Consider the following 57,671-nt stretch of genomic DNA (forward strand, 5'->3'; position numbering starts at 1 on the left):
CGACGACCCGTTCGGCCATCCGCAGACGCCCCCGGCGCAGCAGCCGTACCAGCAGGGCGACCACCGGTGGGACTCACTGGCCGAGACGGCGCCCCGGCTGGACACGAGCGCCTACCGGGGAGACCCGCTCAGCGGGCCCAGCCCCGTCGCGAGGCCGTGGGACTCCCAGCCCATCGACCCCACCGCGATATACAAGCCCGAGCGCTCGGCTCAGGTCACGGGGGAGGAAACTCCGGATAGAGAGAGGGTGGGTCCCGGTCAGGAGCAGAACATGTCCTGGTACGGTTCCGACCGCCGGGAGCACTGAACGGGCCAGGTGATCGTCACGGGAGTCCGGGCGATCGCCACCATGGCAGGCACACGACCCAGAACCGGGGAGAGCAGGTCTTTCCCCGGATACCGGCATGCCGCTTGACGTCACACAGGCCACGCGCGTGTAATTACACACGTGTTGTTACGCCTTCCTCTGGCGTGGGTAAGAGGGGGGCGTTCATAGGGGGGCTCCATTATGCGGGCGGGCGGCAGGGAGGTGTGCAGTGGCCGACCTGGTCATCGCACAGGACAGCATCGCTGAAGAGCAGCTTGGCTGGCAGGAACGCGCGCTCTGCGCGCAGACCGACCCGGAGGCGTTCTTCCCGGAGAAGGGGGGGTCCACTCGTGAGGCCAAGAAGGTGTGCCGCTCATGCGAGGTGCGTGCCGAATGCCTTGAGTACGCGCTCGAACACGATGAGCGATTCGGCATCTGGGGTGGGCTCTCGGAGCGGGAGCGCCGCAGGATCAAGCGTGAGGCGGTCTGACGAATCTGAGAAGGCAGTCCAGGGCGCCCACTGAGGGCGCCTGAACATATATCGATGGGTCACGTGACCGACGGTCACGTGACCCATTTTTCGTGCATCGGACATAGTCCGACATAGGGTGCCGTATCGTTGTCGCCGATCAACAGCCCTTCCTGAACCCGGGACGTATGTCCAGCACCGACTCCCCGCACCCCCCTCCCACCGTCACCGCGATCGTCGTGTCCCACGACGGCGCCCGCTGGCTGGGGGAGACCCTTGACGCGCTCCTTCGGCAGACCCGGTCGGCGGACCGGATCGTCGGGGTGGACAACGGCAGCCGCGACGGCAGCGCCGCGCTGCTGACCGGCAGGTTCGGCCCCAACGCCGTGCTCACCCTCCCGCGCTCGACGAGCTTCGGCCAGGCCGTCGCCGAGGTCCTCGACCGGCTGAGACCCACCGGGGGGCAGGAGTGGATCTGGCTGCTCCACGACGACTGCGCGCCGGACGACGGCGCCCTGGAGGCCCTGCTGCGGGCCGCGGACCGGGATCCCAAGGCCGCGGTGCTCGGTCCCAAGCTCCGTGACTGGCTGGACCCGAGGTTCCTGCTCGAAGTCGGTGTCACCGTCGGCCGGACGGGCCGCAGGGACACCGGGCTGGAGGCGCGCGAGCTCGACCACGGCCAGCACGACGACGGAGTCAGGGACGTGCTCTCGGTCTCCACGGCGGGGATGCTGGTCCGCAGGGACGTCTGGGAGGAGGTGGGCGGACTCGACCCGTTCCTGGCGATCTTCCGCGACGACCTCGACCTGTGCTGGCGCGTCAGGGCCGCCGGATACCGGGTGTGGAACGTCACCGGCGCCGCCGCCCGGCACGCCGAGGCGGCCGCCCGGCGGCGGCGCCGCATCACCGTCAGCGGCGACCACCCCCGCCGCCTGGACCGCCGCAACGCCGTCTTCGTGGTCATGGCGAACCTGCCGCTCAGGTCGCTGCCCTGGGCGCTGGTCCGCAACCTCGCCGGCTCGCTGCTGCGCACCCTGCTGTTCCTGATCGCCAAACAGCCCGCCGACGCGCTGGACGAGATCGTCGCGCTCGGCTCGGTGCTCGGCCACCCCGTCCGGCTGCTCAAGGCTCGCAGAGCCCGCGCCGGGGGCCGCGGACAAGGCCGCGCGGAGGCCGCGAGGCTGCTCACCCCACCGGGCGCGGGCTACCGGCGGCTGATCAACCGGTTCCAGGGCTACCTGGCCGGAAGCGGTTTCGCGGAATCCGCCGGCCGGCACCACGCGACGGCCTCCCCGCGGGAGGACGACGAGGAACCGCCCACCGACACGGGAGCGGTGCGGCGCCTCCTCGGCAATCCGGGAACGCTGCTCCTCCTGGCCCTGACCGTGGTCACGCTGGTCGCCGAACGGAGCCTTCTCGGTGGCGCGCGGCTGGGCGGTGGCGCGCTCGTCCCGGTGATCGGCGGCTCCTCCGACCTGTGGGACCTCTACGTCGCCGACCACCATCCGGCGGGGCTGGGCGGTGACGGATGGGCCCCGCCCTACGTCGCGGTGCTCGCCGCGCTTTCCACGGTCCTGTTCGGCAAGACCTGGCTCGCGGTCTGGGTGCTTCTGCTCGGCTGCGTGCCGCTGGCCGGGCTCTCCGCCTACGCGGCGACCCGCTCGATCGTGCCCCGCCGGTGGACCCGCGTCTGGCTGGCCTCCTGCTACGCCCTCCTCCCGGTCGGCGCCGGGGCGGTCGCCGCCGGACGGCTCGGCACCGCCGTGGTCTTCGTCCTGCTGCCCGGGTACGCGGCGCTGGCCGTCGCGGTGCTCACGGGTGGCCGCCGGGGACGCCGCGCCGCCTGGAGTCTCGGACTGCTCCTGGCCGTCGGCACGGCCTTCGCCCCGCTCGTGTACCCGCTCGCCCTGACCCTCGGCGCGCTGGCCGTACTGGCCCTTCCCCGCAGGGGCCTCGCCGTCCCGGTGATCGTCGCGTTCGGGGTCCCGGTGGCGCTGTTGTTCCCCTGGCTGGTCCAGGTGGCCGGTAGTCCGGGCCGGCTGCTGCTGGAGGCCGGGCTGCACCGGCCCGGTCTGGTCGACGCCGCGCTGCCGGTCCCCTCGCTGCTGATGCTCAGCCCCGGCGGCCCCGGCATGCCGCCGCTCTGGGTGACCGCCGGGCTCGTCGCCGCCTGCCTGGCCACACTGCCGATGCGCGGCAACCGCGTGATCATCGCCGTCGGCTGGGGGATCGCGATCTTCGGCCTGCTGGTGGCGATCCTGGTCAGCCGGACCCCGGTCACCTCGCCGAACGGCGACGCCCAGGCTCCCGCCTGGCCGGGCGTGCCGCTGGCCTTCGCCGCCGTCGGCCTGCTCGTGGTCGCCGCGCTCGGAGCGGGCCGGGTCGCCGAGTTCCGGGCTGCCGGGGGAACGCGGAGGATCGCCGCGTTCGCCGTGGTGGTGGTCGCCCTCGCCACGCCGCTGCTCGCGGCGGCCGGCTGGGTCAGGGAGGGGGTCGCGGGGCCGATCAGCGGGAACGTGCCCGACGCGCTGCCCGCGCTGGTGACGGTCAACTCCTCCGGGGGTGAGCGGACCCTGCTCCTGCGCGCCGGGGAGAGCGGCTTCGGCTTCGCCGTGCTGCGCGGCCGTACCCCGCTGATCGGCGAGTCCGACATCCTCACGCCGCCACAGGACCGCGAGCGGGTCGCCGTCGCGGCGGGTGGGCTGGTCTCGGGGCGGGGCGGTGACGACGCGCGGGTACTGGCCTCCTACGGCGTGCGGTTCGTCGTGGTGAGCCCGCCGGTCACCCCGGAGATCAGCCGCGCGCTGGACTCCCAGCCGGCCCTGGCCAGGATGAGCCTGTCCCGCGCCCTGGGCGTGTGGCGACTGACCCAGCCGGTCCCCGCGTCCCCGGCGATTCCGGTGTTTCCGGCGGCCCCGGTGTCCTCGGCGCCCCCGGCCTTCCCGGTGCCCCCGATCTCCCCGGCGGCCCCGGTGTTTCCGGCGGTCCCGGCGTCCCCGGCGGCGGGGTCCCCGGCACCGGACGACCCCTGGCACGGCCGCTGGCTCTGGGCCCAGGCCGTGATGGTGCTGATCGTCTCGGTACTGGCCGCACCCGGCTCGCGGGCCGACGCCGACGGCCGTGCCTCATCCGAGACGCCCGACTCCGTGAGGGAGCCCGCCACCCGATGAAATTCCTGACCGAGAACCGGTTCGGTCTCCTCGGACCGGTCCTGGCGGCCCTGCTCGCCTGTTACGGCGTGGCCTCCGTGACCAGGCCCGAGCCGCTGCCCGACCCCGCCCCCGGGCTGCGGAAGGTGCCCGTCGCCTCGGTGACGGCCGTCTGCCCCGACTCCGGCCACACCACCGTCGGTGTCGTCACCCCGCCGGGCAACGGCGGCCGGGGTGTCGCGACGCTCGCCGCAGCCGGCGGGACCCTCACCACCCTGGAGAGCCCGGGTGTCCTGCGGCGGGAGAAGGTACCCGCCGGTTCGGGGTCGCTCGTCCTCACCGCCACCGGGAGCATGGCGGCGGGCCTGGAGTCGGCGCAGACCCGCAGGGAGACCTCGGGCAGACACCGGGGACTGGCCGGGGTGCGGTGCGTGGAGCCGGCCGCGAGCACCTGGCTGGTCGGGCCGGGCCCCGCCGCCGCCGACGTCACGCTCCATCTCGCCAACCCCGACCTGGCCCCGGCCGCCGTGGACATCACGATCTACGGCGGGGAGGGCATGGTGGTCGGCGACTCCGGCGGCACGATCATCCTCAAGCCGGGTGAGAGCCGTACGATCGATCTCAAGGACCTGGCCCCGTCGCCGCTCGTCATGGCGGTCGAGGTGCGCACCGGCTCCGGCCGGGTCACCGCGGCGGCTCGGGCGATCATGTACGGCGGGCGGGGCGTCGACTGGCTGCCTGCCTCCACGGCCCCGGCCACCCGCGTCGTGGTCCCGGGCGTCCCCGGCGGCGGAGGCAGGCGCGAACTGCTGGTCGCCTCCGTCACCGAGGCCGGCACCCTGGTGGAGGTCAAGGCGCTCACCTCGGACGGGACCTACGCGCTCAAGGGGCGGGAACTGGTCGAGGTGGCCGCGGGATCCGTCGCCGTCCTCGACCTGTCGAAGGCCCTCGCCGATCGGCCCGCCGCGCTCATGCTCACCTCGGAGGCCCCGATCGTGGCCGGGCTGGTCGTCACCGGGACCGGTAAGAAGAGCGATGTGGCGTTCACCTCGGGGGCGGACCCCATCGACCTGGGCAGCATGGTCGCCGACAACCGCACCGGCGGGGAGAAGAGCTCCCGGCTGCTGCTGACCGCGCCGGAGGGCGCGGGGAAGGTGAGCGTACGGGTGGTGCCGCGCGAGGGGGCGGCGCCGGAGCCGTTCGAGGTGGAGATCGCCGCCGCGCGCACCCGGCAGGTCAGCCTGCCCAAGGTGGACGGCGCCTTCGCGGTGACGGTGCTGCCGCTCCCCGGCTCCGGCCCGGTGTACGGCGGGCGGGTGATGGACGAGCGGATCAAACGCGGGCTGGCGCTGACCGTCCAGCCGCTGGCCGCCGCCCGAATCTGGGCGCTGGTCCCGCCGATGACCGAGTCCGCGGCCACCGTGCTGCCCTGAGTCGCGATGCGCGGGACGGGAACGGGACCCGTGGGTGCGGAGCCCGCGACCACCGTGCCGCCCTTGGGCGTGAAGGGCCGGACGGGGCGGGGCCGGCGAACCCGGAGTCTCGTGGATGGCTACGGTGTTCCCGGGTCCCGCGAGCCGGAAACCCGGAGCCGGTGACCGGGATCAGGGCCGGGACGGGGAACGGAAACCCGGAGCCGGTGCCGGGAGCCGGGACAGGGCCGCGAACGGGAATCGGGAGCCGGTGGCGGGGCTGGGACGAGGCCGCGAGCCGGGAATCCGGGGCAGGGGCCGGGGGAGTCGGGCAGGGGGCTCGGGGGGCTCGGGCGGGCGGGTCGGCGGTCAGTCGTCCCCGTCGTATCCCGGGTCCACCGACTCGGGGGACAACCCCAGCAGCCCGGCGATCTGCTCCACCACGGCGTCGTGCACCATCGCGCCGAGCTGATCGCGGTCGCGGGCCCTGGCCTCCAGGGGGCGGCGGTAGATGATCACGACGGCGGGGCGCTTTCCGGCGGCGGGCTCGGCCCGGCCGAACGGGATGGGCCCGCCGCTGAGCAGCCCGGGGCCGTCGCCCAGGTCGATGATCGGGGGCACGTCCTCGACCGCGAACTCCACGGCCGCCAGCTGGTCGCTCCAGCGGGGTCGGAGCCGGTCCACCGCGTCCAGCACGAGATCGTCGAAGCGCTCGCTGCGAGACTTGGCGATCGGCACGTGAGAGGGCGCCAGCGGACCCCGCATACCGCGACCGTGCCGGTCGCGCCTGCGGGGGGGACGAGGTCTACCGGATGCCGAGCTCACGGGCCAAGCTTAGACGCGCCCGGAGCGAAGGTGTGAAGGGGCCGTTACAGGCGGGTGTAAGCCGTACAGGCGGGTCAAAGCCGGGACACGTGTCCGAATTGTGGCGACACGCTCGTTAAGAGCGCTCAGATAGTGGCGCCTCGGACGCTTACCGGATACGGTCCCACCGTGAGCCCCGTCCGCCGCTGTTCCCGCACCGCGTGTAGTCAGCCCGCCGTATTCACGCTCACGTACGTCTACGCCGATTCGACCGCCGTTCTCGGGCCCTTGGCGACGTACGCCGAGCCGCACTGTTACGACCTGTGCGCCGAGCATGCCGAGCGGCTCACCGCACCCCGTGGCTGGGAGGTCGTCCGGCTTCCCACGGACGGCGTATCACCCAGTACCGACGATCTCGAAGCCCTCGCCAACGCGGTTCGCGAGGCCGCCAGACCCGCCCCGACGAACGGCACCGAGCCGGTGGGGCAGGGGGTCGAGGTCGGGCGCCGCGGGCATCTGCGGGTGCTCCGTTCCGCTCAGCCCCAGCGCGACCGCTGACCCGGCTAGGCTGTGCCCAGCAGAGACGACAAAAAGGGGCGGAGCTGGAGTGGGCGACCTCGCCAAGATCTTCAAGGCGTACGACGTGCGCGGCGTCGTACCGGATGAACTGGACGAGGAGACCGCCGAGGCGGTCGGCGCGGCCTTCGTGGAGGTGACCGGGGCGCGGACCACGGTGACGGCGCACGACATGCGCGCCTCGTCCGGGCCACTGGCGGCGGCCTTCGCCCGGGGGGCGACCTCACGCGGCGCCGATGTGATCAACGTGGGACTCGGCTCCACCGACATGCTCTACTACGCCAGCGGCAGCCTGGGCCTGCCCGGCGTGATGTTCACCGCCAGCCACAACCCGGCCCGTTACAACGGCATGAAGATGTGCCGGGCCGGTGCCGTGCCCATCGGCGGCGACACCGGGCTGGCCGAGATCCGCGACCGGGCCGCCGCGCTGCTCACGTCCGGCGCGGGCGGTGACGGCGGTGACGGTGGCACCGGCGGCGGGACCGTCTCCGGGCGCGACCTGCTGCGCGGCTACGCCGACCACCTGCGCACGCTGGTGGACCTCTCCGGGATCCGGCCGCTGCGGGTCGTGGTGGACGCCGGCAACGGCATGGGCGGGCACACCGTGCCCGTGGTGTTCGAGGGGCTTCCCCTGGAGCTGACCGCCCTCTACTTCGAGCTGGACGGCACCTTCCCCAACCACGAGGCCAATCCGATCGAGCCGGAGAACCTCCGCGACCTGCAGAAGGCCGTGCTCGACGTCGGCGCCGACATCGGCCTGGCCTTCGACGGCGACGCCGACCGCTGCTGGGTGGTCGACGAGCGCGGCGAGTCGGTCTCGCCGTCCACCATCACCGCGCTGGTCGCGGCCCGCGAGCTGGCCAAGCACCCCGGCGCCGCGATCATCCACAATCTGATCACCTCGCGGGGCGTTCCGGAGATCGTCGCCGAGCACGGGGGCCGTCCGATCCGCACCCGGGTGGGCCACTCCTTCATCAAGGCGGAGATGGCCAGGACCGGTGCGATCTTCGGCGGTGAGCACTCCGCGCACTACTACTTCAAGGACTTCTGGTTCGCCGACACCGGCATGCTGGCCGCGCTGCACGTGCTGGCCGCGCTCGGCGAACAGGATCGGCCGCTGTCGGAGCTCCTCGCGGACTACGCCCGTTACGCGGCCTCCGGGGAGATCAACAGCACCGTCGCCGACCAGGCCGCCGCGACGGCGCGGGTCCGCGGGAGGTTCGCCGGCCGTGACGGCGTCACCTTCGACGAGCTGGACGGCATGACCGTCTCCGGCCCCGGATGGTGGTTCAATCTTCGTCCGTCCAACACCGAGCCGCTGCTCAGGCTGAACGCCGAGGCGGCCGACGAGATTCAGATGGCAGCGATCAGGGACGAAGTTCTCGCTGTCGTGAGGAGCTGAGCGAGTGAAGATCGACGACTGGCTGCTGGAGATCCTGGCCTGTCCGCACTGTAAGTCCCCGCTCCGCGCCGAGCCGGAGACGGACGAGCTGTCGTGCACCTCGCCCTCCTGCGGCCTGGTGTATCCGGTCCGGGACGACATCCCGGTGCTGCTGGTCGACGAGGCGCGGAAGTCGTGAGCTGGGAGCCCGATCGGCTCGACGACCAGGGCCGGTTGGCCGACGGCGACCCGTCGGGCATGCTCCGCGCGGTGGCGGCCTCGGCGGCGCAGGTCCGCACCTCCCACCGGGCCGCGCGTGAGGCGGGCCTCGGGTCGCTGGCCAAGGGGGGCCGGCCGCGGTCCATCGTGGTCGCCGGTATGGGCGGCTCCGGCATCGCCGGTGACATCCTCAACGCGGTGTGCGGTCACGGTGTCCCGCTGCCGATCGTGACCGTGCGCTCCTACCGGCTGCCCGGCTGGGTCGGCGGGACCGATCTGGTGATCGCGGTGTCCTGCTCGGGAAAGACCGAGGAGACGCTCGCGGTGGCGATGGAGGCCGTCCGCAGGGGGTGCCGCCTGCTCGTGCTGGGCGCGCCCGACTCGCCGCTGCACGCGGTCGCCCGGCAGGCGGGTGCGGCCTTCGTGCCGGTCGTCACCCGAGGGCAGCCGCGTACCGCCGTCTGGGCGCTCTCGGTCCCGCTGGTGGTCGCCGCCGCCGAGCTGGGCCTGATCCAGGTGGACGACGAGGTGTTCGAGGCCACGGCGGAGTGTCTGGAGGACGTCGCCCACCGGTGCCGCCCGACGAGCGAGTCCTTCATCAATCCGGGCAAGTCGCTGGCCATGGAGCTGGCCGAGACGGTGCCGATGATCTGGGGCTCCTCCTCGCCGGCCGCCGTCGCCGCCTACCGGTGGGCCTGCCAGCTCAACGAGAACGGTAAGTATCCCGCGATCTGGGGGGAGATCCCGGAGGCCAACCACAATCAGGTCGTGGCGTTCGACGGCCCGCTGGCCAGGCGGGACATCTTCGCCGACGAGGCGGGGCGGTCGCTGCGGCTGTTCGTGCTGCGCGACGTGGACGAGCACCCCCAGGTGATACGGCGCCGCGAGGCGTCCGTACGGCTGGCCGAGGACCGGGGCGTTCCGGTCACCCAGATCGTCGCGGAGGGACTGCACCCGCTGGAGCGGCTCGCGACCCTCATAGAGTTGGGCGACTACGCGAGTACATACCTCGCCATCGGGTACGGGGTCGATCCGACCCCGGTTTCGGCCATCACCGAACTCAAGGCGAGAATTTCACATTAGTATCCTGTCTCGTCTTTTATCGCTATATGAGTGGAGGCTGCCGTGAGCGCGGGCGGCGGTACTAAGGCGATCATCGCGGCTCTGGCCGCGAACCTCGCGATCGCGGTGGCCAAGTTCGGCGCCTATCTGGTCACGACCTCGTCGTCGATGCTCGCCGAGTCGATCCACTCCCTGGCCGACTCGGGCAACCAGGTGCTGCTGCTGGTCGGCGGGAAGCGCGCGGAGCGGGAGCGGACGGCCGAGCACCCGTTCGGCTACGGCCGGGAGCGCTACTTCTACGCCTTCGTGGTGGCGGTGGTGCTGTTCGCCATCGGCGCGCTCTTCTCCCTCTACGAGGGCTGGCACAAGATCCACGAACCGCGCCCGGTGGAGACGCCGATCGTGGCCTTCGGGGTGCTGATCTTCGCGATCGTCGCGGAGAGCTTCTCCTTCCGCACCGCGATCAAGGAGTCCAACGCGGTCCGCGGCGACCAGTCCTGGGTCCAGTTCATCCGGCGGTCCAAGTCGCCCGAGCTGCCGGTCATCGTGCTGGAGGACCTTGGCGCCCTGGTCGGCCTGATCCTCGCGCTGCTCGGCGTGACGGTGGCCGTGATCACCGGTGACGGTGTCTGGGACGGCGTCGGCACGATGGCGATCGGCGTCCTGCTCGCGATCATCGCGGTCATCCTCGCGGTCGAGACCAAGTCGCTGCTGATCGGCGAGAGCGCGGGCCCCGAGGTCGAGAGGCAGATCGTCACCGCGCTCCAGGGAGTGCCGGAGGTGGCCAGGGTCATCCACATGCGCACCCTCCACCTGGGGCCGGAGGAGATCCTGGTCGCCGCCAAGATCGCGGTGGATCACGACGAGACGGCGGCCGAGGTGGCCCGGGGCATCGACGAGGCCGAGCAGCGCATCCGCGCCGCCGTGCCGGCGGCCCGCGTCATCTACCTGGAGCCGGATCTGGACAAGAGCAGGGTCAACGGCTCCCTCTGAGGTTCCCGAGGGTCCCTGAGCCGTCCGTGTCCGCGGGGTCCTCCATGGGGAGGCGGTCCGCGACGGCCGGCGTGCGGGGTGTCTCAGGTGTGCGGGACGATCAGCCCCGACTCGTAGGCGTGGATGACGGCCTGGGTGCGGTCTCCAGCACGGCGAAGCCCGTGAGCAGGGCGGCGACGACGATGTCCGTGAGGGGTGATTCGATGACCCGCCGGAGGTCGAAGGCCGAGATTCGCTTCTCGGCCCGGCTCAACGTGGTGGTGACATCCATGGAGGAATTGTCTCGATCAGGAGGATAAGGCGTCGTCACTCCTAGGAGCGACCTTGGAGCAGGCGCAGCGCCTTCTCCTTTTCGAAGTCCAGCGCCCGGCGCGGGGCCTGGACGCGGCCGATCCGCAGCCCCAGATCCCGTACGGCCTGCGCCACCGAGGGCTCGCTCAGCACCCGCAGCGCGAAGGACAGCTCGGCGGGGGAGATGTCGAACCGCTTCTCCAGCTCCATGCTCTGGGCCACGGCCGCGAGCTCCTCGGGGCCGAACCGCCGGTGCGCCCCCCGGCTCCTGACCGGCGGGAGCAGGCCGAGCGCCTCGCGGTAGCGGAGCATCCGGGGGGACATGCCCAGCCGCCTGGCGGCCTCGGTGATCCGCATTCTCCGACCTTTCCGATGAATCTCACATTCTTGTGTCAGATTAGCGGTTCGTAAGGTGCGCCGCGCCGCGTCGGCCACCTAAACTCACACCGTCGACTTTTCCGGTGGAGTGGCCGCCTTGCCCGGGAGCGAAGCAGGATCGTGAGATCGGCGAGGGCGCGAGGCGAGCGAGACCATCAACCAGAGGGGTAAATTCATGGACTTCAAGGTCGCCGACCTTTCCCTTGCGGCCTTCGGGCGCAGGGAGATTCAGCTCGCCGAGCACGAGATGCCGGGTCTGATGGCCATCCGCAAGGAGTACGCCGAGGCCCGGCCGCTGGCCGGAGCGAAGATCATGGGCTCGTTGCACATGACCATCCAGACCGCCGTGCTCATCGAGACGCTGGTCGCGCTCGGCGCCGAGGTCCGCTGGGTGAGCTGCAACATCTTCTCCACCCAGGACCACGCCGCCGCGGCCGTCGTCGTCGGCCCGGCGGGCACCGAGGACGACCCGCGGGGCGTCCCGGTCTTCGCCTGGAAGGGCGAGACCCTGGAGGAGTATTGGTGGTGCACCGAGCAGGCGCTGCTCTGGCCCGGCGGTGACGGCCCCAACATGATCCTCGACGACGGCGGCGACGCCACCCTGCTCGTCCACAAGGGCGTCGAGTACGAGAAGGCCGGTGCCGTCCCCACCGCTGCAGAGGACGACGCCGAGGAGTGGAAGGTCATTCTCGACCTGCTCCGCCGTACCGTCACCGACGAGAAGAAGTGGACCGAGATCGCCTCCCGGATCAAGGGCGTCACCGAGGAGACGACCACCGGCGTCCACCGCCTCTACGAGATGTTCAAGGCCGGCTCGCTGCTCTTCCCGGCGATCAACGTCAACGACTCGGTGACCAAGTCGAAGTTCGACAACAAGTACGGCTGCCGCCACTCGGTCATCGACGGCCTCAACCGCGCCACCGACGTGCTGATCGGCGGCAAGGTCGCGGTCGTGGCCGGCTACGGCGACGTCGGCAAGGGCTGCGCCGACGCCCTCAGGGGCCAGGGCGCCCGGGTCATCGTCACCGAGATCGACCCGATCTGCGCGCTCCAGGCGGCCATGGACGGCTTCCAGGTCACCACGCTGGACGACGTCGTCGGCATCGCCGACATCTTCGTCACCACGACCGGCAACTTCGACATCATCACCGCCGACCACATGGCGAGGATGAAGCACAACGCGATCGTGTCCAACATCGGGCACTTCGACAACGAGATCGACATCACCGGCCTGGCGAAGACCCCCGGCATCGTGAAGCAGGAGGTCAAGCCGCAGGTCCACACCTGGACCTTCCCCGACGGCCACGCCGTCATCCTGCTCGCCGAGGGCCGCCTGATGAACCTGGGCTGCGCCACCGGCCACCCCTCGTTCGTCATGTCCAACTCCTTCACCAACCAGGTGATCGCTCAGATCGAGCTGTTCGCCAAGACCGAGCAGTACCCGGTCGGCGTCTACGTGCTGCCCAAGCACCTGGACGAGAAGGTCGCCCGGCTCCACCTCGACGCGCTCGGTGTGAAGCTCACCACGCTCACCAAGGCCCAGGCCGAGTACATCGGCGTGGACGTCGAGGGCCCCTACAAGCCCGACCACTACCGCTACTGACCGACCGTTCCACCGGGCCCCCGCGAGCTCCGCGGGGGACCTCGGGCAATCCGGGGAGAGACGTGGACAGCGCACTGACCGCCGCCGGTGAGCGGCGGATCGGATGGGCGGCCCGGGCGATGCCGGTGCTCACCGCGATCGGGGAGCGCTTCGCGGCCGAGCGTCCGCTGGACGGGCTGCGCGTCGCCGCGTGCCTGCACGTGACCGCCGAGACCGCCGTGCTCATGGGCGCGCTGAAGGCGGGCGGCGCCGAGATCGCGCTGGCCGCCTCCAACCCGCTCTCCACCCAGGACGACGTCGCCGAGGCGCTGAGCGGCCACGGCATCGCCGTGCACGCCAGGGCCGGGGTGGACCGGGAGACCTACTACCGGCACATCCACCGGGCGCTCGACATCTCCCCCGACCTCGTCGTCGACGACGGCTGCGACCTGGTCAACATCCTGCACACCGAGCGGACCGAGTTGCTGGAGACGGTCTCCGGAGGCTGTGAGGAGACCACGACCGGGATCATCAGGCTCCGGCAGATGGCCGCCGAGCACGCCCTGCGCTTCCCTGTCGTCGCCGTCAACGACACCCGGACCAAGCGGATGTTCGACAACCGGTACGGCACGGGCCAGTCCACCCTCGACGGCATCATGCGCGCCACCAACACCCTGCTGGCGGGCAAGACCGTGGTGGTCGCCGGGTTCGGCTTCTGCGGCCGGGGTGTGGCCGAGCGGGCCAGGGGCCTGGGCGCCCGGGTGGTGATCACCGAGATCGACCCGGTCAAGGCGCTGGACGCCTCGCTCCAGGGGTACGACGTCCAGCCGATGGCGAGGGCGGCCCGGGTGGGGGACGTGTTCGTCACCGTCACCGGCAACCGCGACGTCATCAGGGGCGAGCACCTGGCGCTGATGAAGGACGGCGCGATCCTGGCCAACGCCGGTCACTTCGACGTCGAGATCGACGTCAGGGCGCTGGACGAGCTCGCCGGGACCATGCACCCGGGGGTGCGCCCCAACACCGACGAGTACGTCCTGGCCGACGGCCGCAGGCTTCTGCTGCTGGCCGAGGGCCGTCTGGTGAACCTGACGGCCGCCGAGGGGCATCCGGCCGCCGTGATGGACATGTCCTTCTCCGCCCAGGCGCTCGCGGTGGCCTGGCTGGCCCGCGAGCGCCTGAGGCTGGCCCCGGGGGTCTACGACGTGCCGGAGGAGGTCGACGTGGAGGTGGCGCGGCTCAAGCTGGCCGCCGCGGGCATCGAGGTGGACAGCCTGACCTCCGAGCAGGAGAGCTACCTCCGCTCCTGGCGCCTGGGCTCCTGACGTCCTCTCCCGCCCGAGGGCGGGGGGTTCCCTCGGGTGACTGCCGGTATCCGGGGTGGACGCCGGGGGTGAGGCCCGGCCGGGTGGCGATCACGCGCAGGGGCCCGACGCCTGCGGGGGTCGTCCGGAGGCCGCCGATCCGCTCGACGACGACCGCCTCGCCCACCTGTCCGGACCCGGCCCGGACCCCTGCCGGCGGTGAGGCCTCTCGCAGCCCTCAGGCGGCCGTCCGCATCTCCAGCATCCGGCGGATCTCACCGGCCTGGGTGGCGGCGATCTCGTTGGCCAGTTCCTCGATCCTCAGGTGTGAGCCGGCGGTCAGCACCTGCTCGGACATCGTCAGCGCGCCCCGGTGGTGGGTGATCATCAGTTGGAGGAAGAGCCGGTCGAACTCCCCGCCCGAGGCGGCGGCGAGGGTCTCCATCTGCTCGGGGGTGGCCATACCGGGCATGCCGGCGTGGCCCGCGTGATGGTCCGGCAGGCGCTGGCCCTGCTCCCGCAGCCAGGAGGTCATGACCTGGACCTCCGGTAGCTGGGAGTCCTTGATGCGCGAGGCCAGGCTTCTCAGCCTCGGGGTGCCGGCGCGCGCCGGAGCCAGGATCGCCATGTCAAGGGCCTGCCGGTGATGGACGATCATGTCCTGTACGTATCTCACGTCCGCCGCGTTGGCCGTGGGGGTCGGCACGGCCGTGGCGGCCTCGCTCGGACCGATCGTCCTGGCCGGCTCGCCCGGCCTCCCGGGCACGATGACAGGGGCGATGGAGCCCGCGGAGGGCGGCGCCGGGTCGGTGGCGCACGCGCTGAGGGACAGGCCGGCCAGGACGACAAGAACGGGTGCTACGCGCACCAGGCCTCCTTTTTCACACTCCGGTGAGAGAAGACCTTAACCTTCTCCGGGAAACCCGGTAAAGGCCGCATATCGGAAAAATTTACTGACACTATGACAGCTTGTCCGATCCCCCGTTGAGGTGAACCATTTAGTCGTTTATGTGACTTTCATGGCACATGGGGAAGGAGGCTCGTAGTGGTATCTCCTCTCGGGAAGGGCCTGGGCGGCCGGTTCCTGGTCATGGGCGCGGTCGCGACGGCGGTGGCGATGGCGATGGCCACGGCGCCCGCCCAGGCCGCCGACATCCCGCCGCCGGGACAGGTCGTCACCAGCCCGAACGTGTCGCACGTGACCAACGTGCCCAAGCCCATCGGGCTGGGAAGCACGATCAACTCCGACATCGCCTTCCAGGGCGACTACGCCTACGTCGGCAACTACGGCGGGTTCTCGATCTACGACATCGAGAACCCGAAGCAGGCCAAGGCCGTCAGCGCCGTCATCTGCCCCGGCTCCCAGATGGACGTGTCGGTCTACGGGAACCTGCTGTTCACCGCGGTCGACTCCTCCCGTAGCGACGACTCCTGCAACAGCACCTCGCAGAGCGCGTCGATCAAGGAGTCGTGGGAGGGCGTCCGGATCTTCGACATCACCGACAAGAAGAGTCCGAAGTACATCAAGTCTGTCGAGACCAACTGCGGCTCGCACACCCTGACCCTCGTTCCCGGCAAGGGCAGGGACCGGCGGAACGTCTACCTGTACGTCTCCTCCTACAACCCGAACGCGACGTTCCCCGACTGCGCGCCGCCGCACGACAAGATCTCGATCATCAAGGTGCCGCTCCGCGCCCCGACCGACGCCGCGGTCGTCAGCACCCCGGTCGTCTTCCCCGACGGCGGCAACGAGACCCAGCCCGGCCTGCTGATACCCACCAGCGGCTGCCACGACATCACCGTCTACGCGGAGAGGGACGTCGCGGCCGGCGCCTGCATGGGTGACGGTGTGCTGTTCGACATCTCCGACCGGGCCAACCCGGTGGTCACGGCCCGCGTCACCGACCCGAACTTCGCCTTCTGGCACTCGGCGACGTTCAACAACGAGGGCACCAAGGTCATCTTCACCGACGAGCTCGGGGGCGGCGGCGCGGCCACCTGCAATGAGACCACCGGGCCCAACCGCGGTGCCGACGCCATCTACGACATCACCGGCGGCGGGCTCGTGTTCAAGAGCTACTTCAAGATCTCCCGCTACCAGGCCGACACCGAGAACTGCGTCGCGCACAACGGCTCGCTGATCCCGGTCAAAGGCCGCGACATCCTGGTCCAGGCGTGGTACCAGGGCGGCGTCTCCATCATCGACTTCACCGACTCCGCCGACCCGAAGGAGATCGGCTTCTTCGAGCGCGGCCCCGAGCCCAACGGAAACAGGGGCGGCATCTGGTCGGCCTACTACTACAACGGCTACATCTACGGCAGCGACTTCCACCACGGACTCGACGTCCTCAAGATCAGTGACCCCCGTACCGACCCGGCCAGGCGGGTTCACCTGGACCGGCTGAACGTGCAGACCCAGGCGTCCTACCACGGCCACGGCCACGACGACTGACCCCCTGCCCGCGAGGCATCCGAAAAGGCGGCGGGCCCGTTCCGCCGCCTTCTCCGGTGTCCGCCGGGTGCCGGTGCGTCGCCGTTCATCCGATGTTCCGCCTCGCGGGACTCACCGGGCGACCGGATCCGAGGCACCATCCGATGTTTGAGGGTGCCGGCGGTGTCCACGGTGATCCGCTGCGCCCGTACGGCGTGCGTCCCTTGGTCCGGCGCGAACCCGGACCTCGGCGCTGGGCGCGCCCGGACCTCAGGCGGGCGGGGCGAAACCGCCCGGGGTGACCGGAGCCGTCTCGGATGACGGGGACGGCGCGGGAGGCGGTGACGGTGGCGTGGGCGGCGCGGTCATGGGACCGGGCGGGTAGGGCTGCGGTGGGTAGGGTACCTGCGGGACCTGGGGGTGTGGCTGTGGCGCGTACCCCGGGGGCGCGTAGGGCGACTGGGGGTGGGGGCGCGACGCGTAGGGCGGCTGTTCTGGCGGGTAGGCCGGCGCGTACCCCCGGGGTGGGTAGGGCGCCGGTTGGCCGGGCCACTGCTGGGCGGGCGGCCCCATGCCGGTCTGCTGCGCCAGCCGTACGTGATCGCGGCGGCGGCGCTCGGCCAGCACGGCGGTCAGGTAGGCGAACGGCGGCACCCCGGGCGGTGGGGGAGGGGAGACGAAGGCCGACATCTCGGTGGAGATGCGCACCCCCATCTCGTGCTGGACGGTGGGCGACAGGTCGTGCCAGCGGGTGAGGTACTGCCTCGCGGTGGCGGCCACCCCCTCCGGCAGGCGGGACAGCTCCAGCGTCGCCGCCCACGCGGCGAGCTGCGGCGGCATCTCCAGCGGCGGGCCGTACTGCCGGGGACCGCGCTCGGAGATCACGATGGTGCCCGCGAAGATGTCGCCGAGCCGCTTGCCGCGCTCCGAGATCAACGAGCTGATCAGCGCGGGGGCGCCGCTGAGCATCCAGAACTCCAGCATGCCCGCCAGCCCGCGAAACAGGGCCTGCCGGAAGCGCTCGGGGCCTCCGTCGTCGCTGACCACCCGTAACCCGAGCGCGAGTTTGCCCAGGCTGCGGCCCCGCGAGAGCGTCTCGAAGATCACGGGGTAGCCGACGATCACGAGCACCGTGAACACGATGAAGATCATCGTGGTCAGCGCCATGTCGAGGTCAGAAGCGAGGGCGCCGAGCAGGAGGAACGCGCCGAACAGCGCCACCAGCTGGACCAGCATGTCGATGAGCAGCGCCGCGGCTCTGCTCGGCAGCTGGGCGATCCGGACTTCGACCACAACGGCCTCACCGGTTACGACATCGGACACACCAGCACCCTACCTATGCTCGGCTGCTCGGTCATGCCGCACCTTCCCGGTGGCACCGGCCGTCGCCGATCGATTCCACCGGATCTCCGCGATTCGCGCTCCGCCCTCAACCTAACAGGGACCTCGTGGGTCGAGAGAGACGAAAAGGGTCCTCGCCGATGACGGATGAGGACAGGCGACGGATGAGGACGAGGCGTTCTTCGGCATGTTGCGGGGTCCCTGGACCCCGATGAGGAACAGTGGCACGAGAACCGGTTTTCACTTCATCACACCGACCGGAGCCCAGGGCCATGACGGTTACCCGGAAAAAGGGGCCGGGAGGCGTTTCCCGGTCACGGATCCGTCCGGACGCGGTGGGCGCCGGGCGGATCCGCTTTTTCATCCGCTTTTTCACCGGGCAAATCTAACGGAACACCGTGTGATCGCTCCATTACGGAGGAATACTTCGAGTGTTGGTGGATGCCCCCTGCTTTCCCCCATGAGGTGCGCGAACATGAGCGATCTTCCCGTGTGGGCCGTCCGGTTGCGTGCCGAGCGGCAGGCGCGTGAGTGGTCCCTGAAGGACATGACCCGGCGCCTGGCCGAGGCGGCGAGCGACCACACTCGGGCTCGCCTGCCGACCCGCGAATCATTGACCCGTATGGTCCGTTCCTGGGAGGCCGGAAAGCACCGGCCGAGCGAGCCCTATCCCCGGTTGTTCGCGAAGGCCTTCGGGGTCGCCGAGGCGGACCTCTTCGCCGCCGGGAACGCGCCCTCGGCGCCGCCCCCGCCGGTCATGTCCGTCCTATCCGCCGCCTCGCTGTACGGGCACGTCGGCGCGGCCGTGATCGAGCCGCTGCTCGCGGCGCTCGCCCACTTCCCACCGGGTGTTTCCGATCGGGGACGGTGGCCCGAGGGTAGATTGAACTGGGACGCATTCGATGGAGGCGCAATGGACCGCCGCACTGCGATGCAGTTTCTCTCCCTGTTCGGCGCCGGGGCACTGACACCCCCGAACGCGCTCGACACGATCCTGTCCGGGGTGGACCGTGTGATCGGCGATCGGGAAGATCTCGGAGTGGGTGACTGGGAGCGGATCGCCTGGGAGTACAGCTTCCGTACCAACACCGGGCCGCTCGGCGCGCTCGTCGGCGATCTGACAGCCGACATCGCCGAAGTCGGACGGCTGCTCGACCGCACCACCTCGCCGTCCGCCCGTGCCGGGCTGCTGCGGGTTACCGTCTCGCTCGCCCAGACCCTTTCGGGGGAGTTCACCCACATCCGTGCCACGAGCCAGGCGCGGCGATCGCAGCGGACCGCCCGTCGTGCGGCCGACGCCTCCGGGGATCGTGATCTGCGGGTGTCGGTGCGCGCCTCGGAGGCGTGGAACTCGTTCGCCTCCGGTCACCCTCCCCAGCTCAGCCTCCGTCTGCTCGATGACGCCATACGGATCTCGGGCGGCGTGCCCAGCGCCGCGCTCGCACGTACCTACGCGGCCCGCGCGACCATGCTCGCCGCGCAGTCGGCCGAGTGGGGAGGCGACGGAGCGGCGGCCCGTACGGCGCTGGATGATCTCCGGACGACATGGGACCGGCTGCCGGACCGCGCCACCGCCGACGAGCTCACCTACTGGGGCTTCACCGAAAGAGCGCTGCGTTTCACCGAGGCGGAGGTGTTCGCCCTGCTGGGCGACACCCGGGAGGCCGTACGCGCCGCGGACCGCGCGTACGCCCTCTATTCGCCCGCGCTCGTCCACGGCATCGCCAATCTCCGGCTCATCCGGGCACACAGCCTGATCCGTGAACGCGAGGTCTCCGAGGGCCTCGACCATGCCCTCACCGGCGTTCAAGGGCCGCCGATCACCCCCTACCGGCGCCGGATCATCGGTCACGTCATCGAGGCGCTCCCCGAGCGGGCCCGCACCCTGCCCGCCGCCCGGGAACTACGCGCCCTGACAGTGGCGGCCAAGGGGGCGGCCTGACAGTGAGAATGCGGTGAGCGCCTCCCGGTGGCATCCGTTCGCCGGGTGTTCGACCCGATGATCCACCCGAAGACGGCCCGGCGGCGGAGATGGGCTCCAGGGCATCGTCTGGTGCCCCGGAGAGTTCCCCACTTTATTCGGGAACAGGGATATTCGCAGCCCTGGTTGACCGGTGCCGGGCGGGCCCGGTCCGGTGGGGGCGGGGAAATCGGGGATGTGGTTACGCTTTCCGGGTGGACATCGACGTCTTTGTGAGCGCGCACCGCCCGGCCTGGGATCGCCTGGAGGAGTTGATCCGGCGTCGCAGGTCGCTGGACGGCGCCGAGGTCGACGAGCTGGTGGACCTCTACCAGCGGGTCGCCACGCACCTGTCCATCGTGCGTTCGGGGCAGGCCGACCCGATCCTGGTGGGACGTCTGTCGGCGCTCGTCGCCCGTGCGCGTTCGGCGGTGACCGGTGCCCACACCCCCGCCTGGCGGGAGTTCATCCGTTTCTTCACGGTCTCCTTCCCGGTGGTCGCCTACCGGGCCCGCTGGTGGTGGCTCGCCACCGCCGCCGCGTTCCTCGTGGTCTCCACGGTCGTCGCCGTCTGGGTGGCGGGTGATCCCGCGGTCCAGGCCGCGGTCGGCACGCCGGAGGAGATCACTCAGCTCGTCGACCACGACTTCGCCGACTACTACTCGGAGCACCCGGGGACCTCCTTCGCCGGTCAGGTCTGGGTCAACAACGCCTGGGTCTCGATGCAGGTCATCGCCATGGCCGTCCTGCTCGGCCTGCCGATTCCCTACATCCTGTGGCAGAACGCGGCCAACGTGGCCGTCTCCGCCGGGCTGATGGCCTCACGCGGCAAGCTGGACATCTTCTTCGGCCTGATCACCCCGCACGGCCTGCTGGAGCTGACCGCGGTCTTCCTCGCCGCGGCCGTCGGCATGCGCCTCGGCTGGACGGCGGTGAACCCCGGCCCCCGCAAACGCACCGAGGCCCTCGCCGAGCAGGGCAGGGCGGTGATGAGCGTGGCGCTGGGCCTGGTCGTGGTGCTGTTCGTCTCCGGGCTCATCGAGGGCCTGGTCACCCCCTCGGGCCTGCCCACCTGGGCGCGCGTCGGCATCGGGGTGGTCGCCGAGGCGGCGTTCCTGGCCTATGTGATCTTCTTCGGCCGCCGCGCCCTGGCCGCCGGGGAGACCGGTGACCTTGAGCGGGTCCCCGACCTCGCACCTAGCGCCGGATAGGCTCCCCCGGGTGCTGAGCGGGTGCTGAGCGGGTGCTGAGCGGGTGCTGAGCGGGTGCTGAGCGGGTGCTGAGCGGGTGCTGAGCGGGTGCTGAGCGGGTGCTGAGCGGAGGGGGCGGGGTCGGGGGGCATGGGCGCGTGACGGTCAGAGGCGGCCCGCTGCCTTCAGGGCCAGATAGGCGTCTGCCAGGGCGGGGGCGATCTGCTCGGGGGCCGCGTCCACGACCTCCACACCGTGGCGACGCAGCCGGGCGGTGATCCTGCGCCGGTCGGCGTTCTGACGCTCGGCCGCGGCGGCGTTGTAGACCAGCTCGGAGGTGCCGCGCCCGGCCGCCATCACCGCGACCTGAGGGTCGGAGACGGCCGCCAGGAGCACCAGGTGGCGGGAGGAGAGCCGGGGGAGGATCGGCAGCAGCCCCTCCTCCAGTGAAGCCGCGTTCAGGTCGGTCAGCACGACGACCAGGCAGCGCCGTTTGGCGCGGGCCAGGACGGCCGCGACCATGCTCGCCGAGTCGGCCTCGATCAGCTCGGCCTCGATCGGGGCCATGGTGTTGACCAGTGTCGACAGCAGTTCGGTACGGCCGGCGCCGGACACCCAGGCCCGCACCGCGCGGTCGTGGGCCAGGAAGTCCACCCGGTCACCGGCGCGGGTGGCCAGCGCGGCCAGCAGCAGGGCCGCGTCCATCGACCAGTCGAGCCGGGGCCAGCCCGGCACGACCGCCGCCCCGCCGTACAGATCTCCGCCCCTGGGGGTCTCTCCCGCCTGCGGGATCGGAGCCGTACCCACCCGGCCGGCCGAGGTGCGCCCTGTGTCCAGGACGATCAGCACCCGGCGATCGCGCTCGGGGCGCCAGGTGCGTACCACGACGTCGTCGCGGCGGGCGGTGGCCCGCCAGTCGATCGACCGGACATCGTCGCCGACCACGTACTCACGGAGCGAGTCGAACTCGGTGCCCTGCCCCCGGACCATCGACGGATGCCTGCCCTCCAGCTCCCTGAGCCTGGACAGCTTGGCCGGCAGGTGTTTGCGGCTGAGGAACGGCGGCAGCACCCGGACCGACCACGGCACCCGGTGGGAGCCCTGGCGGCCCGCGACGCCCAGCGGGCCCAGCGTGCGCACGGTGACCGTGACCGCCTCGCGGTCGCCCCTGCGGGTGGGGGCGAGCGTGGTGACGAGGCGGCGGCGCTCCCCGGGGGGCACGTCCAGTGTCAGGCGTCGCGGCGTGGCCCCGGCGGAGGGCGGCCAGGCGTCTCTGAGTACGCCCCGGGCCCGGCGGGGGCCGGGGTTCTCCACGATCAGCTCGACCGTGGCGGTCTCGCCGAGCCGTACCAGCCGGTCGCCCGCGCGGCTGAGGCGCAGCCCGCGCACGCCTCCGGCCAGCAGCAGATCCACCGCGACGAGGGCCAGGAGCAGCAGCCCCACCCCCGCCGTCGCCAATGCGGGTCTGGGCGCGAACAGCACGGCCACCGTGCCGAGTAGGGCCAGCAGCGCGGCCCGTCCTGTCAGTGCCATCGGTCAGCGGGGGACGGGGACGGAGGCGAGGATGGCGTCGATCAGGCCGTCGGCGTTCGCGCCCTCCAGCTCGGCCTCGGGGCGGAGTTGGATCCGGTGCCTCAGCGCGGGTCTGGCCAGCGCCTTGATGTCGTCCGGGGTCACGTAGGAGCGGCCGGACAGCCAGGCCCAGGCCCTGGCCCCGGCCAGCAGCGCGGTCGCGCCACGCGGTGAGACACCGAGCTGGAGCGACGGCGAATGCCGGGTGGCCCGGGCGATGTCCACGATGTAGCCGAGAACCTCGGGGCCGACGTGCACCTGGCTGACCGCCGCGCGCCCGGCGTCCAGGTCCTCGATGGTGGCCACGGGTCTGACGTGGGACAGGTCGCGCGGGTCGAAGCCCAGCGCGTGCCGCTCCAGCACCGTGATCTCCTGGGCGCGCTCCGGCAGCGGCACGGTCAGTTTGAGCAGGAACCGGTCAAGCTGCGCCTCGGGGAGCTGGTAGGTGCCCTCGTACTCGACCGGGTTCTGGGTGGCGGCCACGATGAACGGCTCGGGCAGCTTGCGCGCGCTGCCCTCCACGCTGACCTGCCGTTCCTCCATCGCCTCCAGCAGCGCCGCCTGGGTCTTGGGCGGCGTGCGGTTGATCTCGTCGGCCAGCAGCAGGTTGGTGAAGACCGGGCCCTGGCGGAACTCGAACTCCGAGGTCTTCGCGTCGTAGATCAGGGAGCCGGTTATGTCGCCCGGCATCAGGTCCGGGGTGAACTGCACCCGCTTGAAGTCCAGGGAGAGCGCGGCCGAGAGCGTCCTGACCAGGAGGGTCTTGGCGACGCCCGGCACGCCTTCGAGCAGGACGTGGCCCCGGCAGAGCAGGGCGATCACCAGCCCGGTGACCACCGAGTCCTGGCCGACGACGGCCTTGGAGACCTCGGCGCGCAGCGCGCCCAGCGCGTCCCTGGCCCCGTTCGCTCCGGACACGGCCCCGCCGAGCCCCGTTTCCGCGGGCACGCCGGGGCCGTTCTCCCCGGTCGCACCGGCGGTCCCCCCGGTCGCGCCGGTAAGCCCGCCGGTCGCGCCGGTAAGCCCGCCGCCCCGGACCGTTCCGGTCGCGTCGGCCGGTCCGGCCGGTCCGTTCAGGCCGTCTCCGCCGGTCCCGGACCCCGGGTATCCGACGGCCGGCTCGCTGCGCTCGCTCACGACTCTCTGACCTGCCTTTCCAACATGTCCAGGTATGCGGCCAGGGCTATCAGCCCCGCCTCGTCGGCCGGCGGCGGCCCGTACAGCGCGGCGCCCACGTAGGCGGCCGCCTGTCCGGTCCGTTCGGCGATCGCGCCGACCTTCGTGTCCGGCCCGGCCGCCGACGGCAGCCCGAGCCGGGGGGTGATCCGGTCGACGAAACCGGCGCGGAGGGCGGCGGCGGCCCGGTCGCGGGCACGTCTGGCCCGGTAGAGCCGGGCCCGGCCCTCCACGGTCTCGGCGGCCCTGACCACCACGGGCAGCCGCTCGGTCACCACCGGGCCGAGCCTGCGGCCCTGCCAGAGCGCCAGCAGCACCACCGCGAGGGCCAGTTGCGCCACGGCCCATTTGACCCCGGGGGGAACGAGGTCGTAGAGGCCCTTTCCGCCCGTGGCGCCGGGAACCGTCTCCGGGGCGGTCAGCCAGATCAGCGTGGGCCTGGCTCCTGCCAGGTTCATCGCCAGCGCGGCGTTGCCGTCCTCGGCGAGCCGCAGGTTGGTCATGAACTGACCGTCACCCACGACTGTGACGGTCCGGCCCTCGTCCGTATAGCCGACCAGGCTGGGCATGCCGTCGGCGAGATAGCAGCGGGCCGCTCCGGCGGGCGCGTCGAAGAGCACGCCACCCAGGTAGGCGCTGCCCGCCCTGGTCGCGGCCGGCAACGCGCATCCGGGTTCGCGTGAGCGGGTCCGTGCGCTCCTGCCGGGCATCACCCCGGGGGCGAGGATCCCCAGGTGTGACTGCGCGCCGACCACGAGCCGGTCGGCCGACATGGCGGTGAGCAGCCTGGCTTCCTCCTCGCCGAGGAAGGACGTGTCGGTGAGCAGCAGCGTGCTGTTCCCGGGGTTGGCGGCCTGTGCCTCCTCGACCGATGTGACCCGGACGACCCGCACGCCGTGGGCCCGGAGCAGCTGGGCCAGGCCCTTGCCACCGGAGGGCGAGGCGTCGGCGGGGTCGAGCGGCCTGCCGCCGCCGGATCCGCCGCTGAGCAGCACGCCGGCGACGGCGCCGAGGATCACGATGAGCGCGACCAGCAGGATGCCCCGGCCGCCGCGCCAGACGCCTCTCGCGGTCGGCGAGGTGGAGGTCGAACCGGACACCGGGGCCGTCCCCGGCCCCGCTCCTGGGATTCCCGCTCCTGGGGTTTCCGCTCCCCGGGCGGCGCCGAGGCTCACGACGGGACCGCCTGTGCGGTGCGCGCCGGGCTCGTCGAGCGGCCGTGTCCGGCGAGGTTCCCGAGGGGACGCCCCCTCGCGTGACGTCCGCCTCCATGGTGAGAGCGGGATCTCACGGTGACACCGCCTTCGCTGTGGGCGCGGGGGTGGGGCGGGCGGCGCGCAGGTGGTCGTCGAGGTCGCGGAGGACCTCGTAGCCGGCGGCCGTGCCCGGCACCTCGCCGTAGGTCACGTCGTCGAACACCCTGGCCGCCGAGGCCAGCTCGGCGGCCAGACGGGGCAGTGCGCGGCCGGCCTCGGCGGCGAGTTCTCCCGCGGTACGGCCGGGCGTGGAGTCGATGATGACGCGATCCTCCAGATCACGGGCGACGGCCCTGAGTCGTTCGCGGATCGCCTCGGCCCACCGGCCCTCCGCGGCCAGAGCCTCGGCGGCGTCACGGTGCTCGGCCGCGGTGCGGCGGCCGTTCCCGAAGACCCCCTCCTGCCGTGCCGCGCCGCCCCGCGCCGTCCGTCGCGCGACCACGGTCAGGGCGACGGCGGCGGCGATCACCAGCGCGACGAGCACGATCCGCGCCGCCACGCCGCCGACGACGCCCACGGACTCCTGGTCCAGCAGGTCGCCGATGAACTGGTTCACGTTCCGCGTGACGCGGTCGAGTGCGGACTCCTTGGCGTACTCGGGTCTGAGCAGCTCAAGGACCGCCTCCCGCCGGGCCTCGCCGCGGTCGACGTCGATCGGCACCACGGCGTCGGCGGACACCACGGTGTTGACGGACACCACGGCGTCAAGGGCCGCCGTGGCGTTGCGGGACGCCGTGTCGAGGAGAACCGTCAGGAGCCGGACCACGGGGCTCCCCGCCCGGGGCCGCCGGGCGTGGCGGACGGGTCCCACAGGTCGTCGGCCGTCGCGTGCACCCAGCCCTGGCGCTGCTGCTCGATCGCCGCGGTCTGCAGCACCAGGTCGAACGCCTCGGCGCGCATCCTGCGGTCGGCGTAGAGAAGTCCGTTGACCCCGGCCTGGAACGGATAGGTGATCATCGCCGCGATGGTGCCGCCGATGGCGATCAGGACGGCCGCGCCGATCTGCGAGCCGACGGTCTCCTGCCCGAGGACGCCGACGACGCCTCCGGCGATGGTGAACGGGATGGAGAGCACCATGGCGACCAGGATGGCGATGATCTGGGTCAGCAGCCAGATGCCGAGGGTCCGCCAGAAACCCCCCTTCACCAGATGCCAGGACCTGCTCAGGGAGGCGATGGCGCCGCGCCGTTCCAGCACCGTCGCGGGAGCGGCGAGCGCCAGGACGGTGGCGACGGACAGGGAGTAGGCGAGGAGGGCCAGCGTCAGCAGCACCCCCACGCCGACCACCACCCCGATGTCGGCGCCGACCGTCACCAGCGTGTAGATCACCCCGACCGCCACGGCCAGGGGGATCAGCAGAAGCAGGACCTGGGCGAGTACCACCCCGAACAGCGCGGGCACCCTGCCGCGGGTCAGCCGCCAGGCCTCGCCCACCGTCATCCGGCCGCCGAAGACGGCGCGCCCCAGGATCCGGGTCAGCACACCGGTGAGCATGGTCACCGCGACGAACTGCACCGCGTAGGAGGCGAGGGGCGCTCCGTACTCGGCGAGGAAGCCCACCTGCGGCGGGCTGCCCTCCAGCGCGGCCGGACCCCTGCTCAGGACCGTGCCCATTCTGCCCAGGGTGATCGCCTGGCCGATCGCCACCGGGATCGCGCTCAGCGCGGCGGCGATCGCCGACAGGCCCAGGACGGCCTTCGGGTTGGAGCGGATCAGCTTGATCGCGCCGTCGAGGATGTCGCCGAGGCCGAGCGGGCGCAGCGGGATGATTCCGGGGCGCAGCACGGGCGGCTGCGGCCGGTAGCCGTATGGCGGCTGCCCGCCGTAGGGACCGTAGGGGCTGTGGGGATGGTGCTGGTACGGCGGAGGAGGCTGCTCGTCCTGCGGTCGCCGCGGCGGCGACTGTGGCGGGGGCGGTGGTGGCGCCGGGGGCGTGCCGGGACCGGCGCCGGGGGCGGTCCACGGCGAACCCGGAGCGTCGCCGTACGGCGGAGGTTGGTTGGGCGCCCAGCCGGGTGGCGTGTCGGGAGTGGAGCCGTGACCGTCTGACATATCCCAATCCTGACATGTGGCCACACTGGTTGTGCTGATCGGGAGATCACGGCGCGGTTTCACCCCGGGAGGCGGGCGGAGATCCCTGAGGGATGGCCGAGACACGGTCGTTTACCTCAGACTGGGAACGTGACCACCTCCGCTTGGCGTCCGCAGTCGCCGGGGCCGGAGAGGGCCGCGCGGGGGTGCTCCTGCGAGCCTTACGTTGTGTGCGCCTAAAATCTGGTACTCGGATGTCTGCTGGTCGGGCTGTGTCATCCAGTGGCTCGACAAGGGTAATCTTCGACAACCGTGCCGCTTACCCCGAAAACTCCCAAACTGCGTAAAACGAATGAGGGGCCATGAAAGGACGCGTGCTGGTCGTCGACGACGACGCCGCTCTCGCCGAGATGCTCGGCATCGTGCTGCGCGGGGAGGGTTTCGAACCTTCCTTCGTCTCCGATGGGGACAAGGCACTCGACGCCTTCCGTGACACCCGGCCGGACCTGGTGCTGCTCGACCTGATGCTGCCCGGCGCCGACGGCATCGACGTGTGCCGCCGCATCCGCGCCGAGTCCGGTGTGCCGATCGTCATGCTCACGGCCAAGAGCGACACCATCGACGTGGTGCTCGGCCTGGAGTCCGGAGCCGACGACTACATCGTCAAGCCGTTCAAGCCGAAGGAGCTGGTGGCCCGCGTCCGCGCCCGGCTGCGCCGCACCGACGAGCCGACGCCGGAGATTTTGCAGATCGGCGACATCACCATCGACGTCGCCGGGCACTCGGTCAAGCGGGAGGAGGAGACCATAAACCTCACCCCGCTGGAGTTCGACCTGCTGGTCGCGCTCGCCCGCAAGCCGCGCCAGGTCTTCACCCGCGAGGTGCTGCTTGAGCAGGTCTGGGGCTACCGGCACGCGGCCGACACCCGCCTGGTCAACGTGCACGTCCAGCGGCTCCGCGCCAAGATCGAGAGAGACCCCGAGCACCCCGAGATCGTGGTGACGGTCCGTGGCGTGGGCTACAAGGCCGGCCCGGCTTAAGCCCTCGCGGCACTCTCCCCGGACCCCGGCATGCCCACACCCAGGAAACGCCGCCGCACCCCGCTCCAGATGGTGCGCGGGATCAGGCGGCGTGCGCGGCGCGCCGTCGGCGGCGCGCGCAGGGGCTGGCGGCGCTCCCTGCAACTGCGCGTGGTCACCAGCACGATGGTCATCTCCATCGTGGTGGTCGTCGTGCTCGGAGTCTTCCTCATGCAGGCCATCATCACCACCACCCTGGGGGACAGGGAGCGCGCGGCGAAAAGCGAGGCGCAGGCCGACCGCAAGGCGGTGCTCGGCTACCTCAACCAGCAGGACGGCGACGCCGCCAAGCAGTCGGCCGAACCGGGGCAGACACTTCAGCGAGAGGGAGACAGCCCGCTCGGCCAGGCGGTCGCGGCGCTCGCGGGCCGGGCAGGGCCCGCGCTCCGGTACTCGGTGATCATTCGCAACGAGCACCAGCCGGGCGAGTTCTACGCCACCACCAACATCGATCCGGTGAGCATCCCGGTCAGGCTCCACCACGACGTGCTCAGGAAGTCGGCGGACGAGGAGACCACCCGCTACACGTCGCTGCGCTACAAGGGCAGGCGCGACTCGGTTCCGGGCATGGTGATCGGCACCCGCCTGGACACCTACGGGACCGGGCTGGACGACGGATACGAGATCTACCATCTGATCTCGCTTGAGGAGGAGGAGAAGACCCTCACCTCGGTCCGGCGGATGCTCATCCTCGTCGGCGCCGCCCTGGTGCTGCTGCTGGCCGCGATCTCCTCGCTGGTCACCCGCCAGGTGGTCACGCCGGTACGGCTGGCCCGCCAGGCCGCCGAGCGGCTCGCGGCCGGGCACCTGGACGAGCGCCTGAAGGTTCGCGGCGAGGACGACCTGGCCCGCCTGGCGGCCTCCTTCAACGAGATGGCCGCCAACCTGGCGTTGAAGATCCATCAGCTGGAGGAGCTCTCCCATGTCCAGCGGCAGTTCGTCTCCGACGTCTCGCACGAGCTGCGCACCCCGCTGACCACCGTGCGGATGGCCGCCGACCTGCTCTACGACGCCCGCGAGGAGTTCGAGCCGATGGTCGCGCGCTCGGCCGAGCTGATGCAGAACCAGCTCAACCGGTTCGAGGCGATGCTCGCCGACCTGCTGGAGATCAGCCGCTACGACGCCGGCGCGGCGGAGCTGGACGTCGAGCCGGTGGACGTCAGGGACGTGGTGCTGCGCGCGGTCGGCGACTCCGAGGCGCTGGCCGAGCGCCACTCCACCCGGTTCGACCTGCGCCTGCCGGGCGAGCCCTGCATAGCCGAGATGGACAGCCGCCGGGTCGAGCGCATCCTGCGCAACCTGCTGTTCAACGCGATCGAGCACGGTGAGGGCCGTGACATCGTCGTTCTGGTCGGAGCGGACCGGGACGCGGTGGCCGTGGCCGTACGCGACCACGGGGTGGGCCTGAAGCCGGGTGAGGAGAACATGGTCTTCGACCGGTTCTGGCGGGCCGACCCCTCCCGCGCGCGGACGATCGGCGGCACCGGCCTGGGGCTGGCGATCTCCCGCGAGGACGCGATACTGCACGGCGGCTGGCTCCAGGCGTGGGGTGCCCACGGGGAGGGCTCCCAGTTCCGGCTCTCGCTGCCGAGGGTGGCCGGGGCGACGCTGCGCGGCTCACCGCTGCCGCTGGTCCCACCGGAGGTGGAGATGCGGCGGACGTGGCGGGGGCACATGACACCGGTGCTGGCACCGGCGGCGGCCGACGGGGGGCGCGATGCGGACTAGGACCGGAGGACGGGCCGGCGTGACGCGGGCCGAGGCCGGCGGGCGGCCGGGCGTGGTGCGGGCCGGGGCCGGCAGGCGCGTGGGCGCGGCGATGCTGGTGGCCGCGCTGACCTGCGGGGGGACGGCCTGTTCCGTGATCCCCATCGGGGGCGGGTCCATCGCCGTGGACAACGTCCGCAAGGGCAATCCGCTGGGCGACCCGTACGCGCGGGTGATCGCCGTGCCGCCGAACCCCGGCTGGTCGGCCGAGGAGGTCGTCACCGGGTTCCGGGCCGCGATGGCGAGTGTCGACGACCCGGGACGCGACATCGCGCGCCGTTACCTCACCGACGACTTCGCCAGGAAGTGGGATCCGCACAGCGGGGTGACGGTCTACAAACAGGGCGAACCCCTGGCGGTGCAGGCGGGCCTGAAGGAGAGCCGGGTCACCCTGAAGGGCACCGTCACCGCGATCATCGACCAGGACGGCCGGTACCGGCCGAGCGGTGGTCTTCTGAACGAGCCCTTCTCCCTCGTGAAGGGGGCGAACGGCTGGCGGATCAGCGCGGCGCCCCAGGGGCTGCTGCTGTCGGAGGCCGACGCCGACCGCGCCTACCTCAAGGTGGATCTGTACTTCCTGGATCCGGGGTGGAAGGGCCTGGTGATCGACCAGGTCCGGGTGCCGATCGACCCCACCGCCAACTTCGCCAAGACGACGGTCGAGCGGCTGCTCAACGGGCCGAGCAGCTCGCTCAAGGGCGCGGTGCGGTCCGCCTTCGACGGAACCGAGCTCATCGACGTCACCACACAGAACAACCGCGTCGTGGTCAACCTGACCAGGCGGGTGGCCGCCGATCTGGTCGGACCGATGTCGGCCCAGCTCGCCGCGACGCTCGCCGAGCTCACCAAGGGCGGCTGGGGCTTCGAGGTCAGGGTGGGCGGTGAGCCGTACTACACCGACAACCCGCTCTCCATCGACGCCCAGGAGCAGTCGACGTTCGACCCCTGGACGACCCCCGGCGAGATCTATCCGTACTACATGGCCGACGGCGCGCTGTGGCTGCTCGGCAAGGAGAAGACCGGGCAGCCGGTGCCCGGTAAGGCGGGGGAGAAGGACGGCACCCGCGACCACCCGGCGATCAACTCCCAGGCGCAGGTGGCCGCGCTGTCGGGGGGCGACAGACGCATCGCCGTCGCCCCGCTCGTCACGGGCGGTCAGTGGCAGGAGTGGGTCACCGGCGACTCCCTCGTCCCGCCGTGCTGGGACCGCTACCAGACGATGTGGACGGTGAACCGGCGCGACGACCACACCTCGAAGGTGATGCGCTTCCGGGACGGGCAGCGCTACGAGGTCTCCGCCCCCGACCTGGAGACGGCCTACGTCACATCGCTCAAGGTCGCGCGGGACGGGGTGCACGTCGCGGCGGTCGTGAGGGACGCGCAGGGCGAGCAGGTCAAGATCGGCACGGTCATCGGCCAGGGGAACGCCACCCGGATCGCCAACCTGCAGCTGGTGGTGCCCGCCGAGGGCAAGCAGACGATCAAGGACATCGCCTGGAAGGACGGCAAGACCCTCTACGTCCTCACCGGCAAGTCCGAGCTGCTGGAGGCCTCGGTCACCGCGGCGCCCAAGTCCCTGGCCTCCGACTCGCGGATCCAGACCATCACCGCGCTGGACGGCTCCCTGCTGGCCGGAGCCGTGGACGACGACAAGAAGCAGCAGATCCTCTACTGGACCTCCGCCAAGTGGGAGCCCCTGGTCAAGGACGAGAAGGGCTCCCAGGACTTCGCCCACAACGGCCCGTCGGCCCCGGCCTACCCCCTGGGCTGAACCCCGCCCCCGGGCACTCGCCCCGGCCCCCGGCCCCGGCACCCGCCCCGGCCCCGGGCACCCCGGCACCCCGGCGGCGGGCCCGGTCCTTTTCCGGGGCGCGTCGTCCGCCGAGGCGGGAGGGGTTGTTTGTCGGTGGGGCCTGGCACCGTGGAACCGTGCCGACCGCCCTGCTCGACCTGGTCCTGCCGCCCCGCTGCGCCGGATGCGACGCGCCCGGCTCCCTCCTCTGCCCCGGCTGCACGGCCGGGCTACACGGGCAGCCCGTGCGAAGGATGCCCGACCCGTCCCCATCCGGCCTGCCCGACTGCTGGTCGGCGGCCGTCTACGCCGGTGCCGCGCGAGGGGCGATCCTCGCCTACAAGGAGCGCGGCCGTACGGCCCTCGCCCGTCCGCTGGCCGGGGCGCTCGCGCTCGCGGTGGCCGCCGCGGCGGGGGAGCGGCCGGTGGTGCTCGTCCCGGTGCCGAGCGCGCGTCCGGCCGGCAGGCGGCGCGGGCACGACCCGGTGGACCGGCTCGCGGAGCTGGCCGCCGGTTGTCTGCGCGGCGCCGGGTGGCCGGTGGCGGTGGCGAGAACGCTCACTCAGCGCCGCCGTCTCGCCGACCAGGCGGGGCTGAGCGCGCTCCAGAGGGCCGAGAACCTCTCCGGGGCATTCGGGGTTACGGGCGGCCGGAACGGGGCTGTGGCACGTTCCTGGGGCGGCGTGGGGGCGGTTGTGCTGGTTGACGACGTCGTCACCACGGGTGCGACCCTCGCCGAGGCGGCCAGGGCGCTGCGCGAGGCCGGTGTCACGGTCTCACTGGCCGCCGTGGTCGCCGCGACACGCCGGAGAGTAAGAAAGATCGAATTATCGGATATCACGGAGGGTAACGGATCGTAAAGGGGCGGTGTGGTGTCGGCCTCACCCCGGAGTCATACCTCCCTGTCCCGGTCGGCGGCCTGTGGCCGCCCGACAGATGTGAGAAATGCTCACATCTGTGGATATCGGCCCGCCGAAGAGTCCCTCCCCGGCCCCGGCGTCCCCGGCGGGGGTGACGCAAAGTGATCCTTCGGGCGGCTGCCAGGCTGACATTCGGTCGGTATGCGGATAGCGTCTGAGCCATGGCACCCGCTCGGGTCCGTGGTTGCGCCGGACCGACCCCCCCAGGGGAGTCGGCCTGGCTAGCCGATGCCAGCCGCAGGCCAAACGGTCCACGTAAGACGACTTCTCGTCGGTCGATCACGGTGCGGCTTAGAGGTAAGTCCTGCCTTCCCGGGGAGCCAGATGTTCCTCGTCAGAAGAGAAGGGCATGTAGTGGCAAAGAGCTGCGAAACCCTCAGCAGGCGGATGTGGGGACGAAGACCAGGTCGGCCGAGCGGGTGCCGCTAGTACCACCGTCGGGATTCGAAGGGGGCTGTGCATGGAAATCATCGTCAAGGGTCGGCACACCGGAGTGAGTGACCGATTCCGCGACCACGTGACGACCAAGCTGGCCAGGATCGAGCGCCTGGACAACAAGCTCATCAGCGTTGATGTGGAGGTGACCAGGGAAACCAACGGCCGCATCAACGGCCCGCGGGAGCGGGTCGAACTCACCATCCACTCACGCGGTCCCGCCGTGCGGGCCGAGGCCGCGGCCGACGACCGCTTCACCGCCCTCGACATGGCGATGGGAAAGCTTGAGGGAAGACTCCGGCGCCTCGCCGACCGACGCAAGATCCACCACGGCAACCACTGTCCCCCCTCCGTCGCCGAGCTCACCGCCACCGCGCTCGCCCAGTCCTTCGAGGCCGAGGCCGAGGCCGTCCAGCCCCGCCCCGTGTCCCCGCACAAGCCGGCCGCGGTGGCCGAGGCCGAGGCCGACCTCTTGGAGGATCGGGCCGTCGTCCCGATCGAGATGGAGGGCGACGGGCCGCTGGTGGTCCGCGAGAAGCACCACAAGGCCGACCCGATGACCATCGACCAGGCGCTCCTGGAGATGGAGCTGGTCGGCCACGACTTCTACCTTTTCCGTGACAAGGAGAGTGGGCAGCCGAGCGTCGTGTACCTCCGGCAGGGCTACAACTACGGCGTGTTGCGGCTCGTCGAACCCTGAACGGACGCGTTCGAAGATCCTCTCCGACCAACCCCAGGACCGGAAACCCGTGTAATCATGGCGGTCCAACGGCTCTGGCCCCCCGAGGAGGAGGCGTGACGGAATCCGACGAGGCGACCCGCCCTGCCAGGCGAGGTGACCCGATCCGCGTGCTGATCGTCGACGATCACGCGCTGATCCGCCGAAGCCTGGAGATGGCGCTGGCCGCGGAGGCGGACATCGAGGTGGTCGGTGAGGCCAGCGACGGTCAGGAGGCGGTCGAGCTCGCCGACCGCCTCACCCCGGACGTCATGCTCATGGACGTCCGGATGCCCCGCAGAAGCGGCATCGAGGCCACCCGTGAGATCAAGGCATCGGTGCCGAGCACACGGATCATCATGCTCACCGTGAGCGACGAGGAGGAGGATCTCTTCGAGGCGATCAAGGCGGGTGCCACCGGCTATCTGCTGAAGAACGTGCAGCTCGACGAGGTCCCCGAGGCGGTGCGCGGGGTCCACGAAGGGCAGTCGCTGATCAACCCGGCGATGGCGGCCAAGCTCATCACGGAGTTCGCCAACATGAGCCGCAAGGAGGCCGAGCGGCCCCCCCAGCTTCCCGTCCCCCGACTGACGGACCGGGAGATGGAGGTGCTCCGCCTGGTCGCAAAGGGCATGAACAACCGTGATATCGCCAAGCAACTGTTCATCTCCGAGAACACCGTGAAGAACCACGTCCGCAACATCCTGGACAAACTGCAACTCCACTCCCGGATGGAGGCGGTCGTCTACGCGGTCCGCGAGCGAATGCTCGAAATCACCTGAGGGATCCGTGGGTGGTGGCCGGCCCACCGGGCACCACCCACACGTCCCAGTCCTAGCAGCCCCACCCCTTCCGGGGTCCGGCGGTTCGCCGGTCCCGGGTCTCAGCGGGCCAGAGCCCTCCCAAGGGGCGCCGCCAGGTCCGGGTCCACCCGCTCGACCCGGATGTCGTCGCAGCCGACCCAGCTCGCCGCCTCCCGCAGGGCGTCGGCCAGCGACTCGGCGGCCCCACGCCGGTTGACCCCGGGTTCGAGGCCGATCTGACGCGCGACGAGAGTGGACCCCTCCCGGGCGGGGTCGATCCGGCCTATCAGCCGGCCTCCGGCGAGGACGGGCATGGCGAAGTAGCCGTGGACCCGCCGATCCCTCGGGACGTACGCCTCCAGGCGGTGGGTGAAGCCGAACACGCGGGCGGTGCGGGCCCGGTCCCAGACCAGGGAGTCGAACGGCGAGAGCGGTGTGGTGCGGTGGCGGCCCCGGGGCTCGCTCCGCAGGGCGGCCGGGTCGGCCCAGGCGCTCGCCGACCGCTCGGGCCAGCCGGAGACGCGCACCGGGACGAGACCGGCGGCGCCGTCGAGCAGCGCCCTGTCCAAAAGGGCGCCCTCGGGGAGCTTGAGGCGGAGGAAGTCGACGAGGTCGGCGCGGGTGGCGACGCCGAGCGCCCGCCCGGCGATCCCGGCGAGGCGGCCCACGCACTCCGCGTCGGTGAGATCCTCGGCCAGCAGGTGGGCGGGGACCGCGCGCTCGGCCAGGTCGTAGACGCGGCGCCAGCCGCTACGGCGGGTGCAGACCACCTCGCCGGTGTTCAGCAGCCACTCGACGGCGATCTTCGAGTCGGACCAGTCCCACCAGGCGCCGCCGTTCTTGGCGCCCCCCATGTCGGTCGCGGTCAGCGGGCCGTTCTCGCGGACCTGGTCGAGCACCTTGTCCACGTCGGCGGGCAGGGCGTGCCAGTGCTGTTTCCTGGCGCGGAAGTATCTGCGCCGGAAGGCGTAGAGGGGCCAGTCGCCGATCGGCAGCACGCAGGCGGCGTGGCACCAGTACTCGAAGGCGCGGGCGGGGTCGTCCCAGTAGGCCAGCTCGACCTGCCGTCTGCCGACCGCGCCGAGCCTGGCGTAGGCGACGAGCTCGTGGGAACGGGCCAGGACGGAGATCGTGTCGAGCTGGACCGCTCCCAGCCGGCGCAGGGTCGCCGCGGCCCCGCCGCGGCGGGCGTCGGCGCCCAGGAGGCCCTGGGCGCGCAAAATGATCCGGCGGGTCTCGCCGGCGGAGAGCTCCAGTGTCGCGGCCGGTCCGGGAGGCGTCATGGCCGGTCCGGGGAGAGGGCCGGCGCGGGGGCCGGAAGGCGGGCGGGGAAGGGAGGCCGGGAGGGGGCCTGGGAGGAGGCCTGGGAAGGGGCCTGGGAGGGGAAAGGTGTCGGCATGATGCGGAGGCTAGCGCGCCGCACCGACGAAAAGGCTACGCCGGTGTCCTTCGAGTGGGCCCCGCCGGGCCGTACGGCGTGCGCGGGGCGCCCGCCACGACATCCTCGAAGACCTGGAGGGCGAGGGCGGGGATCCCGCCCATGACGTGGACGGCCGAGACGGTGTCCCCCGGTTCGCGACGCGCCGGAGGCCTCCGGTTGTCGCGATACGCGTGGGCAAACCGGCATACCCTTTAGGGTGAGTACTACTCCCTATAAAAAGGACGCTGGGAACTCCGTGGACGCGAAGAGCGTCTTTCAGGGTGGCTGTGTCCGGTGGTAGAACCGCCTACGATGGCAGCGGAGAACCATGTCTCGTCCTCATCCGGGCCCGTCCGGCCGCGGAAGACCTGCGAGGAGCTTTACCTAAAGTGCCAGCCTTTCTCGATAAGATTCTTCGCGCAGGCGAAGGCAAGCTTCTGCGTAAGCTCAAGCGGATCGCCGACCAGGTCAACTCCATTGAGGACGACTTCACGAGCCTGACCGACGCCGAGCTCCGCGCACTCACCGCGGAGTACAGGCAGCGCCATGTCGACGGCGAGTCCCTCGACGACCTGCTTCCCGAAGCCTTCGCCACCGTCCGTGAGGCCTCCCGGCGTGTGCTGGGCAAACGCCACTTCGACGTGCAGATCATGGGCGGGGCCAACCTGCACATGGGCAACATCTCCGAGATGCGCACCGGTGAGGGCAAGACCCTCACCTGTACGCTCCCCGCCTACCTCAACGCGCTCTCCAGCAAGGGCGTCCACGTCATCACGGTCAACGACTACCTGGCCAAGCGTGACGCCGACGAGATGGGCCGGATCCACCGCTTCCTCGGTCTGGAGGTGGGCGTGATCCTGGCGAACATGCCGCCGGACGAGCGTCGCAAGCAGTACAACTCGGACATCACCTACGGCACGAACAACGAGTTCGGCTTCGACTACCTGCGCGACAACATGGCCTGGTCGCTGGAGGAGTGCGTCCAGCGCGGCCATAACTTCGCCATCGTCGACGAGGTCGACTCGATCCTCATCGACGAGGCCAGGACGCCGCTGATCATCTCCGGCCCCGGCGAGCAGTCCGGCAAGTGGTACGCCGAGTTCGCCAAGATCGTGCCCCGGCTCCGCAGGGGCACCGAGGGCAAGGACGGCGAGGAGAACACCGGCGACTACTCCGTCGACGAGAAGAAGCGCACCGTGGGCATCTTCGAGTCGGGCGTGGAGAAGGTCGAGGACTGGCTGGGGATCGACAACCTCTACAAGCCCGAGCACACCCACCTGGTCGGCTTCCTCAACAACGCGCTGAAGGCCAAGGAACTCTACAAGAAGGACAAGGACTACATCGTCGTCGACGGTGAGGTCCTGATCGTCGACGAGTTCACCGGCCGAGTCCTGCACGGCCGCCGCTACAACGAGGGCATGCACCAGGCCATCGAGGCCAAAGAGAGCGTAAAGATCAAGGACGAGAACCAGACCCTCGCCACGATCACGCTGCAGAACTACTTCCGCATCTACGCCACGCTGTCCGGCATGACCGGCACTGCGGCCACCGAGGCCAACGAGTTCCACCAGACCTACAAGCTCGGCGTCGTCCCGATCCCGACGAACCGGCCGATGGTCCGCAAGGACCAGGCCGACGTGGTCTACAAGACCGAGGACGCCAAGTTCGTGGCCTGTGTCGACGACATCAAGGAGCGCTACGAGCGGGGCCAGCCGGTCCTGGTCGGCACCACCAGCGTGGCCAAGTCCGAGCGTCTGGCCAAGGAGCTCAAGCGCAAAGGCGTCAAGCACGAGGTTCTCAACGCCAAGAACCACGCGCGTGAGGCGGCGATCATCGCCGAGGCGGGTCGCAAGCACGCCGTCACGGTCGCCACCAACATGGCCGGCCGGGGCACCGACATCATGCTCGGCGGCAACCCCGACTTCCGGGCGGACTTCGAGCTGCGCGGCCGGGGCCTGGACCCGGTCGAGACCCCCGAAGAGTACGACAAGGCCTGGGCCGAGGCGCTGGAGAAGGCCAGGGAGGCCGTTCAAGCCGAGCACGACGAGGTCACCGATCTCGGCGGCCTCTACGTGCTGGGCACCGAGCGGCACGAGTCGCGGCGCATCGACAACCAGCTCCGCGGCCGATCGGGGCGCCAGGGCGACCCGGGCGAGTCGCGCTTCTACCTCTCGCTCGAAGACGATCTCATGCGCCTGTGCAACTCGGCCAGGGTCGAGATGATCATGACGCGGCTGAACATCCCGGACGACGTCCCGATCGAGTCGGGCATCGTCTCCAAGGCCATCGCCTCAGCTCAGCACCAGGTCGAGCAGCAGAACTTCGAGATCCGCAAGAACGTCCTGAAGTACGACGAGGTGATGAACCGGCAGCGCAAGGTGATCTACGCCGAGCGTCACCGGGTGCTGGCGGGCGCGGACCTGCACGAGCAGATCCGGGGCTTCATCAACGACGTGGTCGGTGAGTACGTCGCGGGTGCCACCGCCGAGGGCTTCGCCGAGGAGTGGGACCTCGACAAGCTCTGGAAGGCGCTCGGCCAGCTCTACCCGATCACCCTCACCGTCGACGGGGTGGCCGAGGAGGCCGGTGGCCGTGAGGAGCTCACCGCCGAGATCCTCGCCGACCAGGTCAAGGCCGACGCGATGGCCGCCTACGACCGCCGCGAGGAGGAGCTGGGCGCGGAGACCATGCGGGAGCTGGAGCGCCGGGTCATCCTGTCGGTCCTGGATCGCAAGTGGCGCGAGCACCTCTACGAGATGGACTACCTCCAGGAGGGCATCGGCCTGCGCGCGATGGCGCAGCGTGACCCCCTGATCGAGTACCAGCGCGAGGGCTTCGACATGTTCTCCCAGATGCTCGACGGCATCAAGGAGGAGTCGGTCGGCTATCTGTTCAACCTTGAGGTCGAGGTGCAGACCAACCCGATCGTCGAGGAGCACGACGCCCACGAGGACGAGTCGATCGCGGAGACCCGCTCCATCATCGCCCGGGGTCTGCGCGGTCCGCAGCGCCCCGCCGAGCTGGAGTACACCGCGCCCGGCGAGCGCGGTGAGGTCGAGCACACCAGGGTCAGCAGCAAGGCGGAGCGCGACGCCTACGGCAACGTCGAGCGCAACGCCCCCTGCCCCTGCGGCTCCGGCAAGAAGTACAAGCGCTGCCACGGCGACCCCAAGCACGTCGAGGCCTGATCACGGGCCGGGGAGAATCCACCCGGGGGGCCCGCACGGCTGTGCGGGCCCCCCGGCTTTCTCATGGGGGCGCCTCGGACGTCATGGGGTCGCCTCGAAGTCGGTGCAGAGCCAGCGCACGCCCCGCCGCTCCAGTCTCAGCGCCAGCCCCCGCGACCGGTCGCCGCAGTTCACCAGGACGCACATCTCCACCACCCCGTCTCCGGGCTGGGAGACGTGGGGCCGGCCGACCAGCGGCGGCCCGGAACAGTTGATGATCTTTCCGCTCCTGGCCAGCTCGGCGCCGGCCCGGTCGGTCAGGTGCGACAGGACACTCGAAGGGGCCCGCCTGCCCGCCAGCACCTCGGCGACGGCCTGGCCGAGGGCCCGCAGCCGGCGTTCGTCCGGGATCGCGCCCGGCGGTCCCCAGATCAGCGCGTGCCCCGCCTCGGCCTCGACCGGCGCGGGGTCGAAGGCGAGGGCGAGAGCCCCCTGCACGTACGGCGGGGCGCCGGGCCCGGCCGGAGTCAACGGAACGCCCGGGGACGGCCGCTCGTCGTCGTAGGGCGGTTCGGCCGTGGGGGAGGAGGCGAGGCGGGGCAGCGGCACCGGCCGTGGGGGGCGTGGCATGGACGGACTCCGGCGGTCGTCGGCGGAACGGACACAGCTATGAGTTTCCGGTCCACCGTCCAGATACGCCGATCGCCAGCTTCCGGCGGCACCCCGGTGTTTTACCCCGATCGGGGAGGAAAGATCGGCCCAAGCTGGATTGGTTCCAGCCGGTGACCGGACGGGTTACGGTGCCGGTCCCCCTCACCCGGGGCGTGGCCGGAACACGGCTCACCGGGCAGGGGACCAGCCCGCTCAGGGGGTGGGCGGCTGGGTGGTGGCCGTACCGGACGGAGGGTCGGCCTCCTGTGGTTCGCGGCCGGGGGTGGCGAGGTTCAGCCTCCTGATCAGGAAGCTGAACACGGTGTAGTAGATCACCGCGTAGATCAGTCCCATCACCAGGATGATTGGGACGTTCCGGGCGTTGGGGGCGGTGCCGTACAGGCCGAGGTCGATCAGCCCGGAGGAGAAGCTGAAGGCGAGCTTGGCGCCCAGAGCGGAGGCGACCGCGAGGGAGATGCCGGTCAGCACGATGTGCACCACGAACAGGATCGGGGCCACGAAGACGAAGGCGAACTCGATCGGTTCGGTGATGCCGGTGAGGAAGGCGGTGAGCGCGCCGGAGATCATGATCGAGCCGACCGCGGTGCGGCGGTGCGGCGGCGCGGCCCGCCAGATGGCGATCGCCGCGGCGGGCAGGCCGAACATGAGGACCGGGTAGAGCCCGGCCTCGAAGCCGCCGTAGCCCACGGCGCCGTTGTTGAAGCAGACCAGGTCGCCGGCGAGCTGTTTGCCGCCCACCACGCAGCCCGGGACCTGGGTCCAGACCACGTTGTTGACGATGTGGTGCAGGCCCAGCGGGAGCAGCGCGCGGTTGGCCATGCCGTAGACGCCCGCGCCCACCGTGCTGTTGGCGGCGAGCCAGTTGCCGAACGCGCCGAGCCGGCTGCCGATGACGGGCCAGACGACGCCGAAGATCACGCCGAGCACGAGCCCGGCGAAGGCGGTCAGGATGGGCACCAGGCGCCGGCCGCTGAAGAAGGCCAGCCAGGTCGGCAGCCTTGTCCGGTGGAAACGCTGCCAGAGCAGCGCGGAGACCAGGCCCATGACGATGCCGCCGAGCACCCGGGTCGGGTTCTGCGCCCCGAGGTCGAGCACCACGCCGGGGACGCCGGGGTGGGACCTGTCGAAGATCTCCGTGCTGATCGTCTCGCGGAGGCCGGCGTCGAACAGTTTGAAGAACATGGTCATGCTGACCGCGTGGAAGACGAGGTAGCCGACCAGCGCGGCGAGCGCGGTGGAGCCGTCGGACTTGCGGGCGAACCCGATCGCCACGCCGACCGCGAACAGCAGGGCGAGATTGTCGAAGAGGGTGCCGCCCGCCGTGCCGAGGATGTGCGCGACGTTGTCGAGCAGGACGTTGTCGGTCCGCCCCACCAGGTCGTCCTGCCCGAGCCGGAGCAGCAGGCCCGCGGCGGGCAGCACCGCGATCGGCAGCATGAGGGAGCGTCCCAGACGCTGTAGCACGGCCATCACGGCTGAGCCGGTCGGCGACGCGGCGGGGAGACCCGCGTCCGCTGAGAGGGAACTCATCGACTCTCCTTGAGCGTGGAGACCCCGGGCTTCAGCCGTGGGGAGGAAGTCAGCGGACTCCCCTCCGGAGGGGGAGGAGGTCAGGTACGGCGTACGGGTGTCTCCAGGGCCGTGCGGAGTTGGTAGCGGTCGGCACGGTAGGTGGATACCCCGAGTTCGGCGCAGACTCCCCCCGTGAACGAACGCCGCTGGAGCAGCAGGACCGCTCCGCCGCGTGGCAGCTTCAACAGGTCGGCGTCGCCCGGATCGGCGATGCCACCGTCGATGGTGAGCTCACCGGCGTCGAGGACCAGGCCGTAACGGCTTTCGAGCAGGGCGTACAGCGAGCGGCCCGTCAGGTCGTGGGTGTCGAGGTCGGGTGCGAGGGAGACCGGGATGTGGGCCCGCTCGACGCACATGGGCTCGGCGGCGGCGGTGCGGAGCCGTTCGATGAAGTGGACCTCGTCCCCCGGCCGGATGCCGAGTTCCCTGGCGAGGTACGCGCTGGCCCTGACCACCCGGCGGTCCAGATCGCGGGAGCCGGGCTCCATGCCGCGGGCGCGCATCTCGTCGCTGAACGAGGTCAGCCGGAGGGCCATCTCGATCTTCGGACGGGCCACGAAGGTGCCCTTGCCCGCGACACGCTGCAGCCTGCCCTCGGAGACCAGGTGGTCCACGGCCTGCCGTACCGTCATGCGGGACAGTCCGAAGCGCTGGCAGAGCTCGCGCTCGGAGGGGATCGCCGCCCCGATCGCCAGCTCCTCACTATCTACGAGGTCGAGCAGGATCTCCCTGAGCTGGAAGTACTTGGGAACCGGACTGTCGGGATCGATCTGGGCCACGGGATCCCTCCCCCTCTCGATCCGCGAAATGGAGATGAGTTATGGTTCGGCCTGTGGTCTAGTCCGGACTAGACCACAGGCCGGAAATGGGTGTCAATCTGCGGACCGGCGACGGATCGGTAACGGCCCGGCCGCCTCGATCCGAACGAAGGACGGCGCGAGATGACGACCAGGATGCGCAGCGAGATCGCCGAGCAGCCCGCCGCGCTGCGAGCCACGCTGGACGCCCTCCTCCCCCGGATCGGGGAGGTGGAACGGCTCGCGAGCCGGACACGCCGGCTGTTGTTCATCGCCCGCGGCACCTCCGACAACGCCGCAGTCTACGGCCGTTATCTCGCGGAGGCACACACCGGACGCCTGGCCACGCTCGCGGCGCCCTCGATCGCCACCGCCTACCGGCGCAGACTGGACCTCGACGGGGTGCTGGCCGTCGCGCTCTCCCAGTCGGGCAGGACCGAGGAGATCGTCGAGACCCTCGCCTGGGCCGGTGACTGCGGCGCCAGGACCGTGGCCGTCACCAACGGCGGCGAGCGGAGCCCCCTCGCCCAGAGCGCCGACCTGGCCTTGTGCACACTCGCCGGTGAGGAGAAGGCCGTCCCCGCCACCAAGACCTACACCACCCAGCTCGCCGCGCTGGCCGTGCTCTGTCTCGGCCTGGGCGCCGACGTCGACGCCGCCGACCTGCGACGGGTGCCGGACGCGGTGGAGAGGCTGATCTCCGATCCGGGAGACCTGGAGCCGGTCGTCGAGGGGCTGGCCGACAAGCCGGGCGTGGTGGTCTCCGGCCGGGGCCTGGCCTTCTCCACCGCGCTGGAGCTGGCGCTCAAGCTCAAGGAGGCGTGCTACCTGCACGCCATGGGCCTGTCCTACGCCGACCTGCTGCACGGCCCGATCGCCGTGGTCGACCGTGACACCCCCGCCATCCTGGTCGCGGCGGCCGAGGGGCCGACGCTGGCCGGCACCGTGGCCCTCGCCGAGCGGGTCACCGGCGCCGGGGCCCCGGCCTTCACCGTCGGCGGAGGTCCCGCGCTCGCCGCGGTCTCCAGCGCCGCGCTGAACGGCCCCGACCTGCCCGAATGGGTCGCCCCGCTCGGCCTGATCGTCCCCGGGCAGCTGCTGACCGAGGCCCTCGCCCGCAGGCTCGGGATCGATCCGGACGCGCCACGAGGTCTCAACAAGGTGACACGGACCGACTGATCGACCGGTCTCGTTTAGCCTGATCACAGACCGATGACGACTGGAGGGCGATATGGCGGCTGACGCCGGCGCGATCATCGCGGGACTCGGTGGCGTGCAGAACATCATTGAGATCGAACCCTGCATCACCCGGCTCCGCACCGAGGTGCGCGACGCGGCCAAGGTCGATCAGGCGGCACTCAGGGCGGCCGGCGCGCACGGGGTGATGACCGCGGGCAACGTCGTCCAGGTGGTCGTGGGTCCCGAGGCGGACACGATCGCCAGTGACATCGAGGACATCATCGGCTGAGAGTGCCGGGTACCCTCCCCGTTCCCACGGTCCCCCACGCCACGGAGACGAGGATGGGGAGCGGAAGACGGGGGGAGTGATGACCACAGTTCTGGCCCCGGTCGCGGGGACGGTCGTGGAGCTGGGAGCGGTGCCCGACCCGGTGTTCTCCGAGGGGCTGGTCGGGCCGGGGACGGCCGTCGAGCCGGTCAGGGAGCCGGGCCGGGCGGTCGCGCCCATCGCCGGTAGGATCGCCAAGCTGTACCCGCACGCGTTCGTCGTCGTCGGCGACGACGGCAGGGGGGTCCTGGTTCACCTGGGCGTCGACACCGTCCAGCTCAAGGGCGAGGGGTTCGAGCTGCTCGCGTCCGAGGGTGACCGGGTGAGCGCGGGTCAGCCCGTGCTCGCCTGGAACCCCGCCGAGGTCGAGGCGGGCGGTCGCTCCCCCGTCTGCCCGGTGGTGGCGCTGGACGCGGAGCCGGCCGCCGTCACCACGCTCGCCGAGGGCTCGGTGCGTGCGGGGGACGAGCTCTTCCGGTGGATATGAGCCCGGCCGGCGGGGCGGCCGGGCACGGTCCGCCGGCCGGGAGGTTCCCGCCGGCGGCCGGCCGGTCATCCTTCGATCCGGCCCGCTCCGTCGTCTTCGAAGATTCGATCGCCGGGATTGCGGCGGCCAGGGCCGTGGGTATGACACGCGTGGGTCCGGCGACGACCCCCGCGGGCACGGAGCCCGATGCGAGGTCGAGGAGGTCGAGCACGCCCACGTCCGACGGCCCCCGCGGGCATGGAGCCCGGCCGAGGCGGATCTCGTGGTCACCGGCCCGACACGGGGCGAGTGGCCTCCATGCACCATCCAACGGGCCCGGAGATCTGGACCACCGGGCCGATCCCTCAGGAGGAACACGTGGCCGAGCGCCAAGTCACCGTCGAGTCCGAGGTCGGTCTGCACGCCCGCCCCGCCGCGACGTTCGTGCGGACCGCGGCCAAGGCGCCCCTGGAGATCACCGTCGCGAAGGGGGGCGGCCCGCCGGTGAACGCCAAGAGCATCCTCGCGGTTCTCTCGCTCGACGTCCGGCAGGGGGACACCGTGGTGATCAAGGCCGAGGGTGAGGGTGCCGACCGGTTGCTGGACGAGCTCGCCCTCATCGCGTCGGCGCCGTGAGCGTCGGCGCGGTGAACACGCTCTCGGGGGTGGGGGTGAGCCCCGGGGTCGGGTTCGGGCCCGGCTACGTCGTCTCGCGTGAGGTCCCCGCGCCCGAGCCCGGTGCCCGCCACGACGGGGACGCCGGGGCGGAGCGCGCCAGGGCCGTCGGGGCGCTGGAGCGGGTCGCCACCGGCCTGGAGTGGCGGGGGGCGCGGGCCGCCGGCCCGGCCCGGGAGATCCTGGAGGCGCAGGCGCTGATGGCGCGCGACCCGGGCCTGGCCGTCGAGGTGGCCGAGCTGGTCGACGGGGGTGCCACCGCCGCCCGAGCGGTCTACGAGACGTTCGGCCGGTACCGCGAGCTGATCGTCGGGGCCGGGGGATACCTCGGGGAGCGCGCCGCGGACCTGGACGACGTCAGGGACCGGGTCGTCGCGGTGCTGGAGGGCCTGCCGGTGCCGGGCCTGCCGTCCCACGCGGCGCGGCCGTACGTTCTCATCGCCCGTGACCTGGCGCCGGCCGACACCGCGATGCTGTCCAGGGACGTGGTGGCCGCCTTCGTCACCGAGCAGGGCGGCCCGACCAGCCACACCGCGATCCTCGCCCGGGCGATGGGTGTGCCGGCCGTCGTGGCCTGCCCGGGGGCGACCTCGATCAAGCCGGGCACACCGGTGCTGGTGGACGGGGCCTCCGGCCGGGTGAGGGCCGCGCCCTCGGACGACGAGGTGGTCACGGTGACGCGGGCCGCCGCGGCCGGGGAGGCCGTGCTCACCGCCGCGACCGGACCGGGGGCGACCGCCGACGGGCACGCCGTGCCGCTGCTGGCCAACATCGGCGGGCCGCGCGACGTGCGGGACGCGCTGAAGTACGGTGCCGAGGGCATCGGGCTCTACCGGACCGAGTTCCTCTTCCTGAACCGGACCACGCCGCCGTCCGAGGAGGAGCAGGTGGCGGCCTACCTGGAGGTGCTCGACGCCTTCCCCGGCAGCCGGGTGGTGGTGCGGACGCTCGACGCGGGGGCGGACAAGCCGCTGGCCTTCCTGCCGCAGGATGAGGAGTCGAATCCGGCGCTGGGGCAGCGCGGCATCCGCCTCTTCCGGAAATATCCGGAAATCGCGAGCGGGCAGCTCGGAGCCCTGGCCCGCGCTGCCTCCCAGTCCTCGGCCAAGCTCCAGGTGATGGCCCCGATGGTGGCCGTCGCCGAGGAGGTCGCCTGGTACGCGGCGGCCTGCAAGGACGCGGGCCTGCCGTCCGCGGGGGCGATGATCGAGATCCCCTCGGCCGCCCTGCGCGCCTCCGACCTGGCCGTGGAGGCGGACTTCCTGTCGATAGGGACCAACGACCTGGCCCAGCACACCTTCGCCGCCGACCGCCGGCTGGGCGCGCTGATCACATTGCAGGACTCCTGGCAGCCCGCGCTGCTCGACATGATCGCCCTGGCCCTGGCGGGCGCCGCCGAGCGCGGCAGGCCGTGCGGCGTCTGCGGGGAGGCGGCGGCCGATCCGGCCCTCGCCTGTGTGCTGGTCGGGCTCGGCGTCACCTCGCTGTCGATGGCGTCCCCCTCACTGCCCGCCGTACGGGCCGCGCTGTCGCGGCACACCCGCGAGCAGTGCCTGCTGGCCGCCCGAGCCGCGCGCGCCGCGCACTCCGCGCAGGAGGCGCGCGCCGCGGCCCGCTCGCATCTGCCGGACCTGGACGCGCCGGCTCGCTGAGGGCCGATCGGCCCGGCCCTCGGTCCTCCGGTCCTCCGGTTCTCCGAGAGGCTGTCCATCCGGGGCCGAGGGCAGGGGGTGATGCGGAGGGGCAGGGTGGGGGCGCGGGTGGGGCCGCGGCGGGACGCGGTGGGCGGGGGCGGTGGGATACGGCGTGTCCACTCGCCCACGCGGATACCGTGGGGCCCATGGTTCGGTGCATTCGCAGGACGGGTCTTGTGGTGGTCGCGACGGTGGTGGCCGGATGTGCCGCCCCGGGGGCGACCACGCCGGCCGGGTCCGTCTCGGGGGAGCGCCCCTCGGTGAGCACGGCTCCGGCTGAGTCCCCGCGGCCCGTGACGCCTCCGGCGGCGATCCCGGCGGCGACCCCGGCGGCCTCCGCTCCGCCCGAGGTGGAGGCGGTGCTCGCACGGATGAGCGTGGAGGAGAAGGTCGGCCAGCTCTTCATGCCGGTGCTGTACGGCTCGGCGGCGGACACCTCGTCGGGGGAGAACCAGGCGCGGTTCGGCGTGGACACCCCGGCCAAGGCGGTCGCCAAGTACCGGCCGGGCGGGGTGATCCTGTTCCCCTGGGCGGACAACGTCAAGAACGTCCGTCAGGTCGTGGCGCTGACCAACGGGCTGCAGGAGGCGTCTCCCGAGATCCCCCTGCTGATCGGCGCCGACCAGGAGAACGGCAGGGTCTCCCGCCTCGCGCCGCTGGTCACCGACCTGCCCGGCGCCTCGACCATCGGCGCGGTCGGCGACCCCTCGCTGGCCCGCAAGGCCGCCAGGGTGACGGGCGTCGAGTTGAGGGCGCTGGGCGTCAACCTCGACTTCGCCCCGGTCGCCGACGTGAACGTCAACCCGCGTAACCCGGTGATCGGCCCCCGCGCCTACGGCTCCGACCCGAGGAGGGTGGCGTCGATGGTCGCCGCCGCGGTCAAGGGCTTCCACGACGCCGGGATCGCCTCCACGGCCAAGCACTTCCCGGGCCACGGCGACACCAACGTGGACAGTCACTCCGGGCTGCCTGTGATCCGGCATTCCCGGTCACAGTGGGAGAAGCTGGACGCGCCGCCGTTCGCCGCGGCCATCGGGGGGAACATCGACGCGATCATGAGCGCCCACGTGGTCATGCCCAGGCTCGACCCGTCCGGCGATCCGGCCACGCTCTCCAAGCCGATCCTGACCGGGCTGCTGCGCCAGAGGCTCGGCTTCGACGGGGTCGTCTCGACCGACGCGCTCGACATGGCCGGGGTGCGCAAGAAGTACGGCGACGGCCAGGTGGCCGTGCGTGCCGTCCAGGCCGGGGTGGACCTGCTGCTGATGCCGCCGGACTACCCCAAGGCGTACCGGGCGGTGCTGGCCGCGGTGCGATCCGGGAAGATCTCCACCGCGCGGCTCGACCAGTCCGTCCGGCGGCTGCTGAAGCTCAAGGCCGCCAGGGGGTTGCTGAGGAGGGCCCCGGTCGCGGACGCGGACCGGGCCGAGCGGGTGCTGCGCTCTCCGGAGCATCGCGGGGTCGCCCGGCTCATCAACGATCGGGCCCGCTGACGGGGGTCAGGAGGGCTGGAGGCCGCCGCGCCGGATCATCGAGAGCACGAGCGCCTGGACGACGCGCATGACGATCGCTTCGAGCAGGAGGACGGTCGCCCTGGTGAGCACCGAGGCCAAGAATCCGGACATAGCAACCTCACATTGATAAATCACTCTTATTGTGATGATTGCGGACAAATCTATACGAAGCGACGATGTCAGGTTGCTGTTTGGTTAACGTTCGATGACGTTCCACGGGTCAGCGGTTCGACCGCCACCCCGATGAGCGTGGTGACGCAGGCGCTTCCGAGCGCGATGCCCCAGCCGACCGGCCCAAGGGGACGGCAGCCGAAGAACCCGCAGAGACCGGGCAGGGAGACGCTCGCGCCCAGCACGCTGAGGGAGACGAGCACCGCCAGCGCGACCACCCGATCCCGGCCGCCCGCGACCAGGGTCTGGAACAGCTGCGCCGACACCAGCGCCACCAGTCCGATGGTGTTCGCCCGGCTCCGCGTGCCGGTGACCCGCCCGATCGACCAGGCCGCGCCGGCCGCGGCCGCCGTGGTGGCGGCGCGCAGATAGATGTCACGGGTCAGGGAGGCGCCCAGCGAGGCCTCGGGACCCTCGGCGAGCAGCCGCTCCGGGCTGGTCGACGCCGGAGGCCGGACGGCCACCGCCATCGCGGGCAGCATGTCGGTGAGCAGGTTCACCAGGAGCAGCTGGCGGGCGTTCAGCACGTTCCTGCCCGTGAGCAGGCTGGATCCGACCGCGAAGACGATCTCGCCGACGTTGCCGCCGAGCAGGATGCTCAGCGCGTCGCGGACCGAACTCCACATGGCCCGGCCCTCGATGATCGCGTCGACGATCGTCTCGACGCGGTCGTCGGTCACCACGACGTCGGCGGCGGCCCTGGCCGCCGGTGTGGCACGGGAGCCGAGGGCGATTCCCACGTCCGCGACGCGAATGGCCGGAGCGTCGTTGGCGCCGTCGCCGGTGACCGCCACGACCCTGCCGGAGCGGCGCAGGCAGGAGACGATCCTGACCTTGTGCGCCGGAGTGGTCCTGGCGAAGACCGTCACGCCGGGCTCCGTCCCCGTCAGCTCCTCCGTCAGGGCCTCGTCGTCGAGCCCGTCCAGCTCGGGGCCGGTCATGATCCGCCCGCCGTTCAGCACGCCCAGCTCCACGGCGATCGCCTCCGCGGTGCTCGGATGGTCGCCTGTGATCATGGCTACCCGGACCCCCGCCCGCATCAGGCGGCCGACGCTCTCGGCCGCCGTGGGCCGTACCGGGTCGGTCAGGCAGAGAAAGCCCAGGAAGGTCAGCCCCTCGACGCGGGACTCGTCGAGGTCACGGCGGTCGGAGGCGGGACGCTCCGCCACCGCCAGCACCCGGAAGCCCTGCTGGGCGAGCCGGTCCACCTCCTTTTCGAGCTCCGCCCTGAAGGGGTCGGTGAGCGAGATTGTCTCCTCGTCGCGCAGGAGGTTCGAGCAGCGGGTGAGCACGGCCTCCGGGGCGCCCTTGACGCTCAGCACATGCTCCGCCGGCCCCAGCCCGAGCACCGCGTGATAGCCGCGCCCCGGTTCGAAGGGCATCTCGTCGATCCGCCGCCAGGTGCCCAGCCCCTCCTCGGGCGTCACCCGCAGCCGCCCGGCGCCGTCCACCACGGCGCGGTCCGTGGGGTGCGGGATGGCCCGGCCCCGGCCGTACCGGGGGCCCGCGCGCAGCCCGGCGGCCACCACCCGCCTCAGCTCCGGCGGCAGCGCCTCGGCGGAATGCTCGATGCGCCCGTCCGAGACGTACCGCAGGCTGATGCGCCCCTCGGTCAGCGTCCCCGTCTTGTCGAAACAGAGCACGTTCACCCGGCCGAGGGCCTCGATCGTGGAGGGGTTGGGCACCAGGGTGTTCCTGGTCGACAGCCGCCGGGCCGCGGCCAGCTCGGCGACCGAGGCGACGAAGGGCAACCCCTCGGGCACCGAGGCGACGGCCAGGCTCACCGCCGGCGCGAGCGCCTCCGACATCGACCTGCCGCGCAGCAGGTCCGCGGCCAGCAGGACGAGGCCCGAGCCGATCGCGACCGGCAGAACCCGCCGGTTCAGCGCCCGCAGCCGGAGCTGAACGCCGGTCGGCGGGCGCCGCTCCGAGGCGAGCCTGGCGGTGCGCGCCGCCTCGGTCGCCTCGCCCGCGGCCACGACCACGGCGAGCCCGTGACCGGCCGCCACCGTCGTGCCCTGGTAGACCATCGAACTGCGCTCGGCGACGGCGGAGGCGCTGACCGGGGCCGGTGACTTCGTGACGAGCATGGACTCGCCGGTCAGCCCGGCCTCGTCGATCTCCAGCCCCATCGCGGTGAGCACGCGGCAGTCGGCCGGTACGGCGTCGCCCGCCCGCAACTCGACGACGTCCCCCGGTACGAGATCGTCGGCGGTCGCCCCCGTGCCCGTCCCGGCGCTCGTCTCGGTGGCCTCGTGGGGATCCGCCCCGTCCGGGCGGCGCAGCCGTACGCGGTCCGCGACCGTCTCGGTGAGGCGGTGCAGCGCCCGGTCCGCCGCGAACCGCTGGCCCCCGCCGATGAGCGCGTTGATGACCACGACCGCGGCTATCAGCACCCCGTCCGAGACCGAGCCGACCAGGGCCGACACGCCCGCCCCCGCCCCCAGCACCGGGGTCAGCGGGTTGGCCAGCTCCGCCATGGACGCGCGGAACAGCGAGTCGGCGCCGTCCGGCGTCCCGGCGGGCCGGGCCGTCCTGCGCTTGGCGGCGTCCGCCTCGGTGATCCCGCTGGGCGACGAGCCGAGCCGGGACAGCACGTCCTCGACCGGCATGGCGTGCCAGGGGGTGGGATCGGCGCTGACCGGGGGCGCCTCGTCGCCGGCGTTACGGCCCGCCCACTCACCCATGGCGATCGCGGCCAGCGCGGTGCCGTCGTTCACCAGCTGCGCCCTGCGCACCGTCGCCGAACGGGGGGCGGTGGCCGTCAGCGCGGCCCCGGCGGCGGCTCCCGCCACGCTGAGCCGTACGCACCGCTCGCTCGTCCGCCTCGCCGGTGCCAGGCAGCTCAGCAGCAGGTGGACCGTGTCGAGCTCGCCGATGACGTCCGCGTCCCAGGGCACCCGTCCCGGCAGGGACGGCACGCCGATGCCCAGATCCGCCTGGGCCAGCGCGGAGGTGGAGCGTTCCGAGACCACGGCCACCCCGTGACCGTCGGCCTGGAGCGCTTGAATCCAGGTGGTCAGCCGATTACCGCCCGGCACGATCCCGTCGGCGCCCAGCCGTGGGCCGAGCCCTGGATTCTCTCCGGCCAGGACCACGGCGCAGGTGCCCCTCACCGCCGTGACCAGGGCATCGGCCAGCGGGTGGACCTCAGGCGCCAGACCGGCCAGGGCGACCACGACCCCCCGCCTCGTCACGACCAGGGGGCGCAGGCCCCGGGCCCGCCACTCCTCGGCGTCGGCCGGGCCGAGGCCGGTCGGCGCCTCCGGATCGGCCGGTGGCTCGGTCACCCACACGCCGTGCTCCCGCCGCGTGGCGGGAGCGTCGAAGTCGATCAGACTGTAGAGCAGGGCGTGCAGTTCGTCGGCGGCCACGTCCTCGGCGAGGGGCACCACGCGGTCGATCGTCCAGGAGCCCGTGCCGAGCAGACCCGCGTCCAGGACGACCGTGTCGATGCCGTCCATGCGGCGCAGCGCGTCGCTGTTGAGCACGACCGCGCCGCGCCGTGCCAGAGCACGCCCGACCGCGCCGGCGAAGGCCTCGCGGCCGACCTTCGCGGCCTTGGGCGTCGCCGCGACCATCATGGCGAGTCCCCGTCGCCGGCTGCCGCTGAGCACCCGCGTCAGCGCGGAGGTGCCCAGCGCCGCCGGGCTCACGGTGCGCTCGAACCGCTCCACCGGGCTGTGGGCCATGGGGGCCGGGCGCGGCCTCTTGGCCGTCCGGGTGTGGCGGTAGGCGCCCTTCCTGGCGGCCAGGTCCCGCGCGTGAGCCTCCCACGCCTGCCGTGACTCACGGGCCTCCACGTATCTGCCGGCCGCGGAGACGGACTGCACCAGCAGCCCCAGCGGGCGCAGCGCGAGCGTGTGGGTGACGATGTTCGCCGTGGTGAACAGGGTGCCGGTGGCCCGGTGGCCGATCCGGCGCTCCAGCCCGGCACGGACCGCCGGGGTGGATTCCGCCAGGTGCAGCAGGGTGGGGACGGCGGGGGAGAGCGCCGGTAGGTGCGCCACCCGCCCGGCCAATGCCAGACCTGTTCCGATCAGGCTCGCGCCGAGCCGGATGCCGGCACGCGTGTGCTGCTCCACCAGCGTGGAGATGGACGGCCCCGGAGCCTCCTCGCCTTCGGGCTCCTCGCCGTCGAGTTCGTCGATGATCGACAGGAGTCCGTCCAGGTCGACCGAGTCGCTGTCGCCCCCCACGAAGACGGCGCCGAGGGCGCCGTTGACCTCCACCCGCTCGACCCCGTCCAGCACGAGCAGCAGCTCTTCGAGCCGCCGGGCCGGCCGCTCGGTGCCCGGACCGCCGATCACGCGCAGGTCGACGTGGAATCCACCAGAACAGGCCCGTACCGCGCGGGGACGCGGCAGCACGTTCCGGACGGCGCCGGGCACGACCTCCCACAGCGTTTCGGCGGAGAGCGTGAGCACACGCGACAGGAACATTCGGTTCTCCAGCGGAAGGGAAACATTCGGGCAGGGCCGGGGTGGCAGCGGGCACAGCACACCCCGGCCGGGGCGGCAGCGGGCACAGCACACCCCGACACCTCTCCGAGCGGGCGCGTCACCGCGCCGCCGCGATCAGCGGGACGCGCTCGCGTGGTCCGTGACGCCCGCTGTCCGGGAGACCGGCCGCGTGGGACGATCCTTCCGCCGGGCACGCTGGGCGATCATCGTGCCGATCCCGATGGCGGCCGCCACCGGCCACTCGATCAGCCCCACCACCGCGAGCGCGCCGAGGCCCCCGTAGTAGGCCATGCGCTCAGCCGGCGGCAGGAACGACTTGGCGACGTCGACCGCCTGGCCGGCCTCCTGCCGGTTGACGTGCGGCAGATGAAGGTGCGGAGGCCGTAGCTGGACGGTCAGCATGGGCAGGTTCAGCGTGAGCGAGGCGCCGTCGTGCCCGTTCTCCGCGAACCGCTGCTCCGTGGCCGTCCGTGTGGCGACCGTCCCCGCCGGAGGCTTCTGCGCGGTGGGCCTCTCGGCCTTGCGCGCGGTGTTCCGCTGCTGCGCGGTGGTCGCCCGTTGACGTGTGGTGGCCCTCTGCTGCGCGGTGGTCGCCCGCCGGGTCGTGGTCCGCGCCGCGCTCCGCGCCGTACCCGTAACCGCCCTGGCCGCTCCGGCCGTGGCCCTCTTCGCGGCGGCCGCCCCCGCCTTCGCCGCTCCGGTGGCGGTCTTCTTCGCCGCGGCTGCTCCGGTGGCGGCCTTCCGTGCGGTGGTTGTCCCGGTGGCGGCCTTTCTCGCGGTGGCCGCTCCGGTCGTGGCCTTCTTCGCGGTGGCTCTCCCGGCTCCCGCGGTGGTCTTCCTGGCGGTCGTCTTTCCCGCCGTGGTCTTTCCGGCGGCGGCTCTTCCCGCGGTGGCCGTTCCGGCGCCGGCCTGCTCCGTCCCGGCCGCCTTGGCCGTGGTTCTCCGCGTGGCAGGCTTCCGGGCCGTGGATCTCGGCTCGGCGGGCGTGGTGGACTTCGACGTCGTACGGCTGCGTGTCTCGCGAACCGTCTGACTTACGGTCATGGCCCCTCCTCACAGGAGTCGAGGAATCGGTTCAAGTGGTGTTCGTGAGCGGCGTGGACCGCCTCTCACGTGCTGTTCTCTGGCTTTGGGGCCATCTTCATAATCTTCCTCGAACCGGAGTCCTGAAACTCGCCCCAACCTCAGAATCGGACACAGGGGCGGAAAACTATCTCTCTTTGGGTGTCTGATCCCATACGGAACGTCACCGCGAAAGGAGGTGGAACAGCCGGCGGGGAACCACCCTGAGAGCCGTCGCCGGAAGCGGTCAGGGCCATGGCCGGGAGCGCGCAGAGGCCGGTGAGGAGGGCCATGGCCGAGGCCGGTCAGGGGCCGGCGAAAGTGTGGGGAAGAGGCCGGAAAGGCGCCGCCGGGGCGGCCGGGAGGAGAGGCGGGGGCCGGGCGGTCAGGAGAGGTAGGGCTTGAGCTCGCGGCGGGCCACGGCGCGGATGTGCACCTCGTCGGGGCCGTCGAAGATGCGCATCGCGCGGGCCTGGGCGTACATCATGGCGAGCGGGACGTCGTCGCAGACCCCCATGCCGCCGTGGACCTGGATGGCGCGGTCGATGACCTCGCAGGCCATCCGGGGGGCGACGACCTTGATGGCCGAGATCTCGGCCGCGGCGGCCTTGGCGCCGACGGTGTCGATCAGCCAGGCGGCCTTCAGGGTGAGCAGCCGGGCCTGCTCGATGGCCACCCGGGACTCGGCGATCTGCTGCTGCACGACGCCCTGCTGGGCGAGGGTCTTGCCGAAGGCCACGCGGTTGGCGGCGCGGGCGCACATCAGCTCCAGGGCACGCTCGGCCATGCCGACGGCACGCATGCAGTGGTGGATCCGCCCGGGGCCCAGGCGGGCCTGGGCGATGCGGAAGCCGTCGCCCTCCTTCGCGATCAGGTTCGAGGCGGGCACCCGTACGCCGGTGAAGACGATCTCGGAGTGGCCGTGCTGCTCCTGATATCCGAAGATCGGCAGATGGCGGACCACCTCCACGCCCGGGGTGTCCATCGGAACCAGGATCATCGACTGCCGGCGGTGCGCGGGCGCGTCGGGGTCGGTCTTGCCCATCACGACCATGATCTCGCAGCGCGGATCGGCCGCGCCGCTGATGAACCACTTACGGCCGTTGATCACGTACTCGGCGCCGTCACGGGTGATGGAGGTGGAGATGTTGGTCGCGTCGCTGGAGGCCACCCCGGGCTCGGTCATCGCGAACGCCGAACGGATCTCACCGGCGAGCAACGGCTCAAGCCAGCGGGACCGCTGCTCGGGCGAACCGAACATGTGCAGGAGTTCCATGTTCCCGGTGTCCGGAGCGGCACAGTTCAGCGCCTCGGGAGCCAGATCGATGGAACGGCCCGTGACCTCGGCCAGGCTGGCGTAGTCGAGCACCGACATGCCTGACTCATCGGGTAGAAACAGGTTCCACAGACCGCGCGAGCGGGCCTCGGACTTGAGCTCCTCGACGACCGGGGGAAGATCGTGGTTGTGATGCCCCCTGGTCAGCCGCCACTCGTGGTAGACCGGCTCCGCCGGATACACATGGGAGGCCATGAAGTCGGTCAGATTGGCGAGGTATTCCTCCGCCTTGGTGCTGAGCGCGAAGTCCATGGCCGCCAGTTTCGCACCACCCCTGGCCGGGGTGCTCATCGGCCATGCCTAACCTGTAACGGGTTTCACCAAGGAGATGAGATGTACAAGGGCGTGCTGATCGACTGGGCCGGAGTGCTCACCACGAGCATGTCCGAGGCGATCGCCGAGTGGATCTTCGCAGAACGGATCGACGCCGTCCGCTACCACGAGGTGATGCGCGAACTCATCGCCCACGCCTACCGGGGCTCGGAGCAGGGAGAGAACGGCATCCACGCGCTGGAGCGCGGCGAGATCTCCGGGCTGGAGTTCGAACGCGACCTGGCCGCCAGGCTGGTCACCCTGGACGGTGTGCCGCCGGTCGCCGAAGGGCTGCTGGCCAGGATGTTCGCCGGGTTCCAGCGAGTCGAGCCGATGTACGGCATGCTCCGCGAGGCCCGCGCCGCCGGGCTGCGGACCTGCCTGCTCTCCAACTCGTGGGACAACGAGTATCCCCGCCACGACTGGGAGGACCTCTTCGACGCGGTCGTGATATCGGGGGAGGTCGGCATGCGCAAGCCGGAGCCGAGGATCTTCGAGCACGCGCTCGGCGAGGTGGATCTGACCGGGCCCGAATGCGTGTTCATCGACGACATCGAGGCCAACATCACGGCCGCCCGTGCCCTCGGCATCGTCGGCGTGCACCACCGAGACCCCGACCTGACCATCACCGAGCTGGAGGGGCTCTTCGGCATGCCGCTGCGCTGACCCTCCAGGCTTCTCGCGGCGAGGTCCGCCGGGCTGGCACACTCGATGGGTGATCGGCGCCGAACCGGCGCCGATGTCGGAGAAACAGATCGAGGCATCGATGCGCGTCTACCTGCCGTGCACGCTCCCCGCGCTGGCCCGCGTGGTCACCGTGGGGGAGCTCGGCCCGGCCCCGCTGACCGGCTACGCGGTGACCCCCGCGTTGACCGAGTGGTACGCCTCGGGTGACACCGAGGAACTGGAGTATGTCGCCCTGACCGAGGCGGCCAGGGCTTCCCTGCGAATGCTGGCCGACGACCGGGCCGACGGGATCGAGGCGCCCGCCCGCCGGGTGGTGATCGCCGCCGACGTGGCCGACACGGACGTGACCGTCGGCGCCGACCTGGAGGAACGCGCCCGAGTCCGGCTGGCCGCCGCGGTCCCGCTGAGCAAGGTCGCCGCGGTCCACGTGGACGAGGTGGCCGCGATGAAGGACGTCGAGGCCGCCGTCACCGCGCTGCCCGCAGCCGACCGGGGCGACGACGACGCCCGGTTCGCCGTGGACGGCGCCGAGGCCAACGAGCTGCTCTGGTACGCCACCCAGGAGATAGCAGACCTGATCGGCTGAGGGGCCCCGGACCCGCCTCACGGGTGTTCACGCCGTGGGGCGGGCTGGTTACCCTTGAGGGCGACATGAGACACATCGTTTGGGACTGGAACGGCACCCTCTTCCACGACATCGACGCCGTGGTGGGCGCGACCAACGCGGTCTTCGAGCCCTACGGGCTCGGCTCCTACGACGTCGACGGCTTCCGCGCGGTCTACACCCGCCCCATCTGGGCGGCCTACGAGCGCATGCTCGGCCGCTCGCTCCTCGACGGCGAGTGGGAGAGACTGGACATCGGCTTCCACGACAACTACCACCGGCTGATGCTGGAGTGCGGCCTCGCCGCTGACGCGCTCTCCGCGCTGGAGGCGTGGCGGGCGGCGCAGGGCAGGCAGTCGCTGCTCTCCATGTGGGCGCACGAACGGCTGGTGCCCAAGGTCGCCGAGTTCGGCATCGACCACTACTTCACCAGAGTCGACGGGCTGCGCAGCGCCTCCGGAGGCCACAAGGCCGAGTCGATGGTGGAGCACATCGCGACACTGGGGGTGGACCCCGCCGACGTGCTCGTGATCGGCGACAGCGTGGACGACGCGCACGCCGCCCAGCACGTCGGGGCGCGGGCCGTCCTCTACACCGGTGGCATGACCAGCCGGACCGACCTCGCGGCGTTCGGCGTCCCCGTCGTGGACACCCTCGCCAACGCCCTCGACCACGCCTGACCCTCGACCGTGACGGTTTCGCCGTTGACGGCCGTCGGCGGGCGGCGGTAGCCGTACTCTGGGCATCCACCCCCATTTCCGGAGGCCACGATTAGCCGTCTCGTTCTCTGGAACGTCGATCTCACGCTGGTCGACGTGTCCATCGTCGCCCGCGAGGCGTACGCCGACGCCTTCCGCCAGGTCACCGGGCGCCCCCTGGTCAAGCTGACCCAGCACAACGGCCGCCCGGACTCGGAGATCGTCTTCGAGATGCTCGCCATCAACGGGATCGTCGCCGAAGACGCCCACCTCCCCAAGTTCCTGGACGCGCTGGCCGAGGCGTTCGGCGCCCGCCGCAAACGCCTGGCCAAGGAGGGGCGGATGATGTCCGGCGCGGTGGAGGCGCTCAAGGCCGTGGCGAGACTCGACGGCGCGGTTCAGTCGGTGCTCACCGGCACCATCAAGAGCAACGCCGTGCACAAGCTGACCGCCTTC

General features: G+C 71.6%; 51 protein-coding genes (2 of these 51 running past the window's edge). 33 read left to right on the forward strand and 18 right to left on the reverse strand.

Features of this window, described 5'->3' with window-relative positions; translation table 11 throughout:
* The 4 genes from ABZ194_RS03720 to ABZ194_RS03735 form a co-directional block, all read left to right on the forward strand.
* Positions 1-307 carry the final stretch of a hypothetical protein gene (locus ABZ194_RS03720; RefSeq protein ID WP_355591919.1) on the forward strand. The gene continues 2,048 nt to the left of window position 1, outside the view, so 307 of the gene's 2,355 nt are visible here — the last part of the coding sequence; its start codon lies beyond the left edge, outside the window; it ends in the stop codon at positions 305-307.
* 229 nt (positions 308-536) lie between these two features.
* A complete protein-coding gene (locus tag ABZ194_RS03725) occupies positions 537-797 on the forward strand; it encodes a WhiB family transcriptional regulator (RefSeq protein ID WP_012888122.1) in 261 nt (86 codons plus the stop codon).
* 167 nt (positions 798-964) lie between these two features.
* Complete coding sequence (locus ABZ194_RS03730; RefSeq protein ID WP_355591922.1) at positions 965-3,946, forward strand: glycosyltransferase; 2,982 nt, start codon at positions 965-967, stop codon at positions 3,944-3,946.
* The gene (locus ABZ194_RS03735) at positions 3,943-5,358 is read left to right on the forward strand and encodes a DUF5719 family protein (RefSeq protein ID WP_355591925.1); all 1,416 of its coding nucleotides are present in this window, start codon (positions 3,943-3,945) and stop codon (positions 5,356-5,358) included. The genes ABZ194_RS03730 and ABZ194_RS03735 overlap by 4 nt, the downstream gene beginning before the upstream one ends.
* A gap of 348 nt (positions 5,359-5,706) precedes the next feature.
* Here the strand turns inward: ABZ194_RS03735 and ABZ194_RS03740 are convergent, their stop codons facing one another.
* Positions 5,707-6,102 carry a metallopeptidase family protein gene (locus tag ABZ194_RS03740; RefSeq protein WP_355591928.1) on the reverse strand — a complete coding sequence of 132 codons (396 nt, stop codon included), beginning with the start codon at positions 6,100-6,102 and terminating at the stop codon, positions 5,707-5,709.
* 228 nt (positions 6,103-6,330) lie between these two features.
* Between ABZ194_RS03740 and ABZ194_RS03745 the strand changes: the two genes are divergently transcribed.
* Genes ABZ194_RS03745 through ABZ194_RS03765 form a run of 5 tightly spaced genes read left to right on the forward strand, consistent with a single transcriptional unit; the run spans position 6,331 to position 10,372 of the window.
* Positions 6,331-6,699, forward strand: a complete 369-nt coding sequence (locus ABZ194_RS03745; RefSeq protein ID WP_355591931.1) for a DUF3499 domain-containing protein — start codon at positions 6,331-6,333, stop codon at positions 6,697-6,699.
* A 49-nt stretch (positions 6,700-6,748) separates the two neighbouring features.
* The gene (locus tag ABZ194_RS03750) at positions 6,749-8,119 is read left to right on the forward strand and encodes a phosphomannomutase/phosphoglucomutase (RefSeq protein WP_355591934.1); all 1,371 of its coding nucleotides are present in this window, start codon (positions 6,749-6,751) and stop codon (positions 8,117-8,119) included.
* 4 nt (positions 8,120-8,123) lie between these two features.
* On the forward strand, positions 8,124-8,297 hold the full coding sequence (locus tag ABZ194_RS03755) for a Trm112 family protein (protein ID WP_355591936.1): 174 nt from the start codon (positions 8,124-8,126) through the stop codon (positions 8,295-8,297).
* Positions 8,294-9,400, forward strand: coding sequence for a bifunctional phosphoglucose/phosphomannose isomerase (locus ABZ194_RS03760; RefSeq protein ID WP_355591938.1), 1,107 nt, complete (start codon positions 8,294-8,296; stop codon positions 9,398-9,400). The genes ABZ194_RS03755 and ABZ194_RS03760 overlap by 4 nt, the downstream gene beginning before the upstream one ends.
* Before the next feature lie 42 nt (positions 9,401-9,442).
* Complete coding sequence (locus tag ABZ194_RS03765; RefSeq protein WP_355591940.1) at positions 9,443-10,372, forward strand: cation diffusion facilitator family transporter; 930 nt, start codon at positions 9,443-9,445, stop codon at positions 10,370-10,372.
* 100 nt (positions 10,373-10,472) lie between these two features.
* Here the strand turns inward: ABZ194_RS03765 and ABZ194_RS03770 are convergent, their stop codons facing one another.
* Positions 10,473-10,643 (reverse strand): hypothetical protein, encoded by a 171-nt coding sequence (locus ABZ194_RS03770; RefSeq protein WP_355591942.1) that lies wholly within the window; start codon positions 10,641-10,643, stop codon positions 10,473-10,475.
* A 41-nt stretch (positions 10,644-10,684) separates the two neighbouring features.
* Positions 10,685-11,020 carry a MerR family DNA-binding transcriptional regulator gene (locus tag ABZ194_RS03775; RefSeq protein ID WP_355591944.1) on the reverse strand — a complete coding sequence of 112 codons (336 nt, stop codon included), beginning with the start codon at positions 11,018-11,020 and terminating at the stop codon, positions 10,685-10,687.
* Positions 11,021-11,216: 196 nt separating this feature from the next.
* Between ABZ194_RS03775 and ahcY the strand changes: the two genes are divergently transcribed.
* Positions 11,217-12,644: an adenosylhomocysteinase gene (gene ahcY, locus ABZ194_RS03780; RefSeq protein ID WP_355591946.1), complete on the forward strand. Its 1,428-nt coding sequence runs from the start codon at positions 11,217-11,219 to the stop codon at positions 12,642-12,644.
* Between the two features lie 62 nt (positions 12,645-12,706).
* Positions 12,707-13,948 (forward strand): adenosylhomocysteinase, encoded by a 1,242-nt coding sequence (locus tag ABZ194_RS03785; RefSeq protein ID WP_355591948.1) that lies wholly within the window; start codon positions 12,707-12,709, stop codon positions 13,946-13,948.
* Positions 13,949-14,165: 217 nt separating this feature from the next.
* On the opposite strand, the gene ABZ194_RS03790 is transcribed toward ABZ194_RS03785, so the two are convergent.
* The gene (locus tag ABZ194_RS03790) at positions 14,166-14,795 is read right to left on the reverse strand and encodes a DUF305 domain-containing protein (RefSeq protein WP_355591950.1); all 630 of its coding nucleotides are present in this window, start codon (positions 14,793-14,795) and stop codon (positions 14,166-14,168) included.
* A gap of 249 nt (positions 14,796-15,044) precedes the next feature.
* On the opposite strand from ABZ194_RS03790, the gene ABZ194_RS03795 reads away from it, so the two are divergent.
* The gene (locus tag ABZ194_RS03795; protein ID WP_355592180.1) at positions 15,045-16,379 is read left to right on the forward strand and encodes a hypothetical protein; all 1,335 of its coding nucleotides are present in this window, start codon (positions 15,045-15,047) and stop codon (positions 16,377-16,379) included.
* A gap of 249 nt (positions 16,380-16,628) precedes the next feature.
* On the opposite strand, the gene ABZ194_RS03800 is transcribed toward ABZ194_RS03795, so the two are convergent.
* Complete coding sequence (locus ABZ194_RS03800) at positions 16,629-17,681, reverse strand: RDD family protein (protein WP_355591952.1); 1,053 nt, start codon at positions 17,679-17,681, stop codon at positions 16,629-16,631.
* A gap of 493 nt (positions 17,682-18,174) precedes the next feature.
* Here ABZ194_RS03800 and ABZ194_RS03805 point away from each other — a divergent pair, with 493 nt between their 5' ends.
* Both ABZ194_RS03805 and ABZ194_RS03810 read left to right on the forward strand, forming a co-directional pair.
* Positions 18,175-19,641 (forward strand): hypothetical protein, encoded by a 1,467-nt coding sequence (locus ABZ194_RS03805; protein ID WP_355591954.1) that lies wholly within the window; start codon positions 18,175-18,177, stop codon positions 19,639-19,641.
* A 233-nt stretch (positions 19,642-19,874) separates the two neighbouring features.
* Entirely contained in the window at positions 19,875-20,870 is a 996-nt protein-coding gene (locus tag ABZ194_RS03810; protein WP_355591956.1) for a stage II sporulation protein M, read from the forward strand.
* Positions 20,871-21,014: 144 nt separating this feature from the next.
* Here ABZ194_RS03810 and ABZ194_RS03815 read toward each other — a convergent pair whose 3' ends face one another.
* From ABZ194_RS03815 to ABZ194_RS03835, 5 genes are all read right to left on the reverse strand, one after another.
* Positions 21,015-22,382, reverse strand: coding sequence for a DUF58 domain-containing protein (locus ABZ194_RS03815; protein WP_355591959.1), 1,368 nt, complete (start codon positions 22,380-22,382; stop codon positions 21,015-21,017).
* 3 nt (positions 22,383-22,385) lie between these two features.
* Positions 22,386-23,339 (reverse strand): MoxR family ATPase, encoded by a 954-nt coding sequence (locus tag ABZ194_RS03820; RefSeq protein WP_355592182.1) that lies wholly within the window; start codon positions 23,337-23,339, stop codon positions 22,386-22,388.
* Positions 23,340-23,554: 215 nt separating this feature from the next.
* Complete coding sequence (locus ABZ194_RS03825) at positions 23,555-24,697, reverse strand: DUF4350 domain-containing protein (protein WP_355591961.1); 1,143 nt, start codon at positions 24,695-24,697, stop codon at positions 23,555-23,557.
* A gap of 187 nt (positions 24,698-24,884) precedes the next feature.
* On the reverse strand, positions 24,885-25,619 hold the full coding sequence (locus ABZ194_RS03830; RefSeq protein ID WP_355591963.1) for a DUF4129 domain-containing protein: 735 nt from the start codon (positions 25,617-25,619) through the stop codon (positions 24,885-24,887).
* Positions 25,604-26,905, reverse strand: a complete 1,302-nt coding sequence (locus ABZ194_RS03835) for a hypothetical protein (protein WP_355591965.1) — start codon at positions 26,903-26,905, stop codon at positions 25,604-25,606. Before ABZ194_RS03835 ends, ABZ194_RS03830 begins: the two co-directional genes overlap by 16 nt.
* Positions 26,906-27,246: 341 nt before the next feature.
* On the opposite strand from ABZ194_RS03835, the gene mtrA reads away from it, so the two are divergent.
* The 6 genes from mtrA (at position 27,247) to ABZ194_RS03865 (ending at position 34,377) form a co-directional block, all read left to right on the forward strand.
* The gene (gene mtrA, locus ABZ194_RS03840) at positions 27,247-27,924 is read left to right on the forward strand and encodes an MtrAB system response regulator MtrA (RefSeq protein WP_355591967.1); all 678 of its coding nucleotides are present in this window, start codon (positions 27,247-27,249) and stop codon (positions 27,922-27,924) included.
* A gap of 30 nt (positions 27,925-27,954) precedes the next feature.
* Complete coding sequence (gene mtrB / locus ABZ194_RS03845) at positions 27,955-29,691, forward strand: MtrAB system histidine kinase MtrB (protein ID WP_355591970.1); 1,737 nt, start codon at positions 27,955-27,957, stop codon at positions 29,689-29,691.
* A gap of 19 nt (positions 29,692-29,710) precedes the next feature.
* Positions 29,711-31,501: an LpqB family beta-propeller domain-containing protein gene (locus tag ABZ194_RS03850; RefSeq protein WP_355591972.1), complete on the forward strand. Its 1,791-nt coding sequence runs from the start codon at positions 29,711-29,713 to the stop codon at positions 31,499-31,501.
* 158 nt (positions 31,502-31,659) lie between these two features.
* Entirely contained in the window at positions 31,660-32,382 is a 723-nt protein-coding gene (locus tag ABZ194_RS03855) for a phosphoribosyltransferase family protein (RefSeq protein ID WP_355591974.1), read from the forward strand.
* A gap of 520 nt (positions 32,383-32,902) precedes the next feature.
* Positions 32,903-33,577, forward strand: coding sequence for a ribosome-associated translation inhibitor RaiA (gene raiA, locus ABZ194_RS03860; protein ID WP_355591976.1), 675 nt, complete (start codon positions 32,903-32,905; stop codon positions 33,575-33,577).
* 95 nt (positions 33,578-33,672) lie between these two features.
* Complete coding sequence (locus ABZ194_RS03865) at positions 33,673-34,377, forward strand: response regulator transcription factor (RefSeq protein WP_355591978.1); 705 nt, start codon at positions 33,673-33,675, stop codon at positions 34,375-34,377.
* 101 nt (positions 34,378-34,478) lie between these two features.
* On the opposite strand, the gene ABZ194_RS03870 is transcribed toward ABZ194_RS03865, so the two are convergent.
* A complete protein-coding gene (locus ABZ194_RS03870) occupies positions 34,479-35,681 on the reverse strand; it encodes a crosslink repair DNA glycosylase YcaQ family protein (RefSeq protein WP_355591980.1) in 1,203 nt (400 codons plus the stop codon).
* Between the two features lie 526 nt (positions 35,682-36,207).
* Here ABZ194_RS03870 and secA point away from each other — a divergent pair.
* Positions 36,208-39,006 carry a preprotein translocase subunit SecA gene (gene secA / locus ABZ194_RS03875; protein WP_355591983.1) on the forward strand — a complete coding sequence of 933 codons (2,799 nt, stop codon included), beginning with the start codon at positions 36,208-36,210 and terminating at the stop codon, positions 39,004-39,006.
* Positions 39,007-39,087: 81 nt separating this feature from the next.
* Here the strand turns inward: secA and ABZ194_RS03880 are convergent, their stop codons facing one another.
* The 3 genes from ABZ194_RS03880 to ABZ194_RS03890 all read right to left on the reverse strand — a co-directional run bounded on the left by ABZ194_RS03880 (position 39,088) and on the right by ABZ194_RS03890 (position 42,008).
* The gene (locus ABZ194_RS03880; protein ID WP_355591985.1) at positions 39,088-39,615 is read right to left on the reverse strand and encodes an Rv3235 family protein; all 528 of its coding nucleotides are present in this window, start codon (positions 39,613-39,615) and stop codon (positions 39,088-39,090) included.
* Between the two features lie 234 nt (positions 39,616-39,849).
* Positions 39,850-41,187, reverse strand: coding sequence for a PTS transporter subunit EIIC (locus ABZ194_RS03885; protein ID WP_355591987.1), 1,338 nt, complete (start codon positions 41,185-41,187; stop codon positions 39,850-39,852).
* Positions 41,188-41,267: 80 nt separating this feature from the next.
* A complete protein-coding gene (locus ABZ194_RS03890) occupies positions 41,268-42,008 on the reverse strand; it encodes a GntR family transcriptional regulator (protein ID WP_355591989.1) in 741 nt (246 codons plus the stop codon).
* Between the two features lie 162 nt (positions 42,009-42,170).
* On the opposite strand from ABZ194_RS03890, the gene ABZ194_RS03895 reads away from it, so the two are divergent.
* From ABZ194_RS03895 to ABZ194_RS03920, 6 genes are all read left to right on the forward strand, one after another.
* Positions 42,171-43,205: an SIS domain-containing protein gene (locus ABZ194_RS03895; protein WP_355591992.1), complete on the forward strand. Its 1,035-nt coding sequence runs from the start codon at positions 42,171-42,173 to the stop codon at positions 43,203-43,205.
* A 52-nt stretch (positions 43,206-43,257) separates the two neighbouring features.
* A complete protein-coding gene (locus ABZ194_RS03900) occupies positions 43,258-43,494 on the forward strand; it encodes a glucose PTS transporter subunit EIIB (protein WP_355591994.1) in 237 nt (78 codons plus the stop codon).
* A 79-nt stretch (positions 43,495-43,573) separates the two neighbouring features.
* Positions 43,574-44,020, forward strand: coding sequence for a PTS glucose transporter subunit IIA (locus ABZ194_RS03905; RefSeq protein ID WP_355591996.1), 447 nt, complete (start codon positions 43,574-43,576; stop codon positions 44,018-44,020).
* Positions 44,021-44,377: 357 nt separating this feature from the next.
* Positions 44,378-44,635, forward strand: a complete 258-nt coding sequence (locus tag ABZ194_RS03910; protein ID WP_355591998.1) for an HPr family phosphocarrier protein — start codon at positions 44,378-44,380, stop codon at positions 44,633-44,635.
* Complete coding sequence (ptsP, locus tag ABZ194_RS03915; protein ID WP_355592000.1) at positions 44,632-46,326, forward strand: phosphoenolpyruvate--protein phosphotransferase; 1,695 nt, start codon at positions 44,632-44,634, stop codon at positions 46,324-46,326. Before ABZ194_RS03910 ends, ptsP begins: the two co-directional genes overlap by 4 nt.
* 188 nt (positions 46,327-46,514) lie before the next feature.
* The gene (locus ABZ194_RS03920; RefSeq protein WP_355592002.1) at positions 46,515-47,861 is read left to right on the forward strand and encodes a glycoside hydrolase family 3 protein; all 1,347 of its coding nucleotides are present in this window, start codon (positions 46,515-46,517) and stop codon (positions 47,859-47,861) included.
* Positions 47,862-47,867: 6 nt separating this feature from the next.
* Here ABZ194_RS03920 and ABZ194_RS03925 read toward each other — a convergent pair whose 3' ends face one another.
* The 3 genes from ABZ194_RS03925 to ABZ194_RS03935 all read right to left on the reverse strand — a co-directional run bounded on the left by ABZ194_RS03925 (position 47,868) and on the right by ABZ194_RS03935 (position 52,918).
* On the reverse strand, positions 47,868-47,993 hold the full coding sequence (locus ABZ194_RS03925; RefSeq protein ID WP_355592004.1) for a hypothetical protein: 126 nt from the start codon (positions 47,991-47,993) through the stop codon (positions 47,868-47,870).
* A 68-nt stretch (positions 47,994-48,061) separates the two neighbouring features.
* Positions 48,062-52,495, reverse strand: a complete 4,434-nt coding sequence (locus ABZ194_RS03930; protein WP_355592006.1) for a cation-translocating P-type ATPase — start codon at positions 52,493-52,495, stop codon at positions 48,062-48,064.
* 135 nt (positions 52,496-52,630) lie between these two features.
* On the reverse strand, positions 52,631-52,918 hold the full coding sequence (locus ABZ194_RS03935; protein WP_355592008.1) for a hypothetical protein: 288 nt from the start codon (positions 52,916-52,918) through the stop codon (positions 52,631-52,633).
* Between ABZ194_RS03935 and ABZ194_RS03940 the strand changes: the two genes are divergently transcribed.
* Both ABZ194_RS03940 and ABZ194_RS03945 read left to right on the forward strand, forming a co-directional pair.
* Positions 52,917-53,078: a hypothetical protein gene (locus ABZ194_RS03940; RefSeq protein WP_355592010.1), complete on the forward strand. Its 162-nt coding sequence runs from the start codon at positions 52,917-52,919 to the stop codon at positions 53,076-53,078. The two genes, ABZ194_RS03935 and ABZ194_RS03940, sit on opposite strands and share 2 nt — an antisense overlap.
* Positions 53,079-53,081: 3 nt before the next feature.
* Entirely contained in the window at positions 53,082-53,549 is a 468-nt protein-coding gene (locus tag ABZ194_RS03945) for a hypothetical protein (protein ID WP_355592012.1), read from the forward strand.
* A 414-nt stretch (positions 53,550-53,963) separates the two neighbouring features.
* Here the strand turns inward: ABZ194_RS03945 and ABZ194_RS03950 are convergent, their stop codons facing one another.
* Complete coding sequence (locus tag ABZ194_RS03950) at positions 53,964-55,166, reverse strand: acyl-CoA dehydrogenase family protein (RefSeq protein WP_355592184.1); 1,203 nt, start codon at positions 55,164-55,166, stop codon at positions 53,964-53,966.
* A gap of 81 nt (positions 55,167-55,247) precedes the next feature.
* On the opposite strand from ABZ194_RS03950, the gene ABZ194_RS03955 reads away from it, so the two are divergent.
* The 4 genes from ABZ194_RS03955 to ABZ194_RS03970 form a co-directional block, all read left to right on the forward strand.
* On the forward strand, positions 55,248-55,892 hold the full coding sequence (locus ABZ194_RS03955; protein ID WP_355592014.1) for an HAD family phosphatase: 645 nt from the start codon (positions 55,248-55,250) through the stop codon (positions 55,890-55,892).
* A 100-nt stretch (positions 55,893-55,992) separates the two neighbouring features.
* The gene (locus tag ABZ194_RS03960) at positions 55,993-56,499 is read left to right on the forward strand and encodes a hypothetical protein (RefSeq protein WP_355592186.1); all 507 of its coding nucleotides are present in this window, start codon (positions 55,993-55,995) and stop codon (positions 56,497-56,499) included.
* A gap of 65 nt (positions 56,500-56,564) precedes the next feature.
* Positions 56,565-57,197: an HAD hydrolase-like protein gene (locus tag ABZ194_RS03965; protein ID WP_355592016.1), complete on the forward strand. Its 633-nt coding sequence runs from the start codon at positions 56,565-56,567 to the stop codon at positions 57,195-57,197.
* A gap of 90 nt (positions 57,198-57,287) precedes the next feature.
* Positions 57,288-57,671: the 5' portion of an HAD hydrolase-like protein gene (locus ABZ194_RS03970; RefSeq protein ID WP_355592188.1), read on the forward strand. Its footprint extends 336 nt past the window's final position; the window shows 384 of its 720 coding nt (coding positions 1-384); the start codon lies at positions 57,288-57,290; its stop codon lies beyond the right edge, outside the window.

This window comes from Streptosporangium sp. NPDC006007 (assembly GCF_040614315.1).
Taxonomy (GTDB): domain Bacteria; phylum Actinomycetota; class Actinomycetes; order Streptosporangiales; family Streptosporangiaceae; genus Streptosporangium.

Bases quoted from the DNA above. Each gene is read 5' to 3' on its own strand.
- ABZ194_RS03935 (WP_355592008.1), bottom strand. From the start codon at position 52,918: ATGCTGACCGTCCAGCTACGGCCTCCGCACCTTCATCTGCCGCACGTC.
- ABZ194_RS03930 (WP_355592006.1), bottom strand. From the start codon at position 52,495: ATGTTCCTGTCGCGTGTGCTCACGCTCTCCGCCGAAACGCTGTGGGAG.
- ABZ194_RS03805 (WP_355591954.1), top strand. From the start codon at position 18,175: ATGAGCGATCTTCCCGTGTGGGCCGTCCGGTTGCGTGCCGAGCGGCAG.
- ABZ194_RS03960 (WP_355592186.1), top strand. From the start codon at position 55,993: ATGCGCGTCTACCTGCCGTGCACGCTCCCCGCGCTGGCCCGCGTGGTC.
- ABZ194_RS03955 (WP_355592014.1), top strand. From the start codon at position 55,248: ATGTACAAGGGCGTGCTGATCGACTGGGCCGGAGTGCTCACCACGAGC.
- ahcY (WP_355591946.1), top strand. From the start codon at position 11,217: ATGGACTTCAAGGTCGCCGACCTTTCCCTTGCGGCCTTCGGGCGCAGG.
- ABZ194_RS03925 (WP_355592004.1), bottom strand. From the start codon at position 47,993: ATGTCCGGATTCTTGGCCTCGGTGCTCACCAGGGCGACCGTCCTCCTG.
- ABZ194_RS03775 (WP_355591944.1), bottom strand. From the start codon at position 11,020: ATGCGGATCACCGAGGCCGCCAGGCGGCTGGGCATGTCCCCCCGGATG.
- ABZ194_RS03770 (WP_355591942.1), bottom strand. From the start codon at position 10,643: ATGGATGTCACCACCACGTTGAGCCGGGCCGAGAAGCGAATCTCGGCC.
- ABZ194_RS03895 (WP_355591992.1), top strand. From the start codon at position 42,171: ATGACGACCAGGATGCGCAGCGAGATCGCCGAGCAGCCCGCCGCGCTG.
- ABZ194_RS03730 (WP_355591922.1), top strand. From the start codon at position 965: ATGTCCAGCACCGACTCCCCGCACCCCCCTCCCACCGTCACCGCGATC.
- ABZ194_RS03740 (WP_355591928.1), bottom strand. From the start codon at position 6,102: ATGCGGGGTCCGCTGGCGCCCTCTCACGTGCCGATCGCCAAGTCTCGC.
- ABZ194_RS03815 (WP_355591959.1), bottom strand. From the start codon at position 22,382: ATGGCACTGACAGGACGGGCCGCGCTGCTGGCCCTACTCGGCACGGTG.
- ABZ194_RS03880 (WP_355591985.1), bottom strand. From the start codon at position 39,615: ATGCCACGCCCCCCACGGCCGGTGCCGCTGCCCCGCCTCGCCTCCTCC.
- ABZ194_RS03885 (WP_355591987.1), bottom strand. From the start codon at position 41,187: ATGAGTTCCCTCTCAGCGGACGCGGGTCTCCCCGCCGCGTCGCCGACC.
- mtrB (WP_355591970.1), top strand. From the start codon at position 27,955: ATGCCCACACCCAGGAAACGCCGCCGCACCCCGCTCCAGATGGTGCGC.
- mtrA (WP_355591967.1), top strand. From the start codon at position 27,247: ATGAAAGGACGCGTGCTGGTCGTCGACGACGACGCCGCTCTCGCCGAG.
- ABZ194_RS03835 (WP_355591965.1), bottom strand. From the start codon at position 26,905: ATGTCAGACGGTCACGGCTCCACTCCCGACACGCCACCCGGCTGGGCG.
- ABZ194_RS03900 (WP_355591994.1), top strand. From the start codon at position 43,258: ATGGCGGCTGACGCCGGCGCGATCATCGCGGGACTCGGTGGCGTGCAG.
- ABZ194_RS03735 (WP_355591925.1), top strand. From the start codon at position 3,943: ATGAAATTCCTGACCGAGAACCGGTTCGGTCTCCTCGGACCGGTCCTG.
- ABZ194_RS03965 (WP_355592016.1), top strand. From the start codon at position 56,565: ATGAGACACATCGTTTGGGACTGGAACGGCACCCTCTTCCACGACATC.
- ABZ194_RS03795 (WP_355592180.1), top strand. From the start codon at position 15,045: ATGGCGATGGCCACGGCGCCCGCCCAGGCCGCCGACATCCCGCCGCCG.
- raiA (WP_355591976.1), top strand. From the start codon at position 32,903: ATGGAAATCATCGTCAAGGGTCGGCACACCGGAGTGAGTGACCGATTC.
- ABZ194_RS03920 (WP_355592002.1), top strand. From the start codon at position 46,515: ATGGTTCGGTGCATTCGCAGGACGGGTCTTGTGGTGGTCGCGACGGTG.
- ABZ194_RS03905 (WP_355591996.1), top strand. From the start codon at position 43,574: ATGACCACAGTTCTGGCCCCGGTCGCGGGGACGGTCGTGGAGCTGGGA.
- ABZ194_RS03940 (WP_355592010.1), top strand. From the start codon at position 52,917: ATGGGCAGGTTCAGCGTGAGCGAGGCGCCGTCGTGCCCGTTCTCCGCG.
- ABZ194_RS03950 (WP_355592184.1), bottom strand. From the start codon at position 55,166: ATGGACTTCGCGCTCAGCACCAAGGCGGAGGAATACCTCGCCAATCTG.
- ABZ194_RS03870 (WP_355591980.1), bottom strand. From the start codon at position 35,681: ATGACGCCTCCCGGACCGGCCGCGACACTGGAGCTCTCCGCCGGCGAG.